Consider the following 55,133-nt stretch of genomic DNA (forward strand, 5'->3'; position numbering starts at 1 on the left):
GGCGAGATCTGGACCCGGCCGCATTTCGACGAGCGCACGCGGCGCGTGCTCGTGATCGGCACCATGGTCGCGCTCGGGCAATGGGATGAATTCCGCCTGCATGTGCGGGCGGCGCTCGCCGAGGGCGGCTTCACCCCCGACGACATCAAGGAGATCCTGCTGCAGCAGGCGATCTATTGCGGTGTGCCGGCGGTGAACCACGCCGTCAAGGAAGCCTCAGCGATTGTGCAGGAGCTCGGCCTGCTCAAGGGCTAGCGGCGCTGCAGCCTCGACGGTCTTCGGTGCGGCGTCGGGCCGTTCGATCACCACCACGATGGCGGCACCGAGCAGCAGCAGCAGCTCGGTGGCGTGCAGCCGCAGCGCGGCCAGCTCGCCGACCTTGGAGGCCATCACCATGCTCGCAAACGAAATGATGCTGCCGATCGCAAGCGCGATGCCGAGCGCCTCGTCGCTTCCGCCGTTCTTGCGGACGCGCGGGATGCAGAGCAGTGCAAGATAGATCGCAAAGAACGCCACGACAGTCAGCCGTCCCAGCGCCAGCAGCCAGGCGGCGCGCACCGTCTCCGTCCCCGCCATCTGGAGCTTGTCACTGAGGAACAGCGCCACCGCGACACTCGGCCGCTCATAGAGGCCGTGCACCGGCGCCACCATGATGTTGAAGGCGACCAGGGTCCAGGCCGGGATGAAATAGGCCGCCAGCAGCGCGCCGTTGACCGAGCCGATCCGCCAATTCCTGAACATGCCGCTTCCCGCTTCGTCTACCACGCGCCTTCAATGAGAAGGCTTTGCGGGGAGCTAACTCGCATGAGACTGTGGCGGCAATTTAAACCCTTTGTTTACCTTAACTGCCCTGTGGATCGCGGGGCCGAAAAGCGGCCAAGGAAAGCCCCGCCTTTACGGCGGGGCCTTCCTCGCTACCCTTCGCTCTTGGCTCCCTACTAACTTGGCTCCCTACTAATTGTCCTGGCCGCGCTGGCCGCCCTGCTGCTGGCCGGGCCGGTCGCCCTGGCGCATCGGGTCCTTCTGCTGCTGCTGTCCGGGTTTCTGACCGCCACCCTGCTGCTGCCCTGGCTGCTGATCTGCCTGTTGTCCTGGGCGCTGCTGACCGGGGCTCTGATTCTGCTGGCCCGGATTCTGGTTCTGCTGCTTCGTCATTGGGGGACACTCCCTTGTTGGACGTCAGTGCAGAGACAACGACCGGCATCCATTTCGGTTGCTTGCGGAACCCGGTTCCTCGCGACTGCGGGAACTGGGATATGACATCCGCAACCGAAATGACCTCTGTACAAGCCTTTATGCCGAGGCATGGCCAGTTGCAGCCGCCAGTTCCCTCCTGTTACAAAACGGGAAGAACGCTCAAGGGCTGCCGGGGCCCGAGAAGAAACTTAAGCACTCCTCTCGAAGAGCTCCCTTTGAGTCGCGTCAGGTTTGGGTAACGGCAGCCTATGGATTATTTCGCCCAGCAGCTCATCAACGGCCTCGTGCTCGGCTCCATCTACGGCCTGATCGCGATCGGCTACACGATGGTCTACGGCATCGTCGGCATGATCAATTTCGCCCATGGCGATGTCTTCATGATCGGCGGCTTCATCGCCCTCATCACCTTCCTGATCCTGGTCTCGTTCGGCCTGACCGCGATCCCGGTGATCCTGCTCGTGGTGCTGCTGGTCTCGATGGCGATCACCGCACTCTATGGCTGGACCATCGAGCGCATCGCCTACCGGCCGCTGCGCCATTCCTTCCGCCTCGCGCCGATGCTGTCGGCGATCGGCATGTCCTTCGTGCTGACCAATTACTCGCAGGTGGCGCAAGGCGCCCGCGTCAAGCCGATCCCGCCCTTCATCACCGGCGGCTACACGCTGCATGAGAGCACCGACGGCTTCGTCATCCAGCTCTCCAACATCCAGATCATGGTGGTCGTCACCACCATCGTGCTGCTGGCGCTGTTCACCTGGCTCGTCTCGCGCACCCGGCTCGGGCGCGACATGCGCGCCTGCGAGCAGGACCAGACCATGGCGGCGCTGCTCGGCGTCGACGTCGACCGTACCATCTCCATGACCTTCGTGATCGGCGCCGCGCTCGCCGCCGTCGCGGGGCTGATGTACCTGCTCTATTACGGCCTCGTCGACTTCTTCATGGGCTTCGTTGCCGGCATCAAGGCCTTCACCGCGGCCGTGCTCGGCGGCATCGGCTCGCTGCCGGGCGCCATGCTCGGCGGCCTTGCGATCGGCCTGATCGAGACGTTCTGGTCGGCCTATTTCTCGGTCGAATACAAGGACGTCGCGGCGTTCTCGATCCTGATCGTCGTGCTGATCTTCATGCCGACCGGCCTGCTCGGCCGTCCCGAAGTCGAAAAAGTCTGACGGGCGCGCGCGTGACAGCTCCCTCGACCCACACGACCAAACCTGCAACGGGCATCCCTGCCCTCCTCAAGACCGCCTTCATCAACGCGCTGATCGCGCTGGTGCTGTTCTCGCTGATGGTCGGCATCCGCACCGAAGCGGGCTCCGACGGCCAGCTCACCTATTGGACCCGCTTCGGCGAGCTCGCCTCCCTCGTCGCCGCCGTGTTCGGCGGCTCGATCGTGATCGAGCTGTTGCGGCAATGGATCGGCCCCACAGGCGCCGAGAAGCTGGTCCCGCCGGCCGTGCAGAGCGGCATGTCTTTCGTGGGCCGCTATCTCGCGCCGGCGCTGTTGATCTTCACGCTGCTGGTGCCCGTCATCTTCTATAACCAGCGCTACATCCTCGACCTCGCGATCCTCGTCCTGACGTATGTCATGCTGGGCTGGGGACTGAACGTCGTGGTCGGCCTCGCCGGCCTGCTCGATCTCGGTTACGTCGCCTTCTACGCGGTCGGCGCCTATTCCTACGGGCTGCTCGCCACCAATTTCGGCTGGTCGTTCTGGATCTGCCTGCCGCTCGCCGGCATCCTCGCAGCGTTCTGGGGCGTGCTGCTCGGCTTTCCCGTGCTGCGGTTGCGCGGCGACTATCTCGCCATCGTGACGCTGGCCTTCGGCGAGATCATCCGTCTCGTCATCATCAACTGGCAGGAGCTGACCGGCGGCCCTAACGGCGTCTCCGGCATTCCGCGTCCCACCTTCTTCGGCATTCCGCTCGACAACAGTGACGACGGGTTGGCGGCAAAACTCGGCATCGAATACTCGCCGACCCACCGCATCGTCTTCCTGTTCTATCTGATCCTGGCGCTCGCGTTGCTGACCAACTGGGTCACGATCCGCCTGCGCCGCCTGCCGATCGGGCGTGCCTGGGAAGCCTTGCGCGAGGACGAGGTCGCCTGCCGCGCGCTCGGCATCAATACCACGACGACGAAGCTCACGGCGTTCGCGACCGGCGCGATGTTCGGCGGCTTTGCCGGCGCGTTCTTCGCCACGCGTCAGGGCTTCATCAGCCCGGAATCCTTCACCTTCCAGGAATCGGCGCTGGTGCTCGCCATCGTCGTGCTCGGCGGCATGGGCTCGCAGCTCGGCGTGGCGCTTGCCGCGCTTGCCATGATCGGCGGCTTCGAATTGTTCCGGGGCCTGGAGGGCTACCGCATGCTGGTGTTCGGCATGGCGATGGTGCTGATCATGATCTGGCGGCCGCGCGGCCTGATCGGCCATCGCGCGCCGACCGTGTATCTGACCAAGGCGCAGGCGATCTCCTCCGACCTCGTCAAGGAAGGCCACGGATGAGCGGCGACAAGATTCTCAGCGTCGACCGTCTGACCATGCGCTTCGGCGGCATCGTCGCCGTGCAGGACCTCTCTTTCGCTGCCGAGCGGAAGAAGATCACCGCACTGATCGGACCGAACGGCGCCGGCAAGACCACCGTCTTCAACTGCATCACCGGCTTCTACAAGCCGAGCGGCGGCGCCATCCGCCTCAGCCATGACGACGGCCGGGTGATCGCGCTGGAGCGGCTCAACGATTTCCGCATCGCCAAACAGGCCAAGGTGGCGCGCACCTTCCAGAACATCCGCCTGTTTCCCGGCATGACCGCGCTGGAAAATCTGATGGTGGCGCAGCACAACGCCTTGATGCGCGCCTCCGGCTTCACCTTCCTCGGCCTCGTCGGCGCACCCGTCTATCGCGACGCCGAGAAGCATGCGATCGATCTCGCCACCGATTGGCTGAGGCGCGTCAACCTGCTCGACCGCGCCGACGATGCCGCCGGCAATCTCGCCTATGGCGACCAGCGCCGGCTCGAGATCGCGCGCGCGATGTGCACCGAGCCTGCGCTCTTGTGCCTGGACGAGCCCGCCGCCGGTCTCAATGCGCGCGAGAGCGCCGCGCTCAGCGAGCTGCTGCTCTCGATCCGCAACGAGCTCGGCACCTCGATCCTGCTGATCGAGCACGACATGTCGGTGGTGATGGAGATCTCCGACCACATCGTGGTCATGGACCATGGCGTCAAGATCGCCGAAGGCTCGCCGCGCGCAGTCCGCGACGATCCCAAGGTGATCGCCGCCTATCTCGGCACCGACGAGGACGAGGCCGCAGCCGTGATGGAGGGCGGATCGTGACGTCTCCCACTCCGCTGCTCGCGATCCGGTCCTTGCACGCCGCCTACGGCAAGATCGAGGCGCTGAAGGGCGTCGACGTCGAGATCAACGCCGGCGAGATCGTGGCGCTGATCGGCGCCAACGGCGCCGGCAAGTCAACCCTGATGATGACGATCTTCGGCAAGCCGCGCGCCCGCGCCGGCCAGATCCTGTACGAAGGCCGCGACATCACGGACGTACCCACTCACGAGATCGCGCACTTGCGCATCGCGCAATCGCCGGAGGGGCGCCGCATCTTCCCGCGCATGAGCGTGGCCGAAAACCTCCAGATGGGAGCGGACGCCACCGGATGCACCGATGCGGAACGCGAGGCGACGCTGCAACGCGTGTTCACGCTGTTTCCGCGGCTGAAGGAACGCTACGCCCAGCGCGGCGGCACGCTGTCCGGCGGCGAGCAGCAGATGCTGGCGATCGGCCGCGCCCTGATGAGCCGCCCGCGCCTGCTGCTGCTCGACGAGCCCTCGCTCGGCCTCGCGCCGCTGATCGCCCGCCAGATCTTCGATGCGATCCGCACCCTGAACCGGCAGGACGGCCTGACAGTGCTGATCGTCGAGCAGAACGCCAACCATGCGCTCAAGCTCGCCCATCGCGGCTATGTCATGGTCAATGGCCTGATCACGCTGGCGGGCACCGGCGCCGAATTGCTGCAGCGCCCCGAGATTCGCGCCGCCTATCTGGAAGGCGGCCGGCACGGCTGACCGGGCAAAAGTGCGGCGGAATGCGTCGAGATATCTACGCCAGTGCCCGTATTTTGCCGGTGACTTCTCCTCGAATTCATTCAAGAATGGCGCCGGTTTGGACCGGGCCTGCCCGGCAACTTCCACAGGCGACCACCCGCGAGGTATCTCATGAAATCACTGAAGCTCATCGGTCTGGCATTCGGCGCATCGCTCGCGCTGTCGAGCGCGGCATTCGCGCAGGATGTCACCGTCGCAGTCGCCGGTCCGATGACCGGCGGCGAATCCGCCTTCGGCCGCCAGATGAAGAACGGCGCCGAGATGGCGGTCGCTGACATCAACGCCGCCGGCGGCGTCAACGGCAAGAAGCTCGCGCTCTCCGTCGAGGACGATGCCTGCGATCCCAAGCAGGCGCGCTCGATCGCCGAGAAGATCGCCAGCGCCAAGATCCCGTTCGTCGCCGGGCACTATTGCTCGTCATCGTCGATCCCGGCATCCGAAGCCTATGCCGACGGCAACGTGCTCCAGATTACGCCCGCCTCGACCAACCCGCTCTTCACGGAGCGCAAGCTCTGGAACGTGGCGCGCGTCTGTGGCCGTGACGATCAGCAGGGCCTGATCGCCGCGCAGTACATCGCCAAGAACTTCAAGGGCAAGAACATCGCCATCCTCAACGACAAGACCACCTACGGCAAGGGTCTGGCGGATGAGACCAAGAAGGCGCTCAACAAGGCCGGCGTCACCGAGAAGATGTACGAGTCCTACAACAAGGGCGACAAGGATTTTAACGCGATCGTCTCGCGCCTGAAGCGCGACAACATCGATCTCGTCTATGTCGGCGGCTACCATCAGGAGAGCGGCCTGATCCTGCGCCAGATGCGTGACCAGGGTCTCAAGACGATCCTGATGGCCGGCGACGCGCTCGCCGACAAGGAGTACGCCTCCATCACCGGCCCCGCCGGCGAAGGCACCCTGTTCACCTTCGGCCCCGATCCGCGCGAGAAGCCGACCGCCAAGAAGATCGTCGACGCCTTCAAGGCCAAGAACATCGATCCTGAAGGCTATACGCTCTACACCTACGCGGCGATGCAGGTCTGGTCGCAGGCGGCCAAGAAGGCCGGCACCACCGACGCCAAGAAGGTCATGGAAGCGATGAAGGCCGGCAAGTGGGACACCGTGATCGGCCCGATCGAGTACGACGCCAAGGGCGACATCAAGCAGCTCGACTACGTCGTCTACAAGTGGGACGCCAAGGGCGGCTACGCCCAGATCAAGGGCAACGGCACCTAACGCGTTGCGGGGCCTCAGGCTGCCAATCAATCAAAATCACGCCCCGGCTTACCCCCGGGGCGTTTCTTGTTGCGGCAAGCTCAGACGGCTGCGGGCAGCTCGCCGGCCGCCGCGGCCTGGGCCTTCCGCAGCGCCTGCAACAGGTCGTTCGGCCGAAACGGCTTTTGCAGGCAGACCACGTTGGCCAAATGAGGCGCTTGTTCCATGAAATCCAGTGCGGTCATCCCCGACACCGCGATGATCGGAAGCTCCGGCGCACGCTCGCGCAGGCTCGCGATGACATCGACGCCGCTGGTGTCGCCAAGGAAGATGTCGACGATCGCCGCGTCAAACGGGCCTTCGTCGAAGGCCTTCAGCCCGGCCACGCCGCTCTCGGCCTCCGCGACCTCGAAACGATTGACCCGGAGCACGATCGCGAGCATTGCGCGGACGTCCTTCTGGTCGTCGATGATCAGAACGCGGAGCATTGGGGATAACTCCCGGATATTGATATCAAAATCGGATGATTCAAACCTGGAACCCACGACGGCTTGAGGGCATTATGGCACCGGTCGGTAAAGCGCATCTTACCCGGCCCCTATTCCGCGTTCTCACCAAAGTTAAGTAAGCTGTAACCATCGGTTGAGTCGTGCCCGCACCGGTTCATGATGCGAGCCCAGAACCCGCTACCATGGAGCCAGGGGGCGAGGGCCGTATGAAGTCGGCGAAGATGGCAAAGACCGGTCTGCGAGAGATGGACGTGCCCCCAACGATCGACCGAAGCACATTCCTTTCGACGCTGCCGGCCAGCGCCGCCGACCGCACCGCAGCATTGGCGATCGTCGGCATCTCCTCGATCCTGTTCGCACTCGCCGTTCCGTTCGCGGGCATCCCGCTCCTGCCCGTCCCCGGCTTCGTTGCGAGCTATCAATCGGCCCTCGCGGTCAGTGACGTCATCACCGCGGTGCTGCTGCTGTCGCAGTTTTCGGTGCTGCGAACCCGGGCGCTGCTGTTGCTCGCGACCGGTTATCTCTTCACCGCCGCGGCAGCGCTGGTCCACGCCCTCACCTTCCCCGGCCTGTTCACACCGACCGGACTTTTCGGCGCGGGGCGGCAAACCACGGTCTGGCTCTACATGATCTGGCACGCCGGCTTCCCGCTGTGCGTGCTGGGCTATGCCTGGCTCAAGGAGGCCGATGGCGGTGCCAGGATCCGCGGCAAGACGACCACGGCGATTTATTCCAGCGTATTCGGCGTCATCGTCGCCATGGCTCTGTTCACCTGGATCGTCACCGCCCAGCACGATCTGCTCCCGGTCCTGCTGCGCGACGGCCACTACACGCCGACCATGATCGGCGTCGTGTCCTTCGTGTGGTCGTTGAGCTTCGCCGCGCTCGTCTCGCTCTGGTTCCGCAGGCCGCATTCGGTGATCGACGTCTGGCTCATGGTGGTGATGTGCGCCTGGCTGTTCGACATCGCGCTCTCGGCGATCGTGAACGTCGCCCGCTTCGATCTCGGCTTCTACGCGGGCCGCCTCTACGGCCTTTGCTCGGCGACCTTCGTGCTCGCGGTGCTCCTGGTCGAGAACGTCCGCCTCCAGGCGCAGACCGCGGGCATGGTCGGTGCGTTGCAGCGCCGGTCGGACGCCGAGCGCGATTATCATGCCGAGCGCGAGCGCCTGTTCACCGCCGTCGTCGAATCCTCCAACGACGCCATCATCACCAAATCACTCGACGGCACCATCACCACCTGGAACACCGCGGCCGAACGCGTCTTCGGCTACTCTGCCGACGAGGCGGTCGGCCGCCCGATCGACATCATCCTGCCGGAGGATCAGCGCCAGGACGTCGCCGAGAATCTGGCTCGCACCCGCAACGGCGAGGTGATCGACCAGTGGGAGACGATCCGGCTGCACAAGAGCGGTCAGCCGATCGACGTGGTGCTGAGCCAGGTCCCGCTGCGATCGACCGACGGCAAGATCATCGGCGCATCGAAGGTGGCCCGCGACATCACCGAGCGCAAACGGACCGAGACGGCGCTCAACCGCGAGATCGAGGAGCGCCAGCGCATCTTCGAGACCTCGCAGGACCTGATCCTGGTCACCGACGGCTACGGCAATTTCGTGCAGGTCAGCCCCAGCGTGAAGAACATCCTGGGCTTCACCCCGGACGACATGGTCGGGCACAGCGCGATCGAGTTCATCCACCCCGATGATCTCGAGAAGACGCGCGGCGAGATGCGCGCGGCACGACGTGGCGCGGTCAAGCGCAGCTTCGAGGCGCGCTACTATCACTACGACGGCCACGAGGTCACGCTGAACTGGATGGGCACCTGGTCCGAGCCAGTGAAACGCCACTTCTTCATCGGCCGCGACCTGACCGAGAAGCAGGCGGCCGAGGCTCAGCTCCGGCAGGTCCAGAAGATGGATTCGATCGGCCAGTTGACCGGCGGCGTCGCCCACGACTTCAACAACGTGCTGACCGTCATCACCGGCACGATCGGCATTCTGGCGGATGCCGTGGCCGACCGGCCGGAGCTTGCCGCCATCACCAAGCTGATCGACGATGCCGCCGAGCGCGGCGCGCAGCTGACCAAGCACCTGCTCGCCTTCGCCCGCAAGCAGCCGCTCCAGCCGCGCGAGATCGACGTCAACGCGCTGGCGCTCGAGGCCGCCAAGCTGCTGCATCCGACGCTGGGCGAGCAGATCACCATCATGCCGCAGCTGACCGAGGACGCCTGGCCGACCCTGGTCGATCCGGGCCAGCTCTCCACCGCGATCCTCAACCTCGCGCTGAACGCGCGCGACGCCATGCCCGACGGCGGCACGCTGGTGCTCGAGACCCGCAATGTCTTCCTCGACGACGTCTATGCCAGCATGAACCCCGATGTCGTCGCCGGCAATTACGTGATGATCGCGGTCAGCGACACCGGCAGCGGCATTCCCGCCGAGTTGCTCGAGCGCGTGTTCGATCCGTTCTTCACCACCAAGGAGGTCGGCAAGGGCACCGGCCTCGGCCTCAGCATGGTGTTCGGCTTCGTCAAGCAGTCCGGCGGACACATCAAGATCTACAGCGAGGAAGGCCACGGCACGAGCGTGAAGATCTACCTGCCGCGCTCCACCGGCGTCCAGGAGACCGAGTACGAGTCGCTGCAGAACGTGCCCATCGCCGGCGGCGACGAGAAGATCCTCATCGTCGAGGACGACGCCCTGGTGCGGCAGTATGTCGTGACCCAGGTCAAGAGCCTCGGCTATGCCGCGCTGGAAGCGGCCAACGCCGCCGAGGCCCTCACCATCATCGATGCCGACAAGGGGATCGACCTGCTCTTCACCGACGTCATCATGCCGGGCGCCATGAACGGCCGCCAGCTCGCCGACGAGGCCGCACGCCGCCGCCCCGACCTGAAGACGCTGTTCACCTCGGGCTACACTGAAAACGCCATCGTCCATCACGGCCGGCTCGATTCCGGTGTGCTGCTGCTGGCCAAGCCTTACCGCAAGTCCGAGCTCGCCAAGATGCTCAGGACGGCGCTGGCGAGCTGAGCCAAGGATAGCTGTAAGGGTAGCGGTCAGTGTAACGGTGCGCTATCGCTGGCGTCCGCAGCGCATGGAGTGCCGACCTTGAAAAACCTTCTCACCGATATCGCCGGCGTCCGTGTCGGCCACGCCGTCGATGCCAAAGTCGCCTCCGGCACGACCGCAATCATCTTCGACTCCCCGGCGGTCGCGGCGATCGACGTCCGCGGCGGCGGACCGGGCACCCGCGAGGACGCGCTGCTCGATCTCGCCAACACCGTCGAGCGCGTCGATGCGATCGCGCTGTCGGGCGGTTCCGCCTTTGGCCTCGATACCGGCGGCGGCGTCCAGGCTTGGCTCGCCGAGCAGGGCCGCGGCCACCGGGTTCGCGAAGCGCTGATCCCGATCGTGCCGGGCGCGATCCTGTTCGATCTCCTCAATGGCGGCGACAAGGCCTGGGGCCGCTTCTCGCCCTATCGCGACCTCGGCTACGCCGCCGCCGCTGCCGCCGGCACGGACTTCGCGCTCGGCAGCGCCGGCGCGGGTTTCGGTGCCACCACCGCGACGTTCAAGGGCGGGCTCGGCTCGGCTTCGGCGGTGACGCCCAGTGGCGTGAAGGTCGCGGCGATCGTCGCCGTCAACGCCGTGGGCAGTGTCACCGTCGGCAACGGTCCGTGGTTCTGGGCAGCACCGTTCGAGGTCGACGGCGAATTCGGCGGACGCGGCCTTCCAGACAAATTCACCGACGACATGCTGGCGATGCGCATCAAGGGCGGTCCTGCGGCAAGCGCGCGCGAGAACACAACCATCGGCGCCATCGTCACTGACGCGATGCTGACCAAGCCCCAAGCCAAGCGTCTCGCGATGATCGCGCACACCGGCTTTGCCCGGGCGATCTACCCGGTGCACGCGCCGACCGACGGCGATGTGCTGTTTGCGGCTGCGACCGGCGAGAAGCCGATCGAGCCGCTGGTCGGCCTCACCGAGCTCGGCACCGTCGCCGCCAACGTGGTCGCGCGCGCGATCGCACGCGGCGTCTACAGCGCGACAGCGTTGCCGTTCCCCGGCGCGCAGCCGGCGTGGAAGGATCGGTTCGGCGGATAGTTAGCCCCGCCTTCGCGGGGCATGACGTCGTCACTCGCGGATGGAGCGCGCCGCGCTCACACGCTCATCGACATGGACGAGCCGGCAGCCGCTGAGGCGCCTTGCCCCTGCCCGCCTTGCTGCTGCATCAGTTGCGCAAACAGATCGTAAGCCGAAGTACGGGACGAGTTCGCGCCCGGCACGGTCGTCGACATCTTGAAGCCGTCGGCATAGGTGACGGTGGTGGTGGTCGAGCCGTCGGCTGCGGTCGTCGTGGTCGAGGTCGATCCGCCGCTCGACGACGAGGAGGAGGAATCCGAGCCGCTGCCGGACGCATCGCCCGCGCCCTGCGCGTGGTGGTGACCGCCGTGATGGCCGCTCTTCAGCGCCTTCGACATCTCGTCGAGGTTGACGCTGCCGTCGGAATTCGAATCCATCTTCGAGAACACGTCGTCGGCCTGCGCCAAATTGGTGCCGCCGGCCCCGAGCGCGTTCTCGAATTCGGACTTGGTGATGTCGCCGTCGGCGTCGAGCTGCGAGAACAGGTCCTTCAGCGCGGCATCCCGGCTCGTCGAGGAGGTCGAGCTCGACGAGGTCGCTGTCGTCGCGCTGCCGGTCGCGTCCGATGACTGGCTCTGCGCCGCGAACAGCGCGTTCATCGTCTCCGGCGAGATCTGCGGATATTTGCCCGCATTGACCGACGAGGTCGCGCCGGTCGTGGTGTTATTGCTGCTGTCGATCGCGAACGGATTGGTCGACGCACTTTGCGAAGACCCCGTCTTCTGGGTCGACGAGGACGATTTCGAGTTCGTCAGCGACTGGATCGCGTCGAGCGCGGTCGAGACGGCACCAAGGGCGAACAACATTGCACAACTCCAACCGGTGCGGCACGCCGCGGCCAATGTTCTGGCGGTGAAGTCAGCAAGCGTCGTGCCAGCGGGAAAAGCTCAATGAATTCCGCCCTCACCCCGCTTGGCGCGGCCCGGGAACACCGGCAATTCGTGCCGGCCGCGGCAGAAATTTCCGCCCACAGGAAGCACGCCTCCCCTGCATTGCCCGCCACGGAGGCCCATGTTAGGCGGGGCTGATCCTTCACGGCCGCCACGGGAAACCGCGCCATGACCCAAGCCTTCGCTCCCCGCCCCCTCGCCATCGCGCCCTCGATCCTGGCCTCCGATTTCTCCAAGCTCGGCGAGGAGGTGCGTGCGGTGGACGCCGCCGGCGCCGACTGGATCCATCTCGACGTGATGGACGGGCACTTCGTTCCGAACATCTCCTACGGCCCCGACGTCATCAAGGCGATGCGCCCTCACACCAAGAAGATCTTCGACGCGCATCTGATGATCTCGCCTTGCGATCCCTATCTCGAGGCCTTCGCCAAGGCTGGCTGCGACCACATCACCGTGCATGCGGAGGCCGGTCCCCATCTGCACCGCTCGCTCCAGGCGATCCGCGCGCTCGGCAAGAAGGCCGGCGTCTCGCTCAATCCGGGCACGCCGATCAGCGCGCTCGAATACGTCCTCGACCTCGTCGACCTCGTGCTGGTGATGTCGGTCAATCCCGGCTTCGGCGGCCAGGCCTTCATCCCCTCCGCGATCGGCAAGATCCGCGACATCCGCGCGATGACGGCGGGTCGTCCCATCGACATCGAGGTCGATGGCGGCGTCGGCCCTGACGTCGCAGGTCCCCTCGCCGCAGCCGGCGCCAACGCCTTCGTCGCCGGCACCTCGGTGTTCAGGGGCGGCACGCAGGACGCCTACAAGGCCAACATCGCGGCGATCCGCAACGCTGCGCTTGGGGCACGCGGCGAAGCGATCTGAAGGCTGTTTCAGCGCCCGCAAGACCTGCGGCTTCTACGGGTGCTGCAGGGCGCAATGCCTAAAATTGCAACCTCAGTCCGTACTCCTCCGGGCTTCCCTGATTCGCGCAAATCACCGCTAGTGATTCCTGCCTGTTTTCGCGGGAGCACATCATGACGACGACCCTGGTTTGGACTGGCGTGGCGTTGTGGATCGGTTTTTGTGCGTTTGTTGTGTTTGGCCCATCGGCCGGACCGGTACAGGTCCCGGCACGTTCGGATCGTCGCATCCGTCGCAATCGGATCTGACATCGTGCAGTTCGCGCTCGTGAAGCGTCAGCCGAAGCGCAGGTGCCGCATCCCGCGGCGCCCGCATCCGGACCTCGACTATTTCTTCGGCCGTCTCGAACGCACCGAAGGCGAGATGCGCGACGACACCGGGCCCGACACGGCGGACCTGGATCGCCCGCTCCGGTCACCGCGCCGACACTAAAATCTCTGCTGGACTAACCCTGATGAACCGCACTGTCCGAACTGCCTGAAGGAAATGACCAAGGCATCAGCGTCGCGTAATCTGTTCAACTGCGAGCCGTGCCGCGAGATCATCCAGTATTTTGGCGGCAGTGCGGATCACGGCGAGGCCGGCCCGCAATTCTCCTGGCCGATCCGCCGCAAGCGCTCCGGCCACACCGCCCACGCGGCGTGATCTTTCCTAGAGCATGATCCGGAAAAGTGCGCAGCGGTTTTCCGAAAAGATCATGCTCAAACAACAACCTAAAGCGCGATGACGATTCATTCTGATCTCATCGCGCTTTAGCCCCACACGACGCCGGCGCCTGGTTTCGGAGCAGCCATCCGCGGCGGCCGCACCACGGTGACGGTGCAGGCCGCTTCGGCGGCCACCTTGGCCGAGACGCTGCCGAGCAGCGTGCGGCGGAACGAGCTCTGCCGCGCACCGATGATGACGTGGTCGACCTGGTTGACCTCGGTGAACTCGAGCAGCGCCGCTGCGGGATCGACCGCCTCCAACACATGAACCGTCAGCCGGCTCTCATCCAGCTTGAGCGGCGTCGCCCAATGCCTGAGCGCGACCAGGCGGTCGATATGCTTGTTGGAGCCCTGCTCGTCCAGCGTCTTGTCGATGGCGATCCGGTTCAGCTTCAGCACGTTGACACAGGCGAGCCGTGCCGAGGGCAGCGTCGCAAGAATGCGCTCGGTGGTGACGCGCAATGCCTCGTTCAGCTCGGGAGCGCCTTCCGCCGTGTCGAGCGCGACCGCAACGATCGGGCTGGAGGCGATCTGCGCGGCGACATCCGCCTTGGCGCGCGGCTGCATGACGCCCTCGTTGAAGCGGCGCCGCCACGCCACGCTGAGGGGATCGCGCTTCAACCGCTCCGAGCGTGTCGTCAGCCTGACCTTATCCGGATGGGCGAGATCGAAGGCGAGCTGGGATGCGGTCGGATAGCGCCACACCGGCTCGATCTCGAGGCACCGCAGCACCACCTCCTGGAGCCAGGGCGGATAATCCGCGCGGAGTGCGCGAGGCGGATGCGGATCACGCCATAGCCTGCGCCGCATCGCGCGCAGCGTCTCGCCCTCGCCGAAGGGACGCTCGCCCGTGGTGAAGAAATAGAGCAGCACACCGAGCGAAAACAAATCACTGCGCGGATCGTCGCGCACGCCCAAGAGCCGTTCCGGCGCCATATAGGGCGCGGTGCCGTAAGGCAGGCGAAACTCCTCCTGCAACAAATCAGGCAGATGGTCGTGATGCGACAGGCCGTAGTCGATCAGCACCGCTTCTCCGCTGTCGCGGAACATGATGCTGCTCGGCTTGATGTCGTGATGGATCACGTTCTGCCGGTGCAGGTCGGCGAGCGCGGTCGCGACCTTGGCAACGAGCTGCCGCGCCTCGTCGTAAGGCAGCGGCAGATCCGGCAGCCGCTTGTAGAGCGTCGTGCCGACGATGCGCTCGATCACGACATGGGCCTGATGCGCGAAATCGCCGGTGCCGAAACAGGTCGGCACATGCGGCCCGGCGAGCCGCGGCAGGATCATCATCTCCATCTCGAACGAGACGATCGCCGCAGGGTCCTCGCCCTCCGACACCCGCGGAATCTTCATCAGCAGCGGCACGTCGATGCCGGGATGGGTGACGGTCCACAGCGTCGCCATGCCGCCGGCATGGACGCATTCGCCGATCGTGTAGCCGTCGATGACGGCGCCTGACTTGACCAGGGATTTGGGCATCGCCGTCAGCGCCCCTGCGACAGCCGGTCGGCGAGCCAGGGCGGCAGGCCGTTCTCGCGGATCCTGCCGGCAGCGCTCTCGATATCATAGGGCGCGCGGCAATAGGTGATCTCGCACGAATTCGTGTCGAACAGCACGAAGGCCGCCGACGGATCGCCGTCGCGGGGTTGGCCGACCGAGCCGAGCACGGCCAGCCATTGCCGCCCGTGCAGCAGCGGGACGGTGACATCGGTTTTCGGCACGAGGCTCGTCATCTTCGCCGTCACCGACATCGAATAGAGCGCGGGACGGTGGATGTGGCCGCAGAAGGTGACGTGGGCAGGCGTCGAGATCAGGCTCTTGGCGGCTTCTGCGGTCGAACGCACATAGGTCCAGCGCTGGGGGCTGGAGGCTTCCGAATGCACGAACAGGCAGCCGCTGTCCTCCACCATCATCGGCAATTCGGCCAGGAACCGCCGCTGCGCAATGTCGAGCCGGCCGCGGGTCCATTCGATCGCGATCTGCGCCTCGGCATTCATGCTCTCGGTCTTGGTGTTGACGGCCTCGTCATGATTGCCGCGGACGGCGATAGCGCCCTCCCCGACCAGCTCCATCGCGGTCTCCACAACCCATTCCGGATCGGCGCCGTAGCCGACGAAATCGCCGAGCAGCACGAACCGCTCCGCACCCCTGGCGCGGGCAGCCTTCAGGCAGGCCTCGAATGCCTGCCTGTTGCCGTGGATATCCGAGAAAACCGCGAGAAGCACGCACCCTCCACCCTCAGATTCTTATTGGAAGCCGATAAGGCCAAATTGAGGGACGTCAAGAAGATGCGCCAGCGCGGCGCGGTTTACCAGCGCAGCCCTGAGGCGATGGTGAAGAGCCTATTGCTCGTCTTTCGGGGGCATCCGGGGCGGCGGCAGCGGGGTGAACACGGCGCCTTGCGCGCCGGCCGGCGGAGCGATGAATTCGCCGGTCGAGGAATCGCCGCCGCTGGTCTCCATGATGGTCTTGGGCGTCACATATTCGCGGACCATGTCGATGAGGCTGCCGTCGCCACCGCCGAAATCGGCGGCGCGGCCGCCTTGCGGATGGCCGAGCGCGATCTCGTTTTCCGCCGCATGGGTCTTGTCGGCGAGCCGGTCGTCGTAGGGCACACGGAAAGCGCGTGGGATGCCGCTCGGGCGATTGTCCTCGTCGAGCTGCTCGACCCAGAGATAGATCGAGCCAGAGTCGCCCTCCAGCGAATGCGGCTCGACGATGCGGGACTTCAGAAGCTTGAAGGTCGCCGGCAGCCGGTCCGTGCTGGCCCAGCCGAGCAGCCCGCGCATCTCGCTGAAGCTGACGACATAGAACGCGCTGGTGACGACCACCGCGACCGCCTTGAACGACCAATGCAGCCGCGCATAGACCAGCACGACCAGCAACAGCGCGCCGATCACGGCATAGGCGACCGAGAGCGTGAGGATGACCGTTTGCAGACTAGTCACGGCGCACCCTCGTAGCGTTCCTACTCACACCGGTCCTTGGATCGAGATCGGCCCCATTGCGCCAGGTGCTGCGAAAGGTCTCCATCAGCGATTTCGGCCGTTGGCTCACATCGATGACCTTGCCTTCGGCATCGAGCCGGAACCGTACCGCGGTCTTCTCGTCGCCGGTGTGGTCGAGCGTGAACTTGTTGTCGAAGACCACCTGCGCAGTCGGATTGAGTTTCTGTACCTTCACATTGGCCGTCACCGGCTCGCCGGTCGTGGCGACGAAATGCGAGACGTTGACGGTGTATTCGCCGGCGATGATGCCGCGCAGCGTGACGATCTCCTCGCGGATCGGCGAAGCGATCTTCTTGCCGGCGACCATGATGAAGTCGTTGGCCCCGCCGCGGTCGTCGCGATCGAGGGTGAGGAAGCCGGCCTCGCGGTGCCGATACCAGGCGATGTTGCCGGCGGGGTCCTGCACGAACAGGTCGAGATCGTCGGGATGATTATCCGGCCAGTCCAGCGTGATCATGAACTCGGCCTTGGAGTCGATCTTGCCGTCCTTGGCATCCGGCGAGATCGCGAGCAGTGCCAGGAAGAACAGGAAGGCGATCACCTGGAGCGCCTTGAACAGCATCACGCCCAGCGGATCGAACGGCTCCTCGCGCGGATAGAGACCAAAGTCATCCATCATGACGCGGTCCCAGCGCCTTTACGTTCCAGCACCGGCGTCACATAGGTCTCGGTCAGTACCACCGCGTCCGAGAACACCCGCTGGGTCGCGGCATCGAGCATGTAGTACTGGATGCGGACCAGGATCGAGCCGACGAGGCCTGCCAGCGTCGTGTACATCGCGACCGCCATGCCATCGCTCATCAGTCCCATCGAGGAGCGCATCGCGACCTTGTCGGCAGCGTCCAGCCCGGCGATCGGCGCCAGCATGATGATGAAGCCGATGATGGTGCCGAGCAGGCCGAGCTTCATCAGCGTGTCCGAGACGAAGGCGCCGAACCCGTTGGAGCCGCGCAGGCGGTCGGCGAGCGTCCGCAGCAGCAGCGTCTGGTCGACCGGACGGTAATCCTGCGCCGCCGCCTTGGTCACGAGGCTTGCGATGTGATCGCGCACCAGGCCGCGCGGCAGCGCGGCGCCGCCCGCATCGAGCGCCTTGCTGCCCTCGGGCGCCGCGAGCGCGTCGCGGCAACGCCGCGCCGCCGCCCCCTCACGCGCGATCGCCCGGGTCCGCAGGAAGCAGTGGCCGCAGGTCAGGACGTAGAGCAGCGCGATGACGCTCGAAATGTAGGTCCGGTCCGAGGTCAACATCAGACGGATCAGGCCGAACCGCCACAGCAGCACGACGGCGAAGATCGAAAGCCCGGTGAAGATCATCCAGAGCAGGAGCGCGCTGCGCTCGGACGGGTCGGCCGGCTGCCGCACCATCGGTCCAATCGTCATCGAGCTCATGCTGCACTGCTCCCGGCTTGCAGGCACCGGCCTGCAAAGATTCCACCCCCGATTAGATCAAAACCGCCGCGCCCGGTCCAAAGACCCATGCCCAATCCGGCTTGGGAAATTTGCCCGAGCTGCAATCCTGCCGTTCCCCGCAATTGGCAACGCGCGGCGGCGTTGTTAGGCTGAGCTTACCAAACGTCGGGGATGATCGCATGCGCCTCGTGCTTCAGCTTGTCGCCCGTCTGCTTCTGATCGTTGCGCTGTGCCTTGGCGCGGCGACCATATGGGCCACGTTCGATGCCTATCGCAGCGTCGACCGGGCGACTGCGGCCTCGGCGCAGCGGGTCGCACAAGCGCTTCAGGCATTGTATTGGCACGAGTTCTTGTTGCGTAGCAGCAGAACGCGCGAGCAGCTTTTGCCGGTTCCGGAGTGGCGCACGCTGGAGACGATGAAGCTGATCTCGCCCGGCGTCTGCATCGAGTTCCAACCCGCCATCGCGTTCGAAAAGCCGCTCTGCGGCCAGAGCCAGGGGATCGGCAGAGCGCCGCCGCGCTGGTTCGCATCGATCGTGCCGACCTTCCTCGGCAGCCACGCCGAAGTGGTGCGGCCGGTCAGCCCCCGCGCGGCGTCTGCCGGGACCGTCGTCGCTAGTCCCGACGCCGCGGCCGCGATCTCGCTGGCCTGGGAGTACGTTCTCAACGTCATCGACGTGGCGCTGTTGATGGCGGCAGCGATCGCGATCCTGGCCTCGCTTGCGATCGCGCATGCGCTGGCGCCGGCGCGCGCCATCGTCACCGCCTTGCAGCGCATGGCGCGGGGCCAATATCGCACAAAGCTGCCGCGCTTCCGCTCGATGGAGCTGGCCATGATCGGCAACGCCGTCGGCGAGCTCGGCGGCCGGCTGGAGGAAGCAACCGAGCAGCGCGCCGCGCTGACGCGGCGGCTGATCGAGATCCGCGACGACGAGCGCCGGGCGCTCGCCCGCGAGCTGCATGACGAGTTCGGACAAAACCTCTCCGCCATCCTCGCCTTCGCCAACACGATCGAGACGGCAAGCACGAAGGAGAGCAAGGACAGCGGTATCGCGCAGGACGCGCGCATGATCTCGCAGGCCACCCATCATCTGATGGCCTCGCTGCGCGACGCGTTGAAGCGGCTGCGCAATCCCCTGCCCGAGGAGCTGGGGCTGGAAGCAAGCCTTGTCAATCTCGTCGACAGCTGGCGCTCGCAGAGCGCGGCGCGGCCGACCATCCAGCTCGACCTCCGGGGCGATCTCACGGATGTGCGGGGCCCTGCCGCCACCACCGCCTATCGCGTCGCCCAGGAATGCCTGACCAACGCGCTCCGCCACGGTTCCGCGCGCGAGATCTCCTTGCGGATCGAGCGGCGCGCCGGTGACGACGACGCGCTGCTGATCCGCGTCGAGGACGACGGCGGCGGCGATGCGGAACGCGTCGCACAGTCGGCCGGCTTCGGCCTCACCGGCATCCGCGAGCGCGTCACGGCGGCCGGCGGATCGCTGTCGATCCTGCCTGCGCGCGGCGGCCTCAGCGTCGCCGCGACCATTCCGCTCGCCGCGTGAGGCCAAAATGAGCGACGTCGCAGCAACAGGCATCTCCGTGCTGCTGGTGGACGACCACCCGATCGTCCGCCAAGGTTACCGCCGCGTGCTGGAAAGCCAGGGCGATCTCCACGTCGTCGCCGAAGCCGACAACGCCGCCGATGCCTATGGCGCCTTCAAGGCGCACGATCCTGACGTCGTCGTGCTCGATATCTCGATGCCCGGCGCCAGCGGGCTGGAGGCGATCCGCAACATCCGCGCGCGCAATCCGCGGGCACGCATCCTCGTCTTCACCATGCACAACGAGGCCGTGCTGGTGAAGGCCGCGTTTGGTGCCGGCGCCTCCGGCTTCGTCACCAAGAGCAGCGAGCCGTCTGCGGTCGTCACCGCAATCCGCGGCGTCGCCCGCGGCGAACGCGCCATGAGCGACGACATCGCGCATATCTTGGCCGAGGAAAGCCTCTCGCCGACCGGCTCAGCGCTGGATCAATTAGGTGAGCGCGAAATCGAGATCCTGCGCCAGTTCGCCGGCGGCGCCACCACCGAGCAGATCGCGACGCATCTCAATCTCAGTGTGAAGACGGTGCAGAACTATCACTATTTGATCAAGACCAAGACCGGCGCGCGCACCGACGCACAACTGGTGCGGCTGGCCGCAAGCTGCGGGCTGACGCGGATTTAGCAGCAGACCTGCCGGATTACCTCGAATGACATGAAATTTCTCAATCTGCCGAGCGAATTGGAACGTAGACTATTCCATTGCGGTTATCAGCAGAGTGGAGGAGTAGGTCATGAGTAAGGGTCATCCCAAGGCCGTCGCCCATCCCCCGATCATCACAGTCGGTGATCTCATCGACGAACTCTGCCGCCTGCCGGATACTGCCGTCGTCCACTTCCGCTGCCCCATGCTCGACCAGGAACTCACATTCGAGCGCCTTCGAAAGCGGTCGAAGGATGATGTCGAAATCGCGATCAATGCGGCTCCGGGGAGTCCGCGGGTCGCACCACCGTCCGACGCCGCGTTTCGCGCGCGAACGCCTTCGCCATCGCTTCACAATGGCGCTCTTCTTCACAAGGCAAGAGGTTGATTGCCGCAGCGGGTATTTGACCGCTGCCGCGGTCTAGCAGGCCTTCAACCCGCGCAGCAGCAGCGCGAGGGTCGCGTCCACGCGCGCCGGCAGCTCCGCATCCTTCCACTCGTCGGCATGGGCCGGATGGTGGAAGCGGCTGGTTCCATCGAAGACCGCGCGCGCGGTGACCTTGACGTCGTCCACGGCGAACACGCCCTGCTTGACGCCGTCGGCCAGGATCGCCGCGATCTGATCGATCATCGTGTCCTTGTGGCACTTCACGGCGGCGCAGGCTTCGCGCGCCAGCGTCAGGTAAGTCTCGAACATTTCGGGGTCGTCAAGCACGCGCGAACGCTTGGCCGCGAACAGCGTCCGCAGCCAACGGTCGAGCCTGTCAGGCGCCGGGCCCTGCTCCTCGGCGATCGCCAGGAGCGGTGCGTCGATGCGATCCAGCCAGCGTTTGGCGACGGCCTCGCGCAGCGAGGCCTTGCTCGGGAAATGGCGATAGACGCTGCCGTGGCTCACATCGAGCGCACGGGCAACGTCGACAACGGTGGCCTTGGCAAGTCCGTAGCGCCTGAGCACGTCCTCAGTGACTTCGAGGATCCGCTCCGGCGTCAGGATAACGGCTTCATTCATGCCAGCACCTTGTTCCCGTTCAGGGTTCATCCGGCGACGGCGCTATTTCCGAAGCGCCCCTTGCCGGTCGTTCGGAAAGCTCTCGCCTTAATGAGGCAGTTTTGCAGCCTGCGCCGCGATCTGGCGCGCAACCAGCAAATTGAGCCAATGCCCAATCGTGCCGGTGAAGTTGATGATTTCGGTCGTCATTGTCTTAAGTCTCCATTCGGCCGCGGTCCCCACCCCAATTACGACCCTCGATCTAGCTTGTTACGGACCTTGGGCTCCCGGGAGGGATGACCGCGGGACGCCCAATCGGAGCGTCCGCGAATGGATATACACGTCTCGCTGACAGATTTCAATATCTGTCAGTCAATGATCCGTGATTGACAGTTAATTTTTGCGGGGTGGCCCCGGCCAGCCTGCCGACATCCGGGGGCTGGTCCGTCCGGGGGCTGGTCCGGTGGATAGCTCGACGATCGCCTCCCACCAGCACCCAGACCGTTTGTTTCGCCTTCACCGCTCTGGTAAATCACGGCGTAAAAAGCATTTTGGCAGGTCGCGTCCCCCTCGGGCCGCCCGCCCACCTCCTGGAGCCGTCCAATGATCCCCCGCTATACCCGTCCCGAAATGGCCTCGATCTGGGAGCCGCAGACCCGGTTCAAGATCTGGTTCGAGATCGAGGCGCATGCGGCGGACGCCCTCGCCGAGCTCGGCACCATTCCCAAGGAAGCCGCCAGGACGGTCTGGGCCAAGGCCAAGGACGCCACTTTCGACGTCGCCCGCATCGACGAGATCGAGCGCGAGACCAAGCACGACGTCATCGCCTTCCTCACCCACCTCGCCGAGATCGTCGGCCCCGAAGCGCGCTTCGTACACCAGGGCATGACCTCCTCCGACGTGCTCGACACCTGCCTCAACGTCCAGCTCACCCGCGCCGCCGACCTCCTGCTCGCCGACCTCGACAAGGTGCTGGCCGCGCTGAAGAAGCGCGCCTTCGAGCACAAGATGACGCCGACCATCGGCCGCAGCCACGGCATCCATGCCGAACCCGTCACCTTCGGCCTCAAGCTCGCTTATGCCTATGCCGAATTCACGCGCGCCAAGGAGCGCCTGATCGCGGCGCGCAAGGAGGTCGCGACCTGCGCCATCTCCGGCGCCGTCGGCACCTTCGCGCAGATCGATCCGCGCGTCGAAGAGCATGTCGCCAAAGCCATGGGTCTCGTGCCCGAACCGATCTCGACGCAGGTGATCCCGCGCGACCGCCATGCGATGTATTTCTCGACGCTGGGCGTGATCGCCTCCTCGGTCGAGCGCATCGCGGTGGAAATCCGTCACATGCAGCGCACCGAGGTGCTCGAGGCCGAAGAGTTCTTCTCGGAGGGACAGAAGGGCTCCTCCGCGATGCCGCACAAGCGCAACCCGGTGCTGTCGGAAAACCTCACCGGCCTGTCCCGCATGGTGCGCGCCTATGTGACACCGGCGCTGGAGAACGTCGTGCTCTGGCACGAGCGCGACATCTCGCACTCCTCCGCCGAGCGCATGATGGGCCCGGACGCAACCGTGACGCTCGACTTCGCGCTGGTCCGCCTTGCTGGCCTGATCGACAAGCTGCTGGTGTACCCCGCCAACATGCAGAAGAACCTCGACCGCCTCGGCGGACTTGTTCACTCACAACGCGTGCTGCTGGCGCTGACTCAGAAGGGCGCGAGCCGCGAGGATTCCTACAAGCTCGTGCAGCGCAACGCCATGCCGGTCTGGCGCGGCGAAGGCGACTTCCTCCAGCTCCTGAAGAAGGACACGGAGGTGAAGAAGTATCTCAACGACGCCGAGCTCGAGGAGCTGTTCGACCTCGGCTATCACCTCAAGCACGTCGATACGATCTTCAAGCGCGTGTTCGGCGAAAGCTGAGCGCCGCTGCCGTAGCCCGGGTGAGCGCAGCGATACCCGGGACATCTCTTGCGACGGATCCCGGATGTCGCATCGCTCATCCGGGCTACAACAATCAAGAACGGATCACCCTCATGCCCATCGTCAACCGCATCGCAGCCCTCTCCGACGAAATGGCCGCATGGCGCCATGACTTCCATGAGAACCCCGAGCTGCTCTACGAAGTCCACCGCACTGCAGGCATCGTCGCCGACCGGCTGCGCGAGTTCGGCTGCGATGAGGTGGTGACGGGCATCGGCCGCACCGGCGTCGTCGGCGTGATCCGCGGCCGCAAATCCGCCTCCGGCAAGACCATTGGCCTGCGCGCCGACATGGACGCGCTGCCGATCATGGAAACCGCCGATGTGCCCTACGCCTCGAAGATTCCGGGCAAGATGCACGCCTGCGGCCATGACGGCCACACCGCGATGCTGCTCGGCGCCGCGAAGTACCTCGCCGAGACGCGCAATTTCGACGGCACCGCGATCGTGATCTTCCAGCCCGCCGAGGAAGGCGGCGGCGGTGGCAAGGCCATGGTCGAGGACGGCCTGATGACGCGCTGGAACATCGACCAGGTCTACGGCATGCACAACATGCCTGGCCTGCCCGAAGGCCATTTCGCCACCACGCCGGGGCCGATGCTCGCCTCCTCCGACAACATCCGCATCACCGTCCGCGGCAAGGGCGGCCATGCCGGCGCCACCCCGCACCAGGCGATCGACAGCGTCCTGATTGGCTCGCAGATCGTGAACGCGCTGCAATCGATCGTCGCGCGCAACATCGATCCGCTGAAATCGGCGGTGATCTCGGTCACGCAGTTCCACGCCGGCACCGCCTTCAACATCATCCCCGAGACCGCCGAGCTCAGCGGCACCGTGCGCACGCTCGATCCTGAGGTGCGCGATCTCGTCGAGCGCCGCATCGGCGAGGTCGCCGACAGCGTCGCCCGCGCCTATGGCGGCACGGCGGAGACGAAATACTCGCGCATGTATCCGGTGACGATGAATCATGCGCACGAAGCCGGCGTCGCCGCCGAGGTTGCCCGCGACATCGTCGGTGCCGAGCGCGTCAACGACCGCTTCATCCCGATGATGGGCGCGGAGGATTTCTCGTTCATGCTGGAGGCGCGCCCCGGCGCCATGGTGCTGGTCGGCATGGGGGACAGCCCGGCGTGCCACCACCCGGCCTACGTCTTCAACGACAACATCCTCGGCCACGGCGCCTCGTTCTGGGTACGCCTGATCGAAACGGCGATGCCGGCGGGGTAGAACATTACGTTCATCGTAGCCCGGGTGAGCGAAGCGACACCCGGGGCAGCTTTATGCACAATCGAGACGCCATCCCGGATATCGCTCCGCTCATCCGGGCTACGACACTACGCCGTTCACCCCTCATACTGCAGCACGTGCATCCCGGCATTCCAGTCTGACACGAACATCATCCCGTCCGGCCGGACATAGGCGTCGCACGTCTTCGCCGCGAGCGCGACGTTCGGGCGGGGATCGACCAGCTTCTTCGGCGTCGGCGGCACCCAATACGCGATCTCCCGGGGTGCAAAGGCGTCCTTGATGTCGAACACCCTCACCCCCGCATTGTTGTAGGTCGCGAAAATCGTCTCCTCGCTCTGGAACGAGCCTGGGCGGTTCTCGTGCAGATTATGCGGACCGAACGTGCCGTTGGTGCAGAAGTCGCGGTCGCGCGGCGTCGGCAGGGTTGCGATCGGCACCGGATTTTGCGGCGCGCGCACGTCGAGCACGAATGTGTGGAACAGGCCCTTGGCGCATTGATCCGCATTGGCCTCGTCCGCGACGACCGCGAGCTGTCGCTTGGGCAGCGGCAGCGGCGTATGCGTGCCGCCGGCAAAGGGCGGCGACCAGTTGATGTGCGACAGCAGTTTTGGACTGGCGGGATCGCCGATGTTGTGGATGGTGAAGCCGCCGTCGCGCCAGGCCGCATAGCCGCGATCGCCCGCCGTGATCATGTGATGCAGCGCAAAGCGCTTGCCCTTCGGCGTCGCCGGCTCGCCGGCCGCGCGGTTCATCCCCGGCAGCCACCATTTCGCGACGATCTCCGGCTTCGTGATGGTCTTGAGATCGACCACGCACAGGATGTGGTCGGTGAAGCCGTCGAAATGCGCCGACACATAGGCGTAGCGGCCGCCCGGCCACCACAGCCGGTTGATGCCGAAGCCGGGCATTTCGAGGAACGCGATCTCGCGCATTTCGCCGGGCTTCGAGATGTCGTGGATCGAGAGGCCGGAGCGGAATTTCTTCGCCTTGGTGATGCTGTCGGCCAGCGTGTTCTCGAAATAGCCGCGCATGTTGTCGTAGGACTGCATCGCGACGATGTTGGCGCCGTTCGCAAGCAGCAGCATGTCTTCGGCCACCTGGAGATGGTGAGTGCGGGTGTATTGCCCTGCGGTGAAGAAATTGACCGGCTTGAGCGCGCGCGGATCGGAGGCGTCGAGGATGGTCACGCCGTCGCTGAACATATGCCCGACATAGATATGCTGCCGGTTGAACATCACCTGCACGCTGTCGGGCCGGCCACCGATGTCGCTGTAGGAGATGTACTTGATGCCCTTGCCGATGCCCTCCGGTGGAATGTCCGGCTCTGCAGCCCGCGCCGGTCCCGACCATCCAGCGAGCGCGGCGGCTCCGAACACGCCCGACAACTGTTGAAGGTGACGGCGGCGCGAGATTTGAAGCATCGGTTTCCCCCCTTTTTTGAGGGGATGATGCTCGCTTGGGGCGAGGCGTGCAAGCCTGGTGATGAGCCTCGCGTCGCCCGCCACCGTTATGCCTGCACCACCTCGTGCCGCATCACGAACGGCGCGAGCAGCGTGCGCACCTCGTCGGCGACCACTTCGCGCTGCTCCGGCGGCAGGCCCGCCAACGTGACGGTCGCGATCGAACCGTGGCTGCCATGTGCGCCGACCTTCACCTTGCAATCGATGCCGCGCTCGCTGAGCGGCGTCAGCACCTTCGTGAAGACACGCTGCGCCGCGTCCCAGCGCAGTTGCGGCTTGAACACTTTTCCGACGCCGGTGACCGGCATCGGGTCGATCGCAATCACCTGCACCGGCACCGCGGCACGCTCCGGCGTGCGCTCGCGCACCCAGGCCTCGAGCTCACCGGGCTCAACCGTCGCGCCCGGCTTGAGCTGCACGTAACCCACCGGCAGCTCGCCGGCATAGGCGTCCGGCTGGCCGACCACCGCGGCAAAGCCGACCGCGGGATGGCGGAACATGATCTCCTCGATCGGCGCCGGATCGATGTTGTGACCGCCGCGGATCACGAGATCCTTGGCGCGGCCGGTGATCCAGAGATAGCCGTCGGCATCAAGCCGGCCGAGATCGCCGGAATTGACCCAGACCTCGTCGACGAAGGCGCCCTTGTTGTGCTCGTCGTTGAGATAGCCGCCGAACACGCCGGGCCCGGCCATGACGACGACGCCGATCTCGTCGGGCGCGCAGTCGCGGATCAGGCGACCATCGGCATCGAGCTGCACGATGCGCACGCGCGCGTAAGGCATGGGAAGGCCGACCGAGCCGAGCCGGATCGGCCGCGAGGGATAGGCCAGCGTATGCACGCTCGACGTCTCGGTCATGCCGTAGACCTCGACCACGGGCAGCTTCAGCTTGTCCTGGATCGCCGAGCCCACCGCGACCGGGATCGCCGAGCCACCGCCGGCTGCATATTTCAGGCTCGAGATGTCCGCATTTCCCGGCGGCACCGCGAGCGTTGCGGCGAGCACGGTCGGCACGCTCGACAGCGCGTCCGGCTTGAACCGTTCGACCAGCCCCCAGATGTTCTTGACGGAGTTCGGATTGCGCCAGCCGCTCGGCGACAACACGACCAGCGAGCCGCCGGCCGACAGCGTCAGCAGCACCTGCGTCAGCGATCCGCCGACGTGAAACAGCGGCATGCCGAACAGCATGTTGGCGCCGGGCTTCGTCCTCAGCAGCAGATTGAGCGCCCAGGCCTGATAGACCTGGTTGGCGTGGGTGTGCCGCACCAGCTTCGGCGTGCCGGTGGTGCCGCCGGTGTGGAAATAGGCTGCGATGTCGCTGCCCGAAATCTTGCGCCCGCTGATAAGCCGGTCGGACGGCTGCTGCTTGATCAGGTCGTTGAATGCGAAAATTCCGTTGGCGGGATCGCCGCTACCGAACACCTGCACGACCACCTTGAGGTGCTTGAGCTGCGGCCTGATCTGCTCGACCTTCTGCCAGATGTCAGTGCCGGGCATCGGCCCGAGCGCCACCAGGATCTTGGTGTTCGCGGCCTCCAGTATCTCGGCGATCTGGTGCGGCTCGAGCAGCGGATTGACCGGATTGGCGATGCCCGCGGCCTCGGCGCCAAACAGCGTCACGAAGGCGTCGGGCACCAGCGGCAGCATAAAGGAGATGACGTCGCCCTTCTCCGCGCCGAGCGCGTGAAACATGTTGGCGGCCTGCGTGACGCGCGCGATGAAATCGCGGTAGCTCACCACGACAGGCGTATCGGCCGGATCGGCATTTTGCAGGAACTGGATCGCAGCGCCGTCGGGATTGCGCGCCGCACCTAGCCTGATGGCATCATTGGTGCTCTCGGCCGCAACGCGATCGGCGTAAGGGACCTGCTCGAAGGCTCGAACCTCTTCGTCGGTCGCCAGCTCCGGATAGTCGTTGCCAATGAAGCGATCGAGCGCGTGGATGCCCGCCATGGAATTCCGTCCTCCCTCAGATGCATTTCCCCGCCGCCTGTCTTTTCGACATTTTGGTTCGGCGAGGGTCCGACCGATGACCGGTCGAACGTGGACAGAATGATGGATGATTGGGCGTTCGTCCATGCTTTAACGGCTACGATCGTAGCACGCGTGTTCGAGACCTTTGAACCTCCACGCCCGATCCGGGGACCAAGAACAAGCATCGGATTCGACTGCCAGCGTCCTGCCGCAAGACTTGAGGTGATCATGACCACGCCCCCGCGGGACCGCGCCACACGGCTGCTTGCCACACTCGCCATGACATCGATGGTCATGGCGTCTGCGATCGCCCTGCCCCGCGCGGCGCTTGCCGAGGACGGTCAGCTCGACAAGATGCGCGCCAAGATCGCGGCCTTCATCGGCGACAAGATGGAGAAGCTGGGCGGCTCGCGCATCATCTACAAGGTCGACGCCGACGGCTTGCGCGAGAGCGTCGTCACGGATTTGCGCGACGACGTCTACAAGAGCCTGCGCGAGGGCAAGATCGCCTTCTCGGGACTTGCGATCCGCGACGGCGGCGTCGAGGTGAAGATTGCCGACGCCAAGGGCCGCGACCAGCTCAAGAGCAAGCTCGCATCGGCCGCGGAAGGATTGCCGTCGCATGCGCTCAACGTGACCGATGTCGGCGACGGACTGACGAGGCTCGCACCGACCGATGCCGCATGCGCGGCGCGGCTGCGCGAACTCGTCGAGGATTCCATCGCGATGATCGAGCAGCGCCTCAAGGATGCCGGCATCAAGCTCGCCAGCGTCATGCCTGATGGGGCCGACCGCATCCGCATCTTCCTGCCAGGGATGATGGAGCCTGATCGCGTGACGGCGATCTTCGCCACGAAGATCAAGGTCAGCTTCCGACTGATCGACGTCTCGATGTCGGCGGAACAGGCGCAATCCGGCCCCCCGCCCGCGGGCACGGAAGTGCTGCCCGGTTTCAAGGACAATCGCCCCTATCTGGTGGCCAAGGACAGCGCGCTCGACGGCGACGACATCAGCTACGCCGGCCCGGGCTTTGCGACCGGGACCAAGGACCCGATTGCCTCGTTCCGCTTCAACGGCCGTGGCACACGGCGCTTCGCCCATGTCACCGCAGAGAACGTCGGAAGGCCCTTCGCCATCGTGCTCGACGGCAAGGTGGTCTCCGCCCCCGTGATCCGCGAACCCATCACCGGCGGCTCGGGCCAGATCTCCGGCAATTTCACCCTGGAGGAAGCGAGCAGCGTCGCCATGCTGCTGCGTGCCGGCTCGCTCCCGGGGCACCTTGGCCTGGTCGAGCAGCAGATCCTGCAGCCCGCCACCAAGCCGTAAGGCGGAGAGTGCGGGGCGTCTCCTCCCCCGCCCGGCTCAAAGGCCGCAGTCGCGGCCCCGAATCACGGGTCTGACCCGGCCATACACGCAACCAACAGGCAATTGCCGAAACGCACGATCAGGCTAAAATTTGCCTCTTGCGGCATGACGGCCGGAGGCTTCATTCAAGCGGTCGTCATTCGATTTCGGCTATACGTGTCGAGCATACCGACCAGGACTGAAGGCCTTACGCGGGGTTAGTACCATGCCGTCCGGCAGCGCAGACATATCCTCGATCCTCGACCGCATTCTCGATGCGGCGACGGACAATCTCAGGATCGCGAAGATCCTGGTCCAGATGGGCCTCGATCCGAACAACGTCACCTATGACGCGATCTTCAACCGGCTGCTCGAGATCTTCGTCCACAACATCACGCTGGCCAATTTGTTTGCCGCCGTCGGCGCCGGCTTCTTCGTCGCCACCATCCTGATGCGGACGATGGTGCCCCTGCGCGTCGCCAACATGATCGGCTGCGTCTTCTTCGCCATCTTCGGCGCGCTCTCCGCCAATGTCTCGACGTTCCTGCTCTATCTGTTGATGCTTCCGATCAACGCCCTGCGGCTGCGGCAGATGCTCAAGCTGGTCAAGAAGGCGCGCCATGCCGCCGAGGGCGACATGTCGATCGAATGGCTCAAGCCATTCATGACCGAGCGCAAATATCGCAGCGGCGACACGCTGTTCAAGCTCGGAGATCCCGCCAAGGAGATGCTCCTCACCGTGACCGGCAAATTCCTGGTCAAGGAGATCGGTGTCGAGATCGGGCCCGGGGCCCTGATGGGCGAGCTCGGATTCCTCACGCCGGACAACCGCCGCACCGGAACGATCGAATGCGTCGAGGACGGCCAGGTGCTGACGATCACCTATGACCGCCTGCTCGAGATCTACTTCCAGGATCCGCAGTTCGGCTATTACTTCCTCGTGCTGACCAGCCAGCGCCTCTTGCAGAACATCGATCGCCTGCAGAAGCAGCTGGCCACGGCGCGGGCGACGACCACCAACAGGATCGCGTGACCGCAGCTCAGCTCAAAAGCAGCGTCATGCCCGGATCGCCCTTCTCCATCGCACGGCGATAGGCCGGACGCGCACCGATACGGCCGAGATATTTGACCACGTTCGGGCAGCGCTGGAGGTCGTAGGGCTGGAAGTAGCGCATCGTGGTGAGCGAAAAGCCGATCATGATGTCGGCGGTGGTAAAGGTGTTGCCCGCCAGATATTCGGCATCGCGCACGCGCGCATCGACCAGGTCGAAAGCGCGATCGACACGCGCCCTGGTCGCCGCCAGCATCGGATTGTCCTCGGCGAGCTTGAGCCGGTTCAGGATCATCAGCCGGCCCATGCCGGCCTGCAGCGTGCCGTTGGCGAAGTGAAACCAGTACAGGAACTGCGCGAAATCGGCGTCGTCGGGACGAAGCGCGAGGCGGCCGTTGCCATGCTTCGCCATGATGTAATCGACGATGGCGCCGGACTCGGCGAGCACGAGAGCGCCGTCGGTGATGACGGGGGCAGCCCCGATCGGGTGCAGCGCCTTGTAGTCGGGCGGCGCCAGCATGGTGACTGAATCGCGGGCGTAGCGCTTCAGCTCGTAGGGCAGCTCGAGCTCCTCGCAGAGCCAGACGATACGCTCGGACTGCGACTTGCCGAGATGATGGACGGTGAGCATGACGTCTCCTGCGATCGCAAGGTGGATGACTCATCCTACTCCGTCATTGCGAGCGCAGCGAAGCAATCCAGACTGCCCCCCGCGGAAAGATTCTGGATTGCTTCGCTGCGCTCGCAATGACGAGACCGCCCCTACGCCGCCTCGTCCGTCACCATCCGCGCCACCACGCGGTCGCGGCGGATGAAGTGGTGCCAGAGCGCGGCGACGACGTGAACCCCGATCAAGGCGAGCAGCACATAGGCGAAGAGGATGTGGCGGTCCTCATAGGCGTTCGCCGTCGCGCGGTCCGGCGAGGTGAATTGCGGGACGTGAAACAGGCCGAAGAAGTCCGAATAATCAGGTGTATGCGCACCGGAATGCGCCCAGCCGAGCATGACGACGACGATGACGGCGAGATAGAGCGCGCCATGGCTGATGCGGGCGGTGAGCTTCTGCCAGGGCTGGCTGTCGGCCGGCAGGGCGGGCGTCGGGTTGACCACCCGCCAGACCAGCCGCAGCACGGTGAGCAGCAGGATCAGGTAACCGATGTCGGCATGGATCGAGCGGTAGAAGAAGCGGTCCGGCCGCGCCGGGATGTGGTTCATCCACCAGCCGAAGCCGATCATGCCGATGATCGCCAGCGCCAAAGTCCAGTGCAGCCAGCGGGAAACGCCGCCCCAGCCGGCATTCGTGTTTCTGATCATGTCGGCTCCCCGGAGATTTGCGGATATGCCCCCGTCCGCAGTGCAGCATCCCTGCTGATAGCGGGAACATGCTGCAATCGCGAAATTGAATCGTTCCAAACTGGGCCGAAGCGGCCCCGCCGCAAAACCGCCCCAAAAACCGAATGGTAACCCTGGGTCCTTAAGGTAGCGACGTGACCTATTCTCCGACGATCCTGGTGTTCGATTCCGGCCTTGGCGGGCTCACGGTGCTGCGCGAGGTCGTGGCCGCGCGCCCGGACGCGCATTACGTCTACGTCGCCGACGACGCCTTCTTCCCCTACGGCCACCACAGCGAAGGCGCGATCATCGCCCGCGTCGTGCCGCTGATGGGTGAATTGATCGACACGCATGATCCTGACCTCGTCGTCATCGCCTGCAACACGGCGTCTACCCTGGTCCTATCTCACCTGCGCGCCGCTTATTCCCTGCCCTTCGTCGGCACCGTGCCAGCGATCAAGCCGGCCTGCGCGCAGTCGAAGACCCGCCGCGTCTCGGTGCTCGGCACCAAGGGCACGGTGAAGCGCGAATACACCAAGGCCCTGATCCGCGATTTCGCGCAAGGCTGCGAGGTGACGCTGGTCGGCTCGCCCGAGCTTGCTTCGCTGGCCGAAGCCGAGCTGAGCGGCACCCCGATCAGCGACGACGCCATCCGCGCCGAGCTTTCGCCCTGCTTCGTTGGTGAGGACGCCGGCGCCCGCACCGACACGGTGGTGCTCGCCTGCACGCATTATCCGCTGTTGCTCGACCGGCTGAAGAAGCTCGCCCCCTGGCCGGTGGACTGGATTGATCCGGCGCCTGCCATCGCCCGCCGCGTGTCCGATTTGCTCGGTGCGAGCACCGGCGGTATCGCGCAGTCCGGCGCCGAGATGATCTTTACGTCGAACCGCGCGCACGGCCTCAGCGCCACGCTGACGCCGTTCTTTGGCGGGCGCGCAGTGGCCTGATCTTGCGCCCCGGCGGCGCGCTGCTAGGCTCCGCCGTCGTCATCGCTCCGCAGGTCATCCCATGCCGATCCCCGCAACGCCGCTCAATCGCCTCCGCCAATTGTGGAGCGAGGGCCGTCCCGCTTTCGGCGCGATCGCGACCATCCCGAGCGTGCAGATGGTGCAGATCATGGCGCGCTCGCTCGACTGGATCATCGTCGATCTCGAGCACGGCCCGATCGGCCTCACCGAAGCGCATGCGATGATCGCGGCCACGACGGGCACGCCGTGCACGCCTTTGGTGCGGATCGCGGCGAACGAGCCGTGGCTTGCGAAAGCGCCGATGGACATCGGAGCGTTCGGCATCAATTTCCCGATGATCACCAATCGCGGCGAGGCCGAGAAGGCGGTGCGCAGCGTACGGTATCCGCCGCGTGGCGACCGGCTCTGGGGCCCTTTCCACGCGCCGTTCCGCTGGGGCCAGTCGATGCCGGATTACATGGCATCAGCCGATGACGAGATGATCTGCATGGTCACCATCGAGCATGTCGAAGCGGTCAACCGCATCGATGAGATCATGGCGACGCCGGGCATCGACGTCGCCGTGATCGGCCCCGGCGATCTCGCAACGTCCATCAACAAGCGCGGCCAGATGAACGATCCGGAATTGCTGGAGCTGGTCGCGCGCGCGGAAGCCGGCATCCTCAGAAGCGGCGTGCCGATCGGCGGCGTGGCGCGCACCGCCGACCAGGCCAACCAGTTGATCGACCGCGGCTACCGCGCCATTGCCCTCGGCTTCGACTGGTCGCTGTTCCAGCGCGGCATCATGGCGGCGTTCGACGGCATCAGGCGCTGAACCGGCCGATTGCCACCTTGCCGGGAACGGCGGCGCTGCTAGGGTCGGGCCGTTCCAGGGAGGAAACAATGCTCAAGAAGACTTTGCTCGCTCTTGCCTTCACCGGCCTTGCCGCTGCCGCCTTTGCCCAGCAGACCGGTATCAAACGCACCCCGCTCCAGAAGGTCGAATTTCCAGACGGCTACAACACCATCACTGCCATCGCGGAAGTCCCGGCGGGCGGCGCGGCCGGACGCCATACCCACCCCGGAATCGAGACCGGCTATGTGCTCGAAGGCGAGCTCAGTCTCCTGATCGACGGTCAGCCGGAAAAAACTTTGAAAGCCGGCGATTCCTACCAGATCCCGGCAGGCGTCGTACATGACGCCAAGGCTCATGGCGATAAGGCTATGAAAGTGCTGGGAGTTTACGTGGTCGACAAGACCAAGCCGCTGGCCTCGCCGGCACCCTGATGCGGCGAACCGACCGGCCCCAAGCGGGTTGGTTCGTGCTAGAGCAGGCGGCGAGCGGGAACCCGCTTGCTGCCCATTTTTTAAGCCGCGGAAACCGGAGACCGATGCGCGGGACGCCCAAGACCATTTCACTGCCGCGCCGCCTGATTTGCGACTTGATGCGCGCGTCGATGGACGTGCCGTTCGTCTCGCTCTCCCGTTCGCTCAACATCCGCCCGCTGCTGGAGGCCCGCACCGGCGCCATGGCGCCGGCGGGCTGGGCCGCGATGTTCGTCAAGGCCTTTGCCCTGGTCGCCAGGGACGAGCCGGTCCTGCGCACCGTCTACGCCAAATGGCCCTGGCCCTCGCTCTACGAGCTCCCCAAGAGCGTGGCGCTGGTCGCCATCGCCCGGATCGAGGACGGCGAGGAATGCGTGATGCCGCAGCGAATCGCAGCTCCGGAGGCCATGGCGCTGGCGGCGATCGATGCCGAGATCCGGCGTGCCAAGACGGCGCCGATCGAGGACGTCCCGATGTTCCGCAAGATCATGCGGGCGACCCGCCTGCCGCTGCCGCTCCGGCGCCTGTCCTGGGCGGTCGGCCTCAATTTCGGCCGCCAGCGGGGCAATTGGTTCGGCAGCTTCGCGGTGAGCTCGGTGGCCGCCTATGGCGGCGGCGAGCTCCACCCGGTCACGCCGGGCCCGTTTATCGTCAGTTATGGGGTGGTTGAGCCCGACCAGACCATCCATGTCGTGATCCGCTGGGACCACCGGGTGACCGATGCCGCCCCCATCGCCCGGGTCCTGACCCGGCTGGAACAGGCCCTGAACACTGAAATCGCTGCCGAATTACGCTCGGCCGGCGCCAAGCCGATCCGGGCCGTCGGGACCTGATTTTGCGGCCATTCGCATTGACAGAACGGTCCACATTCACCTAAAAGCCGCTTGCTCGCGGGCCGATTTCGGCCCGCGAAGCGTTTCGCGACCCGTGGTCTGGTCCCTTAAGCTTTGGGGATCGGACCTGTCGGTGCCGGGCTTAAGCCTGTCACACAGGAGGGCGCGTTTCCTCAAACCATGCAACCGAAGAGGACGCGATGACTAAGCGCAGTGAGGCGAAGTACAAGATCGATCGCCGTATGGGCCAGAACATCTGGGGCCGCCCGAAGAGCCCCGTGAACCGCCGCGAATACGGCCCCGGCCAGCACGGCCAGCGCCGCAAGGGCAAGCTCTCCGACTTCGGCGTGCAGCTCCGCGCCAAGCAGAAGCTGAAGGGCTACTACGCCAACATTTCCGAGCGTCAGTTCCACGGCATCTATGTCGAGGCCAGCCGCCTCAAGGGTGACACCGGCGAGAACCTGATCGGTCTGCTCGAGCGTCGTCTCGACGCGGTCGTGTACCGCGCCAAGTTCGTCTCGACGATCTTCGCCGCCCGCCAGTTCATTAACCACGGCCACGTCAAGGTGAACGGCCGCAAGGTCAACATCTCGAGCTACCAGCTCAAGGTCGGCGACGTGATCGAGGTCAAGGAAGCCTCCAAGCAGCTCGCCCACGTGCTCGAAGCCAGCCAGCTCCCCGAGCGCGAGACCCCCGACTATCTCGAAGTCGACCACGGCAAGATGACCGCGAAGTACACCCGCATCCCCGGCCTCTCCGACGTGCCGTTCCCGGTGCAGATGGAGCCGCATCTGGTCGTCGAATTCTATTCGCGCTGATAGGCTCAGTAGAACGACATTCAAAGGCCCCGGTTTTCCGGGGCCTTTTCGTTTGAGGCGGGCACTCCATCTCACGATTCTCCTGTGCTACAGTCGCGAGCAATGGAGTTTGATCATGCCGCGTCCTCTCGACGAGACCTTCGACAAGGCCGACGATCGACCTCCACTACAGCTAACGACAATGGAAGAGGCCGAATTCGAAGAGGCAGAAGCTGAAATCGCCCGCGGCGAGTTAGCCAGTGCCGACGAAGTTCGCGCCATGTGGAAGAAACACGGTTTGTGATGCTCTACACCCCTGCCCCGATCGATCCCAAAGCCCCTCCAGTGCGCATCAATCTGCTGTCGGACACGCAGACCAAGCCGACGGCCGCGATGCGCGAGGCGATGGCGCGAGCGGAGGTCGGCGACGAGCAGGTCGGCGACGATCCGACCGTGAATGCGCTGTGCGAGCGCGTCGCCGCGCTGATGGGCAAGGAAGCCGCGGTCTACATGCCCTCGGGCACGATGTGCAACGTCACCGCGACGCTGGTGCATTGCCGCCCCGGCGACGAGATCCTGGCGCATGAGACCGCGCATATCATCGCCCGCGAAGGCGGCGCGCACGCCGCGATCGGCGGCTTCCAGGTGACGCAGCTCAAGGGTGCGGACGGCCAGTTTACACCGGAGACCTTCCGCAAGGCGCTGCATCCGCGCACGCGCTACCAGGCGGCGCAGACCGTCGTCAGCGTCGAGCAGACCGCCAATATCGGCGGCGGCACGATCTGGAAGAAGGCAGCACTCGACGAGATCGTCGCGATCGCGAAACAACACGGCCTCGTCACCCACATGGACGGCGCCCGCCTGCTCAACGCCACCGTGGCGAGCGGCATCTCCCCGCGCGACATGACCGCGGGCTGGGATTCGGCCTGGATCGATTTCTCCAAGGGTCTGGGCGCGCCGATCGGTGGCGTGCTCGCGGGCACGCGCGCCTTCATCGATGCGGTCTGGCAGTGGAAGCAGCGCCTCGGCGGCTCGATGCGGCAGGCCGGCGTCTGCGCGGCCGCCTGCATCTATGCGCTCGACCATCACGTCGAGCGCCTTGCCGACGACCACGCCAATGCGCGCGCGCTCGCCCGCGGACTGTCGCAGATCTCGGGCATCGAGGTGCAGGAGCCCGAGACCAATCTGGTGTTCTTCAAGCCCGACGGCGCGGGCGTCTCAGGTGAAAAGATGGTCGCGGCGCTGCGCCAGCGCGGCGTCACGCTCGCGATGATGGACGGCCGCATCCGCGCCTGCACCCATCTCGACGTCAATGCGAGCCAGGTCGACGAAACGATCGGATACGTGCGCGAGATCGTGCGCGGGGCATGAGCCGTAGCCCGGATGGAGCGCAGCGAAATCCGGGACAGTCTTTCAGCGGCGGCAGTCCCGGATTGCGCTTCGCTCCATCCGGGCTACAAGCTGAACTAACTCACCGCCCCATCGCCTGATAAATCAGCGTCTTCAGCGCGAGCTGGATCCGGCCGCGCTGCGACGGGGTCTGCACCATGAAGATCCCGAACAGATCGTCTTCGGGATCGATGAAGAAGAAGGTGCCGCCGACGCCATCCCAGCGAAACTCGCCAAGCGGCCACGCGGTGCCCGGCGGCACCGAGGTGCGCACGGCGAAGCCGAGGCCGAAGCCGGAGCTGCTGCCCGGATAATAGTTCTGGTCGCGCGCGACCTTGGTCTCGGGCCCGATATGATCGGACGCCATCAGCACGATGGTCTCGGGCCTGAGATAACGCCTGCCGTCATAGGTGCCGCCATTGAGTAGCATCTGTGAGAAGCGCGCATAGTCGCCGATCGTGCCGACCATGCCGCCGCCGCCCGACTCCCATTTCAGCGGCTGTCGGGGATCGCGAACCTGCGTCATCGGGCTGATCGCGCGATCCTTCGGCATCGGCTCGGCGATGCGCGGCCATTTGGCGGGATCGGCGACATAATACGCCGTGTCCGTCATCCCGAGCGGATCGAGCAGCCGCTCCTTCGCGAACGCGAACAGCGTCTTTCCCGAGATCACCTCGATGATGCGGCCGAGCACGTCGGTGGAGAGGCCGTAGTCCCAGTTCGTGCCGGGCTGCTCGGCGAGCGGCAGCGTGGCGATCTTCGCGACCAATTCGGCATTGGTCAAAGCCTTGTTGTCGAACAGGCCGGCGTCGGCATAGAGCTTGTTCACCAGGCCCCCGCCATAATAGCCGTAAGGCAGCCCGGCGGTGTGGCGCATCAGATCCTTGATCGTGACCGCGCGATTGAGCGGCTCCAGCACCAGCGAAACCTTGCCGTCCTCGGCCTTCGTCTCGACGCCGACCTTCATCTGGCCGAAGGCCGGAACGTATTTCGAGACGGGATCTTCGAGCGAAAGCTTGCCCTCCTCGACCAGCATCATCGCCAGAACCGTCGTGACCGGCTTCGACATCGAATAGAGGCGGAAGATCGTATCCGCGCTCATCGAAATCTCGGTCGCGACGTCACGGACGCCGAAATTCTCGTAATAGACCGGCTTGCCGTGCTGCTGGAGCAGCAGGATCGCGCCCGGAAACGTTCCGGCGACGATCTCGTTGCGGATGTAGTCGGAGACCTTTGCGAGGCCTTCGGGCGAGAAGCTGTGCGCCTTACGCGCTTCGGAGCCCGCTTTCGCACTGGCGACGCCGAACAGAAGAACGAGCGCCGCGATCAGCGCGCGGCGCCCGAACATCTCATTTCTCCATGGCTTCATAAACCAACTGCTTCAATGTCCGTTGCACACGCTGGCGCTCGGTGGGGGTCTGTTCCAGCAGGACGAAGAACATGTCCTGCTTGGGGTCGATCACGAAATAGCAGCCAGAGGCGCCGTCCCACTTCAATTCCCCGAGATCGCCGGGCGGCGGCGGCTTTGCATTGCCGGGATCGGTGCGGACCGCAAGGCCGAGGCCGAAACCGAAGCCGTCGCCGGGGAAGTAGAAATAGTCGCGGTCGACGCCGGAGCCGGGGCCGATCTGATCGGTCACCATCAGCTTGAACGTCTCGGGCTTGAGGATGGTCTTGCCGTCAAGCGCGCCGCCATTGAGCAGCATCTGCGCGAAGCGCTCGTAATCGGCCATGGTCGTCACCATGCCGCCGCTGGCGAACTGGATCTTCTTGGCCACTGTCGGATCGTTGATGCGGCCAACCCGGAAATCGCTGTCGTTCGGCACCGGCTGGGCCAGCAGCTTCTGCTTCTCGGGGTCGGTGACGAAGAAACCGGTGTCGACCATGCCAAGCGGGCCGAGCAGCTTCTCCCGTTCGATATCGATCAGCGGCTTGCCGGCCGCGATCTCCATCACCCGCGCCAGGATGTCGGTGGAATGGCCGTATTGCCACAGCGCGCCCGGCTGGTTGTGCAGCGGCAGCTTGGCGATGCGCTCGGCGAACTCGGCGAGGTCGAAATCGCCGGCATAGATATTGGCCTCGCGATAGGCCTTGCGGACCAGGCTGTCGCCATAGAAGCCATAGGTGATGCCCGACGTGTGCGTCATCAGGTCGTGCACCGTGATCGGCCGGTTCAGCGGCACGAGTTCGAGCGACTTGGTGCCGTCATCGGCCTTCTTCTCGACGCCGACCTTCATGTTGGCAAACGACGGAATGTATTTCGAGACGGGATCATCCAGCTTGATCTTGCCGTCCTCGATCATCTGCACCGCGACGACCGACGTGATCGCCTTGCTCATCGAGAACAGGCGGAAAATGGTCTTGTCGGTGATCGGCGCCTTGCTGGCCACGTCCTGCACGCCGAAGGCTTCGTGATAGACCGGCTTGCCGTTCTGCTTGATCAGCACGGTGGCACCGGCGATCTTGCCGGTCGCAACCTCGTTCTTGAAGAACTCGCTGATCTTGCCGAGCTTCTCCTGATTGAAATGCGCGCCGGCCGGAATCTCGTAGGTGCCCTCGGCGCGCGCGAACGACATCGCGCCGAGCGATAGAAGCGCACCGCAGGCGAGCGCACGCAGTCCAGATCGTAAAATCATATCCCCTCCCCGGAACATGGCCGGCCGGAGTGTACTGGCGGCGCCATCAGGCACAAGGGCTGCCGTAGCGCGCCAAAACGTCCGTATGGAGAGCGGCGCTGGCCTCCGAGAAACAGCAGAATATGACGCGGGTGACCTCCGGCGCAGCCGGGAGCGTTTCGATGGTGGCATGGACTGCGATCTTCGCGGCCTGGTCGGCCGGGAAGCGATAAACGCCGGTCGAGATCGCGGAGAAGGCCAGCGAGGTCAGCCCATTGGCCTGGGAGAGCTCGAGCGCACGGCGATAGCAGGAGCGCAGCGCCTCGGCCTCGCCGCTTGTGCCGCCATGCCAGACGGGGCCGACCGCATGGATCACATGGCGCGCCGGCAGACGATAGCCCTTGGTGATCTTGGCATCGCCGGTCGGGCAGCCGCCGAGCGTCCGGCACTCGGCAAGAAGCTCGGGACCGGCAGCGTCGTGGATCGCGCCATCGACTCCGCCCCCGCCAAGGAGTGACGAATTTGCGGCGTTGACGATAGCGTCAACGCCGAGCGTGGTGATGTCGGCAATGATGACCTCGAGGTCGGCGCCGCCGATGCGGCGCTTCAGCTCGGTCATCAGGCCGCGACAGCGACGCCCTTCTCCGAGAAGAGCTGCTGCAGCTCGCCGGCCTGGAACATCTCGCGGACGATGTCGCAACCGCCGATGAACTCGCCCTTCACATAGAGCTGCGGAATGGTCGGCCAGTTCGAGAATTCCTTGATGCCGTTGCGCAGTTCGGCGGATTCGAGAACGTTGAGGCCCTTATAGCCGACGCCGATATGGTCGAGGATCTGGACGACCTGGCCGGAGAACCCGCACTGCGGAAATTGCGGCGTACCCTTCATGAACAGAACCACGTCGTTCGACTTCACTTCGTTGGCGATGAATTCCGCGATGCTCATATCCGTGTCCTTCTGGGGCGGAGCCCTCAACGATTCCTTCGGGCCGGCTCAGCCGATCTAACCCGATACCTGCCTATATATGTAGCCCAAACCGTTGTGCATCCAAAGTAAAATGGCGGCGAACGGCCCCTGGACACCCGGCCGAGATGGCCCCGGCCCCATTACATGATGACACGAATATCATCGCCGGGGAGGACTTTCATACCGTAACGGAGCCCCTATCTAGGACGAACCCTGGTTTTGGAACCGGGCCTCGCCAACAACGTTCTCTTGTCCTGTCTGGAGAAAAACGTGACGAAACAAGCCTCCGCTACGGCCACCCCGCCGCTTTCGTCACCGTCGGCCGATTTGGGCGGCCTTGCCCGGAGGCTCGAGGCCGCGTTTCTCGCCGTCCGCAACGAGACCGAGCGCCGGGCCGCGCCGCTTTCGCCGGAGGACCAGCAGATCCAGTCCATGCCGGATGCGAGCCCGGCGAAGTGGCACCGGGCGCACACCACCTGGTTCTGGGAGCAGTTCTTGCTCGGCGAGCACGCCCCCGGCTACCGGCCCTTCCACCCCGATTTCGCGTTCCTGTTCAATTCTTATTACGTCAGCGCCGGCCCCCGTCATGCCCGCAATCATCGCGGCGACATCACGCGGCCCAGCGCCAGCGAGGTCGGCGCCTATCGCAGCCATGTCGATGCGGCGGTCGTCCAATTCTTCCGTGAGGCCGGCGAGGACAAGCTCCGCGCCCTGGCGCCGCTGGTGGAGGTCGGGCTCAACCACGAGCAGCAGCATCAGGAATTGATGTTCACCGACATCCTGCACGCCTTCGCGCAGAACCCGGTCTATCCGGCTTACGACCCAGACTGGCGCTTTCCGCCTGCGACGCGCGCCGGTGACGACTGGATGACGCTCAACGAAGGCATCCACACCGTCGGCCATGTCGACGACAGCTTCCATTTCGACAACGAGAAGCCCGCACATCGCGCGCTCGTCGGCCCGGTCAAGGTCGCGCGCAATCTCGTCACCAATGGCGAATGGCTCGCCTTCATGCGCGACGGGGGTTACCGGACTGCAACGCTGTGGCTGATGGACGGCTTCGCCGCGGCCAGCAAGGAAGACTGGCAGGCCCCGGGTCATTGGCGCGAAGCCGATGGCGGATGGCAGGTGATGACGCTCGCAGGCCTCAAGCCGGTCGATCCGGACGCCCCCGTCTGCCACATCAGCTATTACGAGGCCGATGCGTTTGCGCGCTGGGCCGGAAAGCACCTGCCGACCGAGATAGAATGGGAGGTAGCGGCCCGCGCCGGCCAGCTCAACGACGCCTTCGGCATCGTCTGGCAGTGGACGCGTTCTTCGTACTCACCCTACCCCGGCTATCGCGCCGTCGAAGGCGCGCTCGGGGAGTATAACGGCAAGTTCATGATCAATCAGTTGGTGCTGCGCGGCTCCTCGCTTGCAACTCCCGAGGGCCACAGCCGTATGACCTATCGCAACTTCTTCTATCCGCACCACCGCTGGCAATTCACGGGACTGCGGCTCGCCGACTACGCCTAGCCGACGACTAAGAGTCTTATCCGACGACAACCGCGCGCCGGACAGCGCGTTCAGGAGAGTGTCATGAATGTGCACGCCAGCGCTTTGGCCGAAGCCCATCTCCCCGACGAGCAGACCACCGCCTTCGCCCGCGAGGCCATCGAGGACCTCTCGCAGCAGCCGAAAAAACTGTCGCCGAAATACTTCTACGATGCGACGGGATCGGAGCTGTTCGAGGCGATCACGAAGCTGCCGGAATATTATCCGACGCGCACCGAGCTATCGATCCTGAAGGAGCGCGGCAGGGAGATCGCAAGGATCATTCCGGAGCATGCGGCCCTCGTCGAGTTCGGCGCCGGCGCGACCACGAAGGTTCGCCTGCTGCTCAATCACTGCAAGTTCGCGGCCTATGTGCCCGTGGACATCTCCGGCGACTTCCTGAAGGCGCAGGCCAACGGCCTCAAGCGCGACTTCCCCTCGCTCGGCATCTATCCGGTGGCGGCCGACTTCACCACGCCGTTCGAGCTGCCCAAGGCGGTGGCGGCGATGCCCAAGGTCGGCTTCTTCCCGGGCTCGACCATCGGCAATTTCGAGCCGCATGAAGCCCAGGCCTTCCTGAAGAGTGCCCGCCAGATCCTGGGCAAGGGCGCACAGATGATCATCGGCGCCGATCTCGAGAAGGAAGAGCGCGTGCTCTTCGATGCCTATAACGATGCCGCCGGCGTCACCGCGCGCTTCAACCTCAATGTTCTCGTGCGGATCAACCGCGAGCTCGGCGGCAATTTCGACCTGTCCGCCTTCACCCATCGCGCGATCTACAATCGCGAGCGGCACCGCATCGAGATGCACCTGATCAGCAAGAAGAGCCAGACCGTGCGCCTGCTCGGCACCAGCTTCTCGTTCCGCCCCGGCGAGAGCATCCACACCGAGAACAGCTACAAATACAGCATCGAGCGTTTTGCCACGCTGGCGCAGACCGCCGGCTGGCGCGTGCGCGAGAGCTGGACCGATGCGGCCAGGATGTTCTCGGTGCACGCGCTGGAAGTGGCGGAGTAGAAGCTCCGCAGTTCAGTACGTCTCCCCGCGGCCATCCTTCGAGACGCCGGCCTTCGGCAGGCTCCTCGGGATGAGGACGGAGTGCGCGGCGGCAGCTTCAACGGGCACCAGCGCTGATGAGCCTCATCCTGAGGAGACCGCGCAGCGGTCGTCTCGAAGGACGAGGCTGTCGCTCCAGAGACCCATGTGCGACTGCGCTCTGGCGTCGAGAGCTTAGTGCTCCTCGGCCTCTTCCGGCTTCGACCCCAGCGACACCGACTCCCACACCGCCACCACGATCATGATCACGCTGGTCGCGACCGACAGCCAGAGCGGCGAGAGGTCGGCGGCGAACCACCACAGCACCAGCAGCAGGATGATGCCGATGCCGTGCGAGAGTTGGAGGAAGCCGCGGATCGAGTGCTTGAACAGGATGGTGCCGATCAGGAACACCAGTGGACCGCCGATCGTGCTGATGATGGTGCGAACGTCGGAATGGCCGGTCGGATGCTTCAGCACCAGCTCGTCCGAGACCGCGGTCAGGATGATGCCGGCGATGATCGGCATGTGCAGATAGGTGTAGGCGATCCGCGCCAGCCGGCCGGATTCGGTGGACTTAGAGAGCCGCTCGGAGCCGGCCTCAGCGCCCTTGTGGAAATAGACCCACCACATCGCGATGGCCGAGACCAGCGCCGAGACGAAGGCCAGGATGTTGTCCGCGGTCCACTCCAGCTCGGCGAAGGTGGCGCCGTTGACGACGACGGCCTCACCGAGCGCGATGATGATGAAGCCGGCGCAGCGCTCGGCCATGTGGCCGCCCTCGACGGCCCAGGCCTCCACCGAGGAAAAGCCGAGCTTCGGGACCCAGAAGCGCACCGCCGGCGAGATGTACTCGATCGTCAGCGCCGCGATCCAGAACCACAGCCGCGCCTCGTCATGGGCAAGGCCGCCGAGGATCCAGAAGATCGCGGAGCCGCAGAGCCAGACCAGGATGCGGATCGCATTGTGCCGGACCGCCGTCCGGTGGCGCGGGGTCGCGAACAGCCAGAACGCGGTGCGTCCTACCTGCATGGTCGCGTAGGCGATCGCGAACCACAGGCCGCGCCCCTCGAAGGCGCTCGGGATCGTCGTCGACAGCACGAGGCCGCCCAGCATCATCAAAAAGAGCATGATGCGGACCGGCGTCAGCTCGGGATTGAGCCAGTTGGTGACCCAGGCGGTGTAGACCCATACCCACCACACCGCGAGAAACAGCACGGTGACATGCACCGCGCCGAGCGGCGTGAAGTGGTGCAGCAGCGTGTGCGAGACCTGCGTGACCGCGAAGACGAAGACGAGGTCGAAGAACAGCTCGGCATTGGTGACGCGGCTGTGCTGGTTCGGCAGGATGACGCGGAACATCGCGCCGCGCGGATTGTCCGCAGCCATCATCGTGCCCCCGGTCGCGCGATCAGGTCAGGTGCCCCTTAAGCACCTGGCACGCCGGTTTGCAGCGCCAGCGCGTGCAGAACACCGCCCATCTGGCCTTGCAGGGACCGATAGACGATCTGGTGTTGCTGGACGCGGGACTTGCCGCGGAAGGATTCAGAGATCACGGTCGCGGCATAATGGTCGCCATCGCCGGCGAGGTCACGGATGGTCACCTCGGCATCGGGGATCGCTGCCTTGATCATCGCCTCGATATCGTGGGCGTCCATGGGCATTCGGGTCTAGCTCCTAAATCTCGGCTTCGAATCGCTTTGCCGGGGTCCCCGGACCGGCGCGGCGAAACTTAGCGTGAACGGGCTTCTACGTCACGCCTTCAGGCACTATATCCCTGATCCCATCAGGATAAAGGCACGACAAAGTGCCGCGCGCGGCAGATTGATCGAAAAGGCGTGAAATCATGAAGCTTCCAGGGCCCGACCACCCCATCACCATCACCCAAAACCCGAGGCGTGTCCGCGTCACGGCGGGTGACATCGTGATCGCCGAGACCAGCAAGGCGCTGACCTTGAAGGAGGCCAAATATCCGGCGGTGCAATATGTGCCGCGGGAGGACACCAACATGGCCCTGCTGGAGCGCACCGAGCGCACCACCCACTGCCCCTACAAGGGCGATGCCAGCTATTACAGCGTCAAGGCCGACGGCAAGACGCTCGACAACGCGATCTGGACCTACGAGACGCCCTATCCCGCGATGGCCGAGATTTCCGGCCATCTCGCCTTCTACCCGGACAAGGTTAAGATCGAGGAAGTGGGGTAAGGCGTTGGAAGTTCGTCATGCCCGGGCATAGCCGTCCGAAGGACGGCGTCGCTTCCGCTAGCCTATGTCCCGGGCATCCGCGTTCTTGCTCGCGTGCGGAAATGCGTGGATGGCCGGGACAGGCCCGGCCATGACGGCGGCGATAGCGAACGCAGTCCGGCTACGCCCTGAATATCGTGAGCCCGAGTACCAGCAGCACCAGGAAGATGACGACGAAGATGTAGAACAGGAAGCGGGCGATATCGGCGGAGGCCGCCGAGACGCCGGTGAAGCCGAGCACGCCGGCCACGATCGAGATCAGTAAAAATATCAGCGCCCATTTCAGGATCGTCATTGCCAACTCCTCAAGGTGCCGCGATTTGCGGCCCTCAACGCGTTTTGAAGCGCTAACTTCGCCGCGAGGAACTTGTTCCTGACGCATTGCGCGGGCGATGCCTGGCACAAACGGCGCTTGCTGAATCCGGCTCCGAGCGGCACAGTCGCATTGGGGAAAGAGCGCAACCGGGGCGACCATGATCACGATGTCACATACGGCGGCGATCGGCGCAGAGGCGCACGCCGCGCCGAGGGCCAAGGCGCGCAATCTGTCGCTGGACCGCGCCCGCACCTTCCTGACGCTGGTGGTGCTGCTGCATCATGCCGTCATTCCTTACACCCATTTCGGTCACACCGATCCCGCCTCCTGGATCGGCTTCGACGTCGTCGTGCTCGCCACCGACAGCTTCTTCATGGCGACGTTCTTCTTCCTGTCGGGCCTGTTCACCTGGCCCGGCATCGCGCGCAAGGCGCCGTCGGTGTTCCTGCGCGACCGCCTGCTGCGGCTCGGGCTGCCGTTTATCATCGCCGCCTTCACCGTCATTCCGCTCGCCTATTACGCGATCGCGCTGCGGGCCGATCCCGAGCTGAGCTTCGCGTCGTTCTGGTGGAAGACGATCACCGTCGGTCCGTGGCCGAGCGGCCCGCTCTGGTTCGTCTGGGTGCTGCTGGCGTTCGACCTGACCGCGAGCCTGCTCTACCGGAGCTCGGCGCATCTCGTCGATCCCGGCAACCGCGTCTCGCTCGCAGGGTTTAAACGGCCGTTCGTGTTCTGGCTGATGCTCGCGGTGGTCTCGATCCTCGCCTATGTGCCGGTGCTGCTCTATTTCGGCGGCAGCAAATGGTTCGAGCTCGGGCCGTTCTCGGTGCAGGCGAGCCGCATCCTGCTCTACTTCGCCTATTTCTTCATCGGCGCCAGCGTTGGCGCTGCGAATTTCGATCGCGGCATCCTCAGCGCCGAGGGCCAGTTGCCGAAGAGCCGCTGGTTGTGGGTGATGATCACGCTGATCCCCTACTGCCTGATGTGGGTGATGATCTACATCAAGCGCGAAATCCTGGGGAATCCCGACCCGCAGCCGCACTGGTACCACGCGATCTACGGCACGTTCGTCGTGCTGTTCTCGGCCTCGATCCTGCTCGCGATCCTCGCCTTCTTCCTGCATTCGAAGGCGCCGGGGCCGACCCTGCTCGATCGCATGCAGGCCGATGCCTACGGCATGTTTCTGGTGCACTACCCGATCGCGCTGTGGATCCAGTACGCGCTGTTCGACTATTCGCTGGCGGCGATCGTGAAGGCCGCGATCGGTTTTGTGCTCACGGTGATCCTGAGCTGGGGCCTGACGGCGGCGTTGCGGAAGATTCCGGGTGCGACGCACGTGCTGTGAGGCATCGCGCCCGTAGCCCGGATGAGCGCAGCGATATCCGGGAAACACTGTCAGCAAAGACCCGGATGTCGCTTCGCTCATCCGGGCTACGAGATTGAGGCGGCGCCTTACGCCGCCTTCCCGCCCATATACTCCGGCAGCCAGCGCTCGTGCGACTTGCGCAGCGCATCGATCGTAACAGGCGCTTCGCCCGCGATCGCGATCGCATCGCCGCCGGTGGTGCCGATCCGCACGCAGGGCACCTCGCAGCCGCGCATCTTGGCGAGCACGCGGCCGGCTTCAGCTTCGGGCACGGTGACGAGATAGCGCGCCTGGTCCTCGCCGAACCAATAGGCCTGCGAGACCAGCGCGGTCGGCGCTGCCAGCAGCTTCGCACCGACGCCGCCCGCCATCGCCATCTCGGCGAGCGCGATCAGCAGGCCACCGTCGGAGAGATCGTGCACCGCAGTCGCGGTGCCCGCATGGATCATGCCGCGCACGCAATCGCCGTTGCGCTTCTCGGCGGCGAGATCGACCGGCGGCGGCGCGCCCTCCTCGCGACCGCAGATGTCGCGCAGATAAACGGACTGACCGAGCCAGCCGTGGGTTTCGCCGATCAACAGGATCGCCTCGCCCTCAGCCTTGAACGCGAGCGATGCCGACTTGGTGAAGTCGTCGAGCAGGCCGACGCCGCCGATCGAGGGCGTCGGCAGGATCGCGCGGCCGTTGGTCTCGTTGTAGAGCGAGACGTTACCGGAGACGACCGGGAAGTCGAGCGTGCGGCAGGCTTCCGAAATGCCCTTCAGGCAGCCGACGAACTGGCCCATGATCTCGGGGCGCTCGGGATTGCCGAAATTGAGATTGTCGGTGATCGCGAGCGGCTTGCCGCCGACCGCGGTGATGTTGCGCCAGGCTTCCGCCACCGCCTGCTTGCCGCCCTCGAACGGGTCGGCCTCGCAATAGCGCGGCGTAACGTCCACCGTCAGCGCCAGGCCCTTCGGCCCGTCCTGCACGCGCACCACGGCGGCATCGCCGCCCGGACGCTGCAAGGTGTTGCCGAGGATGACGTGATCGTACTGCTCCCAGACCCAGCGCTTGCTGCACATGTCGGGCGTGCCGATCAGCTTCTCCAGCGCAGCACCGAGCGCCACCGGCGCCGGCACGTCGCGCGCATGCACGACCGACAGCGGGCTTGAGGCGACATGCGGGCGGTCATAGAGCGGCGCCTCGTCACCGAGCTCCTTGATCGGCAGGTCGGCCATGACGTCACCGCCATGCTTGACCACGAAGCGCTTGCTCGGCGTGGTGTAGCCGACCACGGCGAAGTCGAGGCCCCACTTCTCGAAGATCGCCTCGGCTTCCTTTTCCTTCTCGGGCTTGAGCACCATGAGCATGCGCTCCTGGCTCTCCGAGAGCATCATCTCGTAGGCGCTCATGCCGGTCTCGCGGGTCGGCACCGCGTCGAGATCGAGATCGACGCCGAGATCGCCCTTGGCGCCCATTTCCACGGCCGAGCAGGTCAGACCCGCCGCGCCCATGTCCTGGATCGCGATGACGCAGCCTTTCTCCATGATCTCGAGGCAGGCTTCGAGCAGCAGCTTCTCGGCGAAGGGATCGCCGACCTGCACGGTCGGGCGCTTCTCCTCGGACTTGTCGTCGAATTCGGCCGACGCCATCGAGGCGCCGTGGATGCCGTCGCGGCCGGTCTTGGAGCCGAGATAGACGATCGGCATGTTCACGCCGGAGGCGGCCGCATAGAAGATCTTGTCGGCATCGGCGAGGCCCACCGCCATCGCATTGACGAGGATGTTGCCGTCATAGCGGGTGTGGAAGCGCACCTGGCCGCCGACCGTCGGCACGCCGAAGGAATTGCCGTAGCCGCCGACACCGGCGACGACGCCGGAGACGAGATGCCGCGTCTTGGCATGCTCGGGCGCACCGAAGCTCAGCGCATTGAGGCAGGCGATCGGGCGCGCGCCCATGGTGAAGACGTCGCGCAGGATGCCGCCGACGCCGGTGGTCGCGCCCTGATAGGGCTCGATGTAGCTCGGGTGGTTGTGGCTCTCCATCTTGAAGACCACGGCCTGGCCGTCGCCGATGTCGATCACGCCGGCGTTCTCGCCCGGGCCCTGGATCACCCAGGGCGCCTTGGTCGGCAGGCCGCGCAGATGGATGCGCGAGGACTTGTACGAGCAGTGCTCGTTCCACATCGCCGAGAAGATGCCGAGCTCGGTGAAGGTCGGCTCCCGCCCGATCAGCTTCAGGATGCGCTCGTACTCGTCGGGCTTGAGCCCGTGGGCGGCAACCAGTTCGGGGGTGATCTTGGGTTCGTTCTTCATGGATTCGGGGCTTTCGGCGGCGGTTTGGCCGTTCTTAGGAACATCGGGGGCCTACGAAAAGCCCTTTATGGCGCATTTTCCCGCTGTCCCACGTTTTGCGGGCAGGCGGTCGCGGGAACAGCAATTGCACGGCGTGGACGGATCGGATTTAAGGGCTAAAGACCCGCAATTGAAGGCCCGTTTCCTTGCACGAATTGACCAAAACACCTCCGCCCCACCGTCCCGACCTCCATATCGCGACCGAGGGGGAATTTACGGGCTGGCAGACCTGGATCCGCGACAGCTTTGAGAACCATATCGGCCCCTTCTGGCACCGTTTCGAGGCGGACGGCCGGGTCCGCTGCGCCTTCCGGGTCGAGAAAAAGCACCTTAACGGCTCCCAGAACGTGCATGGCGGCTGCTTCATGGCGTTCGCCGACTACTGCCTGTTCGCGATCGGCCGCCACGCCCTGCAGGGCAAGGGCGTAACCGTCAATTTCGCCTGTGAATTCCTCGACGCGGGCCATGAGGGCGAGCTGATCGAGTGCACCGGCGAGGTGACCCGGGCCGGCGGCTCGCTGATCTTCCTGCGCGGGGAGATGACGGCCGGCGAGCGCCGCCTGTTCACCTTCTCCGGCACGATCAAGCGGGTGAAGCGGAAGCCGCTCCCTCAGCCAAACGCATAGCTCGGCGCCTTCCCTTTTCGCGCCCCCTCGCCCAGACTTGGGTCGAGCGCACTCGCGCCGGGGAGCAAGAACAAGGTGCCGCAGAGCACATCGGGAACGGGGCGCACGGCGGCCTCCGTCGCATCGCCGTTGCCGTCCATGTCCGCCACCGGTGCGCGGAGTTGGCGCGACTATGCGCTGCTGTTCGCACTCGCCTGCTGTTGGAGCTCGACCTATCCGCTGGCCAAGCTCGCGCTGGACACCATCCCGCCCATCACCTTTATCTCGGCGCGCTCGCTGATCGCGGCCGCCTTCCTGTTCGCGATCCTGCAGATGCGTGGTGTCAAGCTGCCGACCGACCTGAAGGCCTGGAAGCTGTTCGCGACCCAGCAGCTCATCAACTCGACCTTCCCGTTCCTGGTCATCACCTGGTCGCAGCAATATGTGCCGGCCTCGAACACGGTAGTGCTGGCCTCGACGACGCCGATCTTTGCCTTCCTGATCACCTCGCTGATCACGCGGCACGAGCCGGCAACGCTGTTGAAGCTCGCCGGTGCGATCCTCGGCCTTGGCGGCACCATCGCCATTGTCGGGCTCGATGCGCTGCGCGGCTTCGGCAGCGAGATCATCGCGGAGATCGCGATCCTGCTCGCCACCATCTCGTTCGCCTGCGCGACGATCTTTGGTCTCAGATTGTCCGAATACGACCCGATGGTGGTAGCGACCGGCTCGCTGTTGTTCGGCGGCCTGGTGCTGCTGCCGCCGTCGCTGGTCATCGACCAGCCCTGGACGCTGCACCCGACCCCGACCGCGATCGTCGCCACCATCGTCATGGGGATCGTCTCCAGCGCGCTGGGCTTGATGCTGTTCTACGTCTGCCTCGGCCGGCTCGGGACGCTGACGACCAACGCGCAAGGATATCTGCGCATCCCGATCGGCGTCGGCCTGTCCGTGCTGCTGCTCGGCGAGAGCGTGCCGTCGAACCTGGCGCTGGGCCTGCTGCTGGTGATGGCGGGCGTCGCCGCGATGACGGTGCCGGCGGAGAAGTTCAAGCTGCGTTAGTTCAAGTCGAAAGCTGCTTCTCCGCGATCGTGAGCCATTCGGCCTGCGCCTCGCGCAGATATACTTTGAGTTGCCTCGCTCCTCGCGGAAATCAGCACCCGGACGTGCGCCTTGATGGCGACGAGGAGTCAGTCGTCGCCAACGCGATGCAGGTTCATAAGATGGCAGTGAAAGCCGTTACGGCTTGGCGTCGTCCGCCAGCATCTTCCGGTATTTCTCGACGTCGCGCGTCACCAGTTGCTGAAGCAACTCCGGCGTATGCTCGTTGTCGTCGGGCGCGACGGTCGAGAGATCGGCAAAACGATTTTTCACCGCGTCGGTCTCGACCGCGGTACGCGCCGCTGCATTCAGCCTGGCGATGACGGCCGGCGGCGTGCCCTTGGGCGCGAACAGGCCGTTCCAGCCCTGCGCCTCGAATTCGGGCAGGCCGGCCTCCGTCGAGGTGGCGAGGTCAGGCAACGTCGCGAGCCGCACGGTCGAGCCGACCACGAGGCCCCTCACCAGCTTCTCGTTGATCGATTGCGCGACGGAAGCGGCAGCATCGCAGACGCCGTCGATCTGGCTGCCGATCGCGTCCGTGAGCGCAGGCGCGGCGCCGCGATAGCCCACCAGCGTGGCGTCGATGCCGGCGGCCGTCACGAAGCTTTTGCAGATGAGGTAGTTCGACGAGCCGACGCCGGCATGGCCGAGATTGATCTTGCCGGGATTGGCCTTGGCGTAGGCGATGAACTCTTTCAGATCCTTCGCCGGAAAGTCCTTGCGGATCGCGATGATGCCGAAGGTCTTCGCCACCATCGCGATGGGCACGAAGGACTCCGGCGTGAACGGCAGTTTTGGATAGATCGTGTAGGTCGCCGCGTTGGTGCCGGCATTGCCGATCGCGATGGTGTAGCCATCGGGCTCGGCGCGCGAGGCGCGCGCCAGCGCGGTCGAGCCGCCGGCGCCGGCAACGTTCTCGATCACGATGGTCTGGCCGAGCGCGATGCCCATCTGCTCGGCGACCGTGCGCGCGATCACGTCCGACGTGCCGCCGGCCGCGAACGGCACGATCATGGTAACAGGACGCTTGGGAAAATCCTGCGCGAACGCAGCAGTTGCGAGCGACGCTACCGCGATCGCGGCGAGAGCCCGCTTCACCACGAACGAGATCACGCGGCCTTTTCCAGATGCGCGGTGAGGCCCGCGAACAGGCCGCGGCCGTCGGTGCAGCCCATGATGTCTTCGACGTGGTTTTCCGGATGCGGCATCATGCCGAGCACGTTGCCCTTGTCGTTGACGAGCCCGGCGATGGAATGCGCGGCGCCGTTGATGTTGTGGCTCTCATCGACCGTGCCGTCGGCGGAGCAATAGCGATAGAGCACCCGCCCCTCGCCTTCGATGCGCTTGATGGTCTCTTCATCCGCCTCATAGTTACCCTCGCCATGGGCGACGGGCACGCGGATCACCTGGCCGGCATTGTAGCCGCGGGTGAACGGCGTGTCGGAGCGCTCGACCCGCAGATGCACGTCCTTGCAGATGAATTTCAGCCGCGCATTGCGCATCAAGACGCCCGGCAGCAGGCCGGATTCGCAGAGGATCTGGAAACCGTTGCAGACGCCGAGGACGAGGCCGCCCTTGGCCGCATAGTCGCGCACCGCGTCCATCACCGGCGACCGCGCCGCGATCGCGCCACAGCGAAGATAGTCGCCGTAGGAGAAGCCGCCCGGCACGACCACGAGGTCGGTGCCCGCGGGCAGCGAGGTCTCGGCGTGCCAGACCATCGCGGGCTCTTGGCCCGAGATGAGCTTCAGCGCGCGAGCCATGTCGCGCTCGCGATTGATTCCGGGGAAGACGAGGATGGCGGCCTTCATCAGAGCAGCTCGACCCGATAGTTCTCGATCACGGTGTTGGCGAGCAGCTTGTCGGCAGCTTCCTTCAGCGCGGCTTCCGCCTTGGCCTTGTCGGCGCCGGCGAGCTCGATGTCGAACACCTTGCCCTGGCGGACGCTGGCAACGCCGTCGACGCCGAGCGACTTCAGCGCGCCTTCGATGGCCTTGCCCTGCGGATCGAGGATGCCCGTCTTCAGGGTAACGGTGACACGTGCCTTCACGTCAAAATCCTCTTCAGCTCTTCACCAGCACGGGACCCGTGCCCTGCGGACGCTCGTTCTCCATGAGGATGCCGAGGCGCTTTGCGACTTCTGTGTAAGCCTCGAGCAGGCCACCGAGGTCGCGGCGGAAACGGTCCTTGTCGAGCTTCTCGTTCGACTTGATGTCCCACAGACGGCAGCTGTCCGGCGAGATCTCGTCGGCGACGATGATGCGCATCATCTCGTTCTCGAACAGCCGGCCGCACTCCATCTTGAAGTCGACGAGGCGGATGCCGATGCCGAGGAAGAGACCGGTGAGGAAATCGTTGACGCGGATGGCGAGCGCCATGATGTCGTCGATCTCCTGGGGCGTCGCCCAGCCGAATGCGGTGATGTGCTCTTCCGACACCATGGGGTCGTTGAGCTGATCGTTCTTGTAATAGAATTCGATGATCGAACGGGGCAGCTGCGTGCCCTCCTCGATGCCGAGGCGCTGCGACAGCGAGCCGGCGGCAACGTTTCGCACCACCACTTCGAGCGGCACGATCTCGACCTCGCGAATCAACTGCTCGCGCATGTTGAGACGGCGGATGAAGTGGGTCGGCACCCCGATGTCGTTGAGGTGCTGAAACAGGTACTCCGAGATCCGGTTGTTGAGGACACCCTTGCCCTCGATCACCTGATGCTTTTTCGCATTGAACGCGGTCGCGTCATCCTTGAAGTGCTGGATCAGGGTACCGGGCTCGGGACCTTCATACAGAACCTTTGCCTTGCCTTCATAAATGCGACGCCGACGGCTCATGGGGATGTACCGTGTTTTGTTGAAATCCATGTATTTGGTGTGCTCCGGTTACCAGGTTACGACCCACAGCGGAGCTGCCGTGAACGGCCCGGAACCCGTCTGGAACCCAAGGAAATCCCAAGGAAACAGAACGGGAACCATGCCTTCAGGCAACCTATCCGATTGGCTGTCCCAGCACAATCGATCCGGCCATCCGACGCTGACTTATACCGCCTTGCCTGCGGCTTAACGGCTCGTTGTTTTGCCGATTCCTGCCCCCTATCTAGGCATGCGCCGTGGCCCTCGCAACGAGGGCGGCCAAGGGCGGTCAGGTCGAGTCAGCCAGGAATTGGAAGAGGAATGAGCGAAATCAACAAGCGCGAGGAAGGCTTTGAGAAGAAGTTCGCCCTCGACGAGGAGCAGAAGTTCAAGGCGGAGGCCCGCCGCAACCGGCTGCTCGGCCTGTGGGCAGCCGAAAAGCTCGGAATATCGGGCGAAGCCGCCACAGCCTACGCCAAGGAGGTCGTTGCAGCCGATTTCGAGGAAGCCGGCGACGGCGACGTCCTGCGCAAGGTCATGGGCGATTTCGCAGCCAAGAACGTGGCGGTCACCGAGCAGGCGATTCGCGCCAAGATGAGCGAGCTGATCGCGGTCGCGGCGGCCGAGGTGAAGGCGGGGAAGTAGGCCAATAGGGAGTGGCGAATAGCGAATGGCCCCATTCGCTACTCGCAATTCGCCACTCGCCCCCGTCACCCTTCCTTGAAGCCATACTCCGGCACGTTGCCGCTGGCGCCGTAATATTTGTACGGCAGGAACTTACCTGACATCGTGATCTTGACGCGGTCGCCCTTCGGGTTCGCCACGCGCTCGATCCCCATGTCGAAGTCGATCGCCGACATGATGCCGTCGCCGAATTCTTCCTCGATCAGCGCCTTCCAGGCCGGCCCGTTGACCATCACCATCTCGTAGAAGCGGTAGATCAACGGATCGGTCGGCGGCATCGGCGTGCCGGTGCCGCGCATCGGCACCTCGTTCAGCATCGCGGTCTCGGCCTTCGACAGGCCGAACAGCTCGCCGGCATTGGCGGCCTGCGGCTTCGTCAATTTCATCTGGCCGAGAATGGCACCGACGATCAACACCTCCGCATAGCCGCCGATCTGCTCGCAGATGTACTTCCAGGTCCAGCCCTTCTCGCGCTTGATGTCGAGCAGCTTCTCGGTGAGGT

The 55,133-nt window shown here is 65.0% G+C and carries 58 protein-coding genes (2 of these 58 running past the window's edge); 31 read left to right on the forward strand and 27 right to left on the reverse strand.

The annotated features are described in order from the left end of the window. Positions 1-255 carry the 3' portion of a carboxymuconolactone decarboxylase family protein gene (locus tag RAD16_RS30590; RefSeq protein ID WP_458161545.1) on the forward strand. The gene continues 138 nt to the left of window position 1, outside the view, so the window shows 255 of its 393 coding nt (coding positions 139-393); its start codon lies off the left edge, out of view; it ends in the stop codon at positions 253-255. Here the strand turns inward: RAD16_RS30590 and RAD16_RS30595 are convergent. Both RAD16_RS30595 and RAD16_RS30600 read right to left on the reverse strand, forming a co-directional pair. Further along, positions 217-741, reverse strand: coding sequence for a hypothetical protein (locus RAD16_RS30595; protein ID WP_458161546.1), 525 nt, complete (start codon positions 739-741; stop codon positions 217-219). The genes RAD16_RS30590 and RAD16_RS30595 overlap by 39 nt on opposite strands. Positions 742-954: 213 nt before the next feature. Beyond that, on the reverse strand, positions 955-1,155 hold the full coding sequence (locus tag RAD16_RS30600) for a hypothetical protein (protein WP_458161547.1): 201 nt from the start codon (positions 1,153-1,155) through the stop codon (positions 955-957). A gap of 290 nt (positions 1,156-1,445) precedes the next feature. On the opposite strand from RAD16_RS30600, the gene RAD16_RS30605 reads away from it, so the two are divergent. From RAD16_RS30605 to RAD16_RS30625, 5 genes are all read left to right on the forward strand, one after another. Continuing rightward, positions 1,446-2,363: an ABC transporter permease subunit gene (locus tag RAD16_RS30605; protein WP_326904664.1), complete on the forward strand. Its 918-nt coding sequence runs from the start codon at positions 1,446-1,448 to the stop codon at positions 2,361-2,363. A gap of 11 nt (positions 2,364-2,374) precedes the next feature. Beyond that, positions 2,375-3,694: a high-affinity branched-chain amino acid ABC transporter permease LivM gene (livM, locus tag RAD16_RS30610; protein WP_458161548.1), complete on the forward strand. Its 1,320-nt coding sequence runs from the start codon at positions 2,375-2,377 to the stop codon at positions 3,692-3,694. Beyond that, positions 3,691-4,524: an ABC transporter ATP-binding protein gene (locus RAD16_RS30615; RefSeq protein ID WP_458161549.1), complete on the forward strand. Its 834-nt coding sequence runs from the start codon at positions 3,691-3,693 to the stop codon at positions 4,522-4,524. The genes livM and RAD16_RS30615 overlap by 4 nt, the downstream gene beginning before the upstream one ends. Continuing rightward, positions 4,521-5,261, forward strand: a complete 741-nt coding sequence (locus RAD16_RS30620; RefSeq protein ID WP_458161550.1) for an ABC transporter ATP-binding protein — start codon at positions 4,521-4,523, stop codon at positions 5,259-5,261. The genes RAD16_RS30615 and RAD16_RS30620 overlap by 4 nt, the downstream gene beginning before the upstream one ends. Before the next feature lie 150 nt (positions 5,262-5,411). Then, positions 5,412-6,530, forward strand: a complete 1,119-nt coding sequence (locus RAD16_RS30625; RefSeq protein WP_326904660.1) for a branched-chain amino acid ABC transporter substrate-binding protein — start codon at positions 5,412-5,414, stop codon at positions 6,528-6,530. Between the two features lie 80 nt (positions 6,531-6,610). Here RAD16_RS30625 and RAD16_RS30630 read toward each other — a convergent pair whose 3' ends face one another. After that, positions 6,611-6,997, reverse strand: a complete 387-nt coding sequence (locus RAD16_RS30630) for a response regulator (RefSeq protein WP_458161551.1) — start codon at positions 6,995-6,997, stop codon at positions 6,611-6,613. A gap of 227 nt (positions 6,998-7,224) precedes the next feature. Between RAD16_RS30630 and RAD16_RS30635 the strand changes: the two genes are divergently transcribed. After that, positions 7,225-10,050, forward strand: a complete 2,826-nt coding sequence (locus RAD16_RS30635) for a PAS domain S-box protein (RefSeq protein WP_458161552.1) — start codon at positions 7,225-7,227, stop codon at positions 10,048-10,050. A gap of 78 nt (positions 10,051-10,128) precedes the next feature. After that, positions 10,129-11,127: a P1 family peptidase gene (locus RAD16_RS30640; protein WP_458161553.1), complete on the forward strand. Its 999-nt coding sequence runs from the start codon at positions 10,129-10,131 to the stop codon at positions 11,125-11,127. Between the two features lie 56 nt (positions 11,128-11,183). On the opposite strand, the gene RAD16_RS30645 is transcribed toward RAD16_RS30640, so the two are convergent. Then, positions 11,184-11,972 carry an EF-hand domain-containing protein gene (locus RAD16_RS30645; RefSeq protein ID WP_458161554.1) on the reverse strand — a complete coding sequence of 263 codons (789 nt, stop codon included), beginning with the start codon at positions 11,970-11,972 and terminating at the stop codon, positions 11,184-11,186. Between the two features lie 252 nt (positions 11,973-12,224). Here RAD16_RS30645 and rpe point away from each other — a divergent pair, with 252 nt between their 5' ends. From rpe to RAD16_RS30660, 3 genes are all read left to right on the forward strand, one after another. Continuing rightward, complete coding sequence (gene rpe / locus RAD16_RS30650) at positions 12,225-12,926, forward strand: ribulose-phosphate 3-epimerase (RefSeq protein ID WP_458161555.1); 702 nt, start codon at positions 12,225-12,227, stop codon at positions 12,924-12,926. Between the two features lie 291 nt (positions 12,927-13,217). Beyond that, on the forward strand, positions 13,218-13,397 hold the full coding sequence (locus tag RAD16_RS30655; RefSeq protein ID WP_458161556.1) for a hypothetical protein: 180 nt from the start codon (positions 13,218-13,220) through the stop codon (positions 13,395-13,397). Positions 13,398-13,451: 54 nt separating this feature from the next. Then, entirely contained in the window at positions 13,452-13,610 is a 159-nt protein-coding gene (locus tag RAD16_RS30660) for a hypothetical protein (RefSeq protein ID WP_458161557.1), read from the forward strand. Between the two features lie 107 nt (positions 13,611-13,717). On the opposite strand, the gene RAD16_RS30665 is transcribed toward RAD16_RS30660, so the two are convergent. From RAD16_RS30665 to RAD16_RS30685, 5 genes are all read right to left on the reverse strand, one after another. Then, a complete protein-coding gene (locus tag RAD16_RS30665; RefSeq protein ID WP_458161558.1) occupies positions 13,718-15,151 on the reverse strand; it encodes a serine/threonine protein kinase in 1,434 nt (477 codons plus the stop codon). Positions 15,152-15,156: 5 nt separating this feature from the next. After that, on the reverse strand, positions 15,157-15,897 hold the full coding sequence (locus tag RAD16_RS30670) for a metallophosphoesterase family protein (protein ID WP_458161559.1): 741 nt from the start codon (positions 15,895-15,897) through the stop codon (positions 15,157-15,159). 117 nt (positions 15,898-16,014) lie between these two features. Then, the gene (locus RAD16_RS30675; RefSeq protein ID WP_458161560.1) at positions 16,015-16,620 is read right to left on the reverse strand and encodes a hypothetical protein; all 606 of its coding nucleotides are present in this window, start codon (positions 16,618-16,620) and stop codon (positions 16,015-16,017) included. After that, a complete protein-coding gene (locus tag RAD16_RS30680) occupies positions 16,613-17,299 on the reverse strand; it encodes a hypothetical protein (RefSeq protein ID WP_458161561.1) in 687 nt (228 codons plus the stop codon). The genes RAD16_RS30675 and RAD16_RS30680 overlap by 8 nt, the downstream gene beginning before the upstream one ends. Next, the gene (locus RAD16_RS30685) at positions 17,296-18,066 is read right to left on the reverse strand and encodes a MotA/TolQ/ExbB proton channel family protein (protein ID WP_458161562.1); all 771 of its coding nucleotides are present in this window, start codon (positions 18,064-18,066) and stop codon (positions 17,296-17,298) included. The genes RAD16_RS30680 and RAD16_RS30685 overlap by 4 nt, the downstream gene beginning before the upstream one ends. A gap of 200 nt (positions 18,067-18,266) precedes the next feature. On the opposite strand from RAD16_RS30685, the gene RAD16_RS30690 reads away from it, so the two are divergent. Both RAD16_RS30690 and RAD16_RS30695 read left to right on the forward strand, forming a co-directional pair. Next, positions 18,267-19,637 (forward strand): sensor histidine kinase, encoded by a 1,371-nt coding sequence (locus tag RAD16_RS30690; RefSeq protein ID WP_458161563.1) that lies wholly within the window; start codon positions 18,267-18,269, stop codon positions 19,635-19,637. A 7-nt stretch (positions 19,638-19,644) separates the two neighbouring features. Further along, positions 19,645-20,298 (forward strand): response regulator, encoded by a 654-nt coding sequence (locus RAD16_RS30695; RefSeq protein ID WP_458161564.1) that lies wholly within the window; start codon positions 19,645-19,647, stop codon positions 20,296-20,298. A gap of 439 nt (positions 20,299-20,737) precedes the next feature. Here RAD16_RS30695 and RAD16_RS30700 read toward each other — a convergent pair whose 3' ends face one another. Further along, positions 20,738-21,325 (reverse strand): TetR family transcriptional regulator, encoded by a 588-nt coding sequence (locus tag RAD16_RS30700; protein ID WP_326904645.1) that lies wholly within the window; start codon positions 21,323-21,325, stop codon positions 20,738-20,740. Positions 21,326-21,907: 582 nt separating this feature from the next. Between RAD16_RS30700 and purB the strand changes: the two genes are divergently transcribed. Together purB and RAD16_RS30710 are read left to right on the forward strand one after the other, a co-directional pair. Next, complete coding sequence (gene purB, locus RAD16_RS30705) at positions 21,908-23,215, forward strand: adenylosuccinate lyase (RefSeq protein ID WP_458161565.1); 1,308 nt, start codon at positions 21,908-21,910, stop codon at positions 23,213-23,215. Positions 23,216-23,328: 113 nt separating this feature from the next. Further along, positions 23,329-24,501, forward strand: a complete 1,173-nt coding sequence (locus RAD16_RS30710; RefSeq protein ID WP_458161566.1) for a M20 aminoacylase family protein — start codon at positions 23,329-23,331, stop codon at positions 24,499-24,501. Between the two features lie 116 nt (positions 24,502-24,617). On the opposite strand, the gene RAD16_RS30715 is transcribed toward RAD16_RS30710, so the two are convergent. Beyond that, entirely contained in the window at positions 24,618-25,943 is a 1,326-nt protein-coding gene (locus RAD16_RS30715; RefSeq protein ID WP_458161567.1) for an LVIVD repeat-containing protein, read from the reverse strand. A gap of 86 nt (positions 25,944-26,029) precedes the next feature. Then, complete coding sequence (locus RAD16_RS30720) at positions 26,030-27,937, reverse strand: acyl-CoA synthetase (protein WP_458161568.1); 1,908 nt, start codon at positions 27,935-27,937, stop codon at positions 26,030-26,032. Between the two features lie 249 nt (positions 27,938-28,186). Between RAD16_RS30720 and RAD16_RS30725 the strand changes: the two genes are divergently transcribed. Continuing rightward, positions 28,187-29,284, forward strand: a complete 1,098-nt coding sequence (locus tag RAD16_RS30725; protein ID WP_458161569.1) for a SecDF P1 head subdomain-containing protein — start codon at positions 28,187-28,189, stop codon at positions 29,282-29,284. A gap of 244 nt (positions 29,285-29,528) precedes the next feature. Continuing rightward, a complete protein-coding gene (locus RAD16_RS30730; RefSeq protein WP_458161570.1) occupies positions 29,529-30,335 on the forward strand; it encodes a Crp/Fnr family transcriptional regulator in 807 nt (268 codons plus the stop codon). A 7-nt stretch (positions 30,336-30,342) separates the two neighbouring features. Here RAD16_RS30730 and RAD16_RS30735 read toward each other — a convergent pair whose 3' ends face one another. Together RAD16_RS30735 and RAD16_RS30740 are read right to left on the reverse strand one after the other, a co-directional pair. Continuing rightward, the gene (locus tag RAD16_RS30735; protein WP_458161571.1) at positions 30,343-30,984 is read right to left on the reverse strand and encodes a glutathione S-transferase family protein; all 642 of its coding nucleotides are present in this window, start codon (positions 30,982-30,984) and stop codon (positions 30,343-30,345) included. Positions 30,985-31,115: 131 nt separating this feature from the next. Then, on the reverse strand, positions 31,116-31,667 hold the full coding sequence (locus tag RAD16_RS30740; RefSeq protein ID WP_458161572.1) for a cytochrome b: 552 nt from the start codon (positions 31,665-31,667) through the stop codon (positions 31,116-31,118). 173 nt (positions 31,668-31,840) lie between these two features. Here RAD16_RS30740 and murI point away from each other — a divergent pair, with 173 nt between their 5' ends. From murI to RAD16_RS30775, 7 genes are all read left to right on the forward strand, one after another. Continuing rightward, positions 31,841-32,632: a glutamate racemase gene (murI, locus tag RAD16_RS30745; protein ID WP_458161573.1), complete on the forward strand. Its 792-nt coding sequence runs from the start codon at positions 31,841-31,843 to the stop codon at positions 32,630-32,632. A 61-nt stretch (positions 32,633-32,693) separates the two neighbouring features. Next, the gene (locus tag RAD16_RS30750; RefSeq protein WP_458161574.1) at positions 32,694-33,467 is read left to right on the forward strand and encodes an HpcH/HpaI aldolase family protein; all 774 of its coding nucleotides are present in this window, start codon (positions 32,694-32,696) and stop codon (positions 33,465-33,467) included. 68 nt (positions 33,468-33,535) lie between these two features. Next, positions 33,536-33,919, forward strand: a complete 384-nt coding sequence (locus RAD16_RS30755; protein ID WP_458161575.1) for a cupin domain-containing protein — start codon at positions 33,536-33,538, stop codon at positions 33,917-33,919. A gap of 104 nt (positions 33,920-34,023) precedes the next feature. Further along, positions 34,024-34,791 (forward strand): acyltransferase, encoded by a 768-nt coding sequence (locus tag RAD16_RS30760; protein WP_458161576.1) that lies wholly within the window; start codon positions 34,024-34,026, stop codon positions 34,789-34,791. Between the two features lie 200 nt (positions 34,792-34,991). Then, on the forward strand, positions 34,992-35,609 hold the full coding sequence (gene rpsD, locus RAD16_RS30765; RefSeq protein WP_458161577.1) for a 30S ribosomal protein S4: 618 nt from the start codon (positions 34,992-34,994) through the stop codon (positions 35,607-35,609). A gap of 115 nt (positions 35,610-35,724) precedes the next feature. After that, positions 35,725-35,892: a hypothetical protein gene (locus RAD16_RS30770; protein ID WP_458161578.1), complete on the forward strand. Its 168-nt coding sequence runs from the start codon at positions 35,725-35,727 to the stop codon at positions 35,890-35,892. Beyond that, the gene (locus RAD16_RS30775) at positions 35,892-36,959 is read left to right on the forward strand and encodes a threonine aldolase family protein (RefSeq protein WP_458161662.1); all 1,068 of its coding nucleotides are present in this window, start codon (positions 35,892-35,894) and stop codon (positions 36,957-36,959) included. Before RAD16_RS30770 ends, RAD16_RS30775 begins: the two co-directional genes overlap by 1 nt. Positions 36,960-37,059: 100 nt before the next feature. On the opposite strand, the gene RAD16_RS30780 is transcribed toward RAD16_RS30775, so the two are convergent. The 4 genes from RAD16_RS30780 to grxD are packed head-to-tail and all read right to left on the reverse strand — an operon-like array spanning position 37,060 to position 40,537. Continuing rightward, the gene (locus RAD16_RS30780) at positions 37,060-38,325 is read right to left on the reverse strand and encodes a serine hydrolase domain-containing protein (RefSeq protein ID WP_458161579.1); all 1,266 of its coding nucleotides are present in this window, start codon (positions 38,323-38,325) and stop codon (positions 37,060-37,062) included. A 1-nt stretch (position 38,326) separates the two neighbouring features. After that, on the reverse strand, positions 38,327-39,613 hold the full coding sequence (locus tag RAD16_RS30785) for a serine hydrolase domain-containing protein (protein ID WP_458161580.1): 1,287 nt from the start codon (positions 39,611-39,613) through the stop codon (positions 38,327-38,329). A 46-nt stretch (positions 39,614-39,659) separates the two neighbouring features. Beyond that, entirely contained in the window at positions 39,660-40,211 is a 552-nt protein-coding gene (locus tag RAD16_RS30790; RefSeq protein WP_458161581.1) for an O-acetyl-ADP-ribose deacetylase, read from the reverse strand. Then, a complete protein-coding gene (gene grxD, locus RAD16_RS30795; RefSeq protein WP_008139425.1) occupies positions 40,211-40,537 on the reverse strand; it encodes a Grx4 family monothiol glutaredoxin in 327 nt (108 codons plus the stop codon). The genes RAD16_RS30790 and grxD overlap by 1 nt, the downstream gene beginning before the upstream one ends. A gap of 240 nt (positions 40,538-40,777) precedes the next feature. Between grxD and egtB the strand changes: the two genes are divergently transcribed. Beyond that, the gene (gene egtB, locus RAD16_RS30800) at positions 40,778-42,076 is read left to right on the forward strand and encodes an ergothioneine biosynthesis protein EgtB (protein ID WP_458161582.1); all 1,299 of its coding nucleotides are present in this window, start codon (positions 40,778-40,780) and stop codon (positions 42,074-42,076) included. A gap of 63 nt (positions 42,077-42,139) precedes the next feature. Next, a complete protein-coding gene (egtD, locus tag RAD16_RS30805) occupies positions 42,140-43,111 on the forward strand; it encodes an L-histidine N(alpha)-methyltransferase (RefSeq protein WP_458161583.1) in 972 nt (323 codons plus the stop codon). Between the two features lie 213 nt (positions 43,112-43,324). On the opposite strand, the gene RAD16_RS30810 is transcribed toward egtD, so the two are convergent. Both RAD16_RS30810 and RAD16_RS30815 read right to left on the reverse strand, forming a co-directional pair. Further along, complete coding sequence (locus tag RAD16_RS30810) at positions 43,325-44,518, reverse strand: low temperature requirement protein A (RefSeq protein ID WP_458161663.1); 1,194 nt, start codon at positions 44,516-44,518, stop codon at positions 43,325-43,327. A 38-nt stretch (positions 44,519-44,556) separates the two neighbouring features. Beyond that, on the reverse strand, positions 44,557-44,793 hold the full coding sequence (locus RAD16_RS30815) for a BolA/IbaG family iron-sulfur metabolism protein (protein WP_014494139.1): 237 nt from the start codon (positions 44,791-44,793) through the stop codon (positions 44,557-44,559). Between the two features lie 182 nt (positions 44,794-44,975). Here RAD16_RS30815 and RAD16_RS30820 point away from each other — a divergent pair, with 182 nt between their 5' ends. Beyond that, positions 44,976-45,335, forward strand: coding sequence for a DUF427 domain-containing protein (locus RAD16_RS30820; RefSeq protein WP_458161584.1), 360 nt, complete (start codon positions 44,976-44,978; stop codon positions 45,333-45,335). Positions 45,336-45,495: 160 nt separating this feature from the next. On the opposite strand, the gene RAD16_RS30825 is transcribed toward RAD16_RS30820, so the two are convergent. After that, a complete protein-coding gene (locus tag RAD16_RS30825) occupies positions 45,496-45,669 on the reverse strand; it encodes a DUF1328 domain-containing protein (protein ID WP_458161585.1) in 174 nt (57 codons plus the stop codon). Between the two features lie 178 nt (positions 45,670-45,847). Between RAD16_RS30825 and RAD16_RS30830 the strand changes: the two genes are divergently transcribed. After that, a complete protein-coding gene (locus RAD16_RS30830; RefSeq protein WP_458161586.1) occupies positions 45,848-47,035 on the forward strand; it encodes an acyltransferase family protein in 1,188 nt (395 codons plus the stop codon). A 107-nt stretch (positions 47,036-47,142) separates the two neighbouring features. On the opposite strand, the gene purL is transcribed toward RAD16_RS30830, so the two are convergent. Next, positions 47,143-49,353 carry a phosphoribosylformylglycinamidine synthase subunit PurL gene (purL, locus tag RAD16_RS30835; RefSeq protein WP_458161587.1) on the reverse strand — a complete coding sequence of 737 codons (2,211 nt, stop codon included), beginning with the start codon at positions 49,351-49,353 and terminating at the stop codon, positions 47,143-47,145. A 185-nt stretch (positions 49,354-49,538) separates the two neighbouring features. On the opposite strand from purL, the gene RAD16_RS30840 reads away from it, so the two are divergent. Together RAD16_RS30840 and RAD16_RS30845 are read left to right on the forward strand one after the other, a co-directional pair. After that, positions 49,539-50,018 (forward strand): PaaI family thioesterase, encoded by a 480-nt coding sequence (locus RAD16_RS30840; RefSeq protein ID WP_458161588.1) that lies wholly within the window; start codon positions 49,539-49,541, stop codon positions 50,016-50,018. A 75-nt stretch (positions 50,019-50,093) separates the two neighbouring features. Further along, on the forward strand, positions 50,094-51,059 hold the full coding sequence (locus RAD16_RS30845) for a DMT family transporter (RefSeq protein WP_458161589.1): 966 nt from the start codon (positions 50,094-50,096) through the stop codon (positions 51,057-51,059). A 177-nt stretch (positions 51,060-51,236) separates the two neighbouring features. On the opposite strand, the gene RAD16_RS30850 is transcribed toward RAD16_RS30845, so the two are convergent. The 4 genes from RAD16_RS30850 to purC are packed head-to-tail and all read right to left on the reverse strand — an operon-like array spanning position 51,237 to position 53,929. Beyond that, positions 51,237-52,211: a tripartite tricarboxylate transporter substrate binding protein BugD gene (locus RAD16_RS30850; RefSeq protein ID WP_458161590.1), complete on the reverse strand. Its 975-nt coding sequence runs from the start codon at positions 52,209-52,211 to the stop codon at positions 51,237-51,239. Next, the gene (purQ, locus tag RAD16_RS30855) at positions 52,208-52,909 is read right to left on the reverse strand and encodes a phosphoribosylformylglycinamidine synthase subunit PurQ (RefSeq protein ID WP_458161591.1); all 702 of its coding nucleotides are present in this window, start codon (positions 52,907-52,909) and stop codon (positions 52,208-52,210) included. Before purQ ends, RAD16_RS30850 begins: the two co-directional genes overlap by 4 nt. After that, the gene (gene purS / locus RAD16_RS30860) at positions 52,909-53,148 is read right to left on the reverse strand and encodes a phosphoribosylformylglycinamidine synthase subunit PurS (protein ID WP_235545190.1); all 240 of its coding nucleotides are present in this window, start codon (positions 53,146-53,148) and stop codon (positions 52,909-52,911) included. Before purS ends, purQ begins: the two co-directional genes overlap by 1 nt. A 13-nt stretch (positions 53,149-53,161) precedes the next feature. Further along, positions 53,162-53,929 (reverse strand): phosphoribosylaminoimidazolesuccinocarboxamide synthase, encoded by a 768-nt coding sequence (gene purC, locus RAD16_RS30865; RefSeq protein ID WP_172782948.1) that lies wholly within the window; start codon positions 53,927-53,929, stop codon positions 53,162-53,164. A gap of 339 nt (positions 53,930-54,268) precedes the next feature. Here purC and RAD16_RS30870 point away from each other — a divergent pair, with 339 nt between their 5' ends. Then, complete coding sequence (locus RAD16_RS30870; protein ID WP_458161592.1) at positions 54,269-54,592, forward strand: DUF1476 domain-containing protein; 324 nt, start codon at positions 54,269-54,271, stop codon at positions 54,590-54,592. Positions 54,593-54,657: 65 nt separating this feature from the next. On the opposite strand, the gene cynS is transcribed toward RAD16_RS30870, so the two are convergent. After that, positions 54,658-55,133, reverse strand: partial view of a cyanase gene (gene cynS / locus RAD16_RS30875; protein WP_458161593.1) — the 3' portion only. The gene runs 13 nt beyond the window's last position; the window shows 476 of its 489 coding nt (coding positions 14-489); its start codon lies off the right edge, out of view; it ends in the stop codon at positions 54,658-54,660.

It is taken from the genome of Bradyrhizobium sp. 18BD (genome assembly GCF_054185225.1).

What these genes read in the sequence shown, in the direction of transcription:
- RAD16_RS30815 (WP_014494139.1), bottom strand. Translation starts at nt 44,793, where the DNA reads ATGCCCATGGACGCCCACGATATCGAGGCGATGATCAAGGCAGCGATC.
- RAD16_RS30810 (WP_458161663.1), bottom strand. Translation starts at nt 44,518, where the DNA reads ATGGCTGCGGACAATCCGCGCGGCGCGATGTTCCGCGTCATCCTGCCG.
- RAD16_RS30775 (WP_458161662.1), top strand. Translation starts at nt 35,892, where the DNA reads ATGCTCTACACCCCTGCCCCGATCGATCCCAAAGCCCCTCCAGTGCGC.
- purQ (WP_458161591.1), bottom strand. Translation starts at nt 52,909, where the DNA reads ATGAAGGCCGCCATCCTCGTCTTCCCCGGAATCAATCGCGAGCGCGAC.
- RAD16_RS30735 (WP_458161571.1), bottom strand. Translation starts at nt 30,984, where the DNA reads ATGCTCACCGTCCATCATCTCGGCAAGTCGCAGTCCGAGCGTATCGTC.
- RAD16_RS30680 (WP_458161561.1), bottom strand. Translation starts at nt 17,299, where the DNA reads ATGATGGATGACTTTGGTCTCTATCCGCGCGAGGAGCCGTTCGATCCG.
- RAD16_RS30790 (WP_458161581.1), bottom strand. Translation starts at nt 40,211, where the DNA reads ATGACCGAGCTGAAGCGCCGCATCGGCGGCGCCGACCTCGAGGTCATC.
- RAD16_RS30600 (WP_458161547.1), bottom strand. Translation starts at nt 1,155, where the DNA reads ATGACGAAGCAGCAGAACCAGAATCCGGGCCAGCAGAATCAGAGCCCC.
- purL (WP_458161587.1), bottom strand. Translation starts at nt 49,353, where the DNA reads ATGAAGAACGAACCCAAGATCACCCCCGAACTGGTTGCCGCCCACGGG.
- RAD16_RS30820 (WP_458161584.1), top strand. Translation starts at nt 44,976, where the DNA reads ATGAAGCTTCCAGGGCCCGACCACCCCATCACCATCACCCAAAACCCG.
- RAD16_RS30740 (WP_458161572.1), bottom strand. Translation starts at nt 31,667, where the DNA reads ATGATCAGAAACACGAATGCCGGCTGGGGCGGCGTTTCCCGCTGGCTG.
- RAD16_RS30665 (WP_458161558.1), bottom strand. Translation starts at nt 15,151, where the DNA reads ATGCCCAAATCCCTGGTCAAGTCAGGCGCCGTCATCGACGGCTACACG.
- RAD16_RS30645 (WP_458161554.1), bottom strand. Translation starts at nt 11,972, where the DNA reads ATGTTGTTCGCCCTTGGTGCCGTCTCGACCGCGCTCGACGCGATCCAG.
- grxD (WP_008139425.1), bottom strand. Translation starts at nt 40,537, where the DNA reads ATGAGCATCGCGGAATTCATCGCCAACGAAGTGAAGTCGAACGACGTG.
- RAD16_RS30690 (WP_458161563.1), top strand. Translation starts at nt 18,267, where the DNA reads ATGCGCCTCGTGCTTCAGCTTGTCGCCCGTCTGCTTCTGATCGTTGCG.
- RAD16_RS30755 (WP_458161575.1), top strand. Translation starts at nt 33,536, where the DNA reads ATGCTCAAGAAGACTTTGCTCGCTCTTGCCTTCACCGGCCTTGCCGCT.
- RAD16_RS30710 (WP_458161566.1), top strand. Translation starts at nt 23,329, where the DNA reads ATGCCCATCGTCAACCGCATCGCAGCCCTCTCCGACGAAATGGCCGCA.
- RAD16_RS30785 (WP_458161580.1), bottom strand. Translation starts at nt 39,613, where the DNA reads ATGATTTTACGATCTGGACTGCGTGCGCTCGCCTGCGGTGCGCTTCTA.
- RAD16_RS30750 (WP_458161574.1), top strand. Translation starts at nt 32,694, where the DNA reads ATGCCGATCCCCGCAACGCCGCTCAATCGCCTCCGCCAATTGTGGAGC.
- RAD16_RS30660 (WP_458161557.1), top strand. Translation starts at nt 13,452, where the DNA reads ATGACCAAGGCATCAGCGTCGCGTAATCTGTTCAACTGCGAGCCGTGC.
- rpe (WP_458161555.1), top strand. Translation starts at nt 12,225, where the DNA reads ATGACCCAAGCCTTCGCTCCCCGCCCCCTCGCCATCGCGCCCTCGATC.
- RAD16_RS30830 (WP_458161586.1), top strand. Translation starts at nt 45,848, where the DNA reads ATGATCACGATGTCACATACGGCGGCGATCGGCGCAGAGGCGCACGCC.
- RAD16_RS30720 (WP_458161568.1), bottom strand. Translation starts at nt 27,937, where the DNA reads ATGGCGGGCATCCACGCGCTCGATCGCTTCATTGGCAACGACTATCCG.
- egtD (WP_458161583.1), top strand. Translation starts at nt 42,140, where the DNA reads ATGAATGTGCACGCCAGCGCTTTGGCCGAAGCCCATCTCCCCGACGAG.
- RAD16_RS30780 (WP_458161579.1), bottom strand. Translation starts at nt 38,325, where the DNA reads ATGTTCGGGCGCCGCGCGCTGATCGCGGCGCTCGTTCTTCTGTTCGGC.
- purB (WP_458161565.1), top strand. Translation starts at nt 21,908, where the DNA reads ATGATCCCCCGCTATACCCGTCCCGAAATGGCCTCGATCTGGGAGCCG.
- purC (WP_172782948.1), bottom strand. Translation starts at nt 53,929, where the DNA reads ATGAGCCGTCGGCGTCGCATTTATGAAGGCAAGGCAAAGGTTCTGTAT.
- RAD16_RS30715 (WP_458161567.1), bottom strand. Translation starts at nt 25,943, where the DNA reads ATGCTTCAAATCTCGCGCCGCCGTCACCTTCAACAGTTGTCGGGCGTG.
- RAD16_RS30595 (WP_458161546.1), bottom strand. Translation starts at nt 741, where the DNA reads ATGTTCAGGAATTGGCGGATCGGCTCGGTCAACGGCGCGCTGCTGGCG.
- RAD16_RS30695 (WP_458161564.1), top strand. Translation starts at nt 19,645, where the DNA reads ATGAGCGACGTCGCAGCAACAGGCATCTCCGTGCTGCTGGTGGACGAC.
- rpsD (WP_458161577.1), top strand. Translation starts at nt 34,992, where the DNA reads ATGACTAAGCGCAGTGAGGCGAAGTACAAGATCGATCGCCGTATGGGC.
- RAD16_RS30825 (WP_458161585.1), bottom strand. Translation starts at nt 45,669, where the DNA reads ATGACGATCCTGAAATGGGCGCTGATATTTTTACTGATCTCGATCGTG.
- RAD16_RS30730 (WP_458161570.1), top strand. Translation starts at nt 29,529, where the DNA reads ATGCCGTCCGGCAGCGCAGACATATCCTCGATCCTCGACCGCATTCTC.
- RAD16_RS30605 (WP_326904664.1), top strand. Translation starts at nt 1,446, where the DNA reads ATGGATTATTTCGCCCAGCAGCTCATCAACGGCCTCGTGCTCGGCTCC.
- RAD16_RS30725 (WP_458161569.1), top strand. Translation starts at nt 28,187, where the DNA reads ATGACCACGCCCCCGCGGGACCGCGCCACACGGCTGCTTGCCACACTC.
- RAD16_RS30685 (WP_458161562.1), bottom strand. Translation starts at nt 18,066, where the DNA reads ATGAGCTCGATGACGATTGGACCGATGGTGCGGCAGCCGGCCGACCCG.
- RAD16_RS30770 (WP_458161578.1), top strand. Translation starts at nt 35,725, where the DNA reads ATGCCGCGTCCTCTCGACGAGACCTTCGACAAGGCCGACGATCGACCT.
- RAD16_RS30700 (WP_326904645.1), bottom strand. Translation starts at nt 21,325, where the DNA reads ATGAATGAAGCCGTTATCCTGACGCCGGAGCGGATCCTCGAAGTCACT.
- RAD16_RS30760 (WP_458161576.1), top strand. Translation starts at nt 34,024, where the DNA reads ATGCGCGGGACGCCCAAGACCATTTCACTGCCGCGCCGCCTGATTTGC.
- RAD16_RS30630 (WP_458161551.1), bottom strand. Translation starts at nt 6,997, where the DNA reads ATGCTCCGCGTTCTGATCATCGACGACCAGAAGGACGTCCGCGCAATG.
- RAD16_RS30625 (WP_326904660.1), top strand. Translation starts at nt 5,412, where the DNA reads ATGAAATCACTGAAGCTCATCGGTCTGGCATTCGGCGCATCGCTCGCG.
- RAD16_RS30615 (WP_458161549.1), top strand. Translation starts at nt 3,691, where the DNA reads ATGAGCGGCGACAAGATTCTCAGCGTCGACCGTCTGACCATGCGCTTC.
- RAD16_RS30635 (WP_458161552.1), top strand. Translation starts at nt 7,225, where the DNA reads ATGAAGTCGGCGAAGATGGCAAAGACCGGTCTGCGAGAGATGGACGTG.
- RAD16_RS30870 (WP_458161592.1), top strand. Translation starts at nt 54,269, where the DNA reads ATGAGCGAAATCAACAAGCGCGAGGAAGGCTTTGAGAAGAAGTTCGCC.